Annotated in this window: 55 protein-coding genes and 1 other RNA gene (1 of these 56 only partly in view); 34 read left to right on the top strand and 22 right to left on the bottom strand. The window is 57.6% G+C overall.

The annotated features are described in order from the left end of the window. Together fumC and QN370_RS08785 are read left to right on the top strand one after the other, a co-directional pair. On the top strand, positions 1 to 1,326 hold the 3' portion of the coding sequence (gene fumC, locus QN370_RS08790; RefSeq protein ID WP_322126709.1) for a class II fumarate hydratase. 69 nt of this gene lie to the left of the window's left edge; 1,326 of the gene's 1,395 nt are visible here — the last part of the coding sequence; the start codon falls outside the window, past its left edge; the stop codon is at positions 1,324 to 1,326. 18 nt (positions 1,327 to 1,344) lie between these two features. Then, positions 1,345 to 2,049, top strand: coding sequence for a histidine phosphatase family protein (locus tag QN370_RS08785; RefSeq protein ID WP_322126710.1), 705 nt, complete (start codon positions 1,345 to 1,347; stop codon positions 2,047 to 2,049). Positions 2,050 to 2,157: 108 nt separating this feature from the next. On the opposite strand, the gene QN370_RS08780 is transcribed toward QN370_RS08785, so the two are convergent. From QN370_RS08780 to QN370_RS08770, 3 genes are all read right to left on the bottom strand, one after another. Then, positions 2,158 to 3,015, bottom strand: coding sequence for a Crp/Fnr family transcriptional regulator (locus QN370_RS08780; RefSeq protein WP_322126711.1), 858 nt, complete (start codon positions 3,013 to 3,015; stop codon positions 2,158 to 2,160). 123 nt (positions 3,016 to 3,138) lie between these two features. Further along, the gene (locus tag QN370_RS08775) at positions 3,139 to 3,561 is read right to left on the bottom strand and encodes a response regulator (RefSeq protein WP_322126712.1); all 423 of its coding nucleotides are present in this window, start codon (positions 3,559 to 3,561) and stop codon (positions 3,139 to 3,141) included. A 20-nt stretch (positions 3,562 to 3,581) separates the two neighbouring features. Then, on the bottom strand, positions 3,582 to 4,214 hold the full coding sequence (locus tag QN370_RS08770) for a response regulator transcription factor (RefSeq protein WP_322126713.1): 633 nt from the start codon (positions 4,212 to 4,214) through the stop codon (positions 3,582 to 3,584). Positions 4,215 to 4,505: 291 nt separating this feature from the next. On the opposite strand from QN370_RS08770, the gene pyrF reads away from it, so the two are divergent. Beyond that, the gene (pyrF, locus tag QN370_RS08765; protein WP_322126714.1) at positions 4,506 to 5,330 is read left to right on the top strand and encodes an orotidine-5'-phosphate decarboxylase; all 825 of its coding nucleotides are present in this window, start codon (positions 4,506 to 4,508) and stop codon (positions 5,328 to 5,330) included. On the opposite strand, the gene QN370_RS08760 is transcribed toward pyrF, so the two are convergent. The 7 genes from QN370_RS08760 to QN370_RS08730 form a co-directional block, all read right to left on the bottom strand. Next, positions 5,308 to 6,192: an alpha/beta hydrolase gene (locus tag QN370_RS08760; protein WP_322126715.1), complete on the bottom strand. Its 885-nt coding sequence runs from the start codon at positions 6,190 to 6,192 to the stop codon at positions 5,308 to 5,310. The two genes, pyrF and QN370_RS08760, sit on opposite strands and share 23 nt — an antisense overlap. Next, positions 6,192 to 6,677: a CinA family protein gene (locus tag QN370_RS08755; protein ID WP_322126716.1), complete on the bottom strand. Its 486-nt coding sequence runs from the start codon at positions 6,675 to 6,677 to the stop codon at positions 6,192 to 6,194. Before QN370_RS08755 ends, QN370_RS08760 begins: the two co-directional genes overlap by 1 nt. A 104-nt stretch (positions 6,678 to 6,781) precedes the next feature. Further along, positions 6,782 to 7,378: a FliH/SctL family protein gene (locus tag QN370_RS08750; RefSeq protein WP_322126717.1), complete on the bottom strand. Its 597-nt coding sequence runs from the start codon at positions 7,376 to 7,378 to the stop codon at positions 6,782 to 6,784. Continuing rightward, on the bottom strand, positions 7,375 to 7,959 hold the full coding sequence (locus QN370_RS08745; RefSeq protein WP_322126718.1) for a hypothetical protein: 585 nt from the start codon (positions 7,957 to 7,959) through the stop codon (positions 7,375 to 7,377). The genes QN370_RS08750 and QN370_RS08745 overlap by 4 nt, the downstream gene beginning before the upstream one ends. Before the next feature lie 17 nt (positions 7,960 to 7,976). Continuing rightward, a complete protein-coding gene (gene sctJ, locus QN370_RS08740; RefSeq protein ID WP_322126719.1) occupies positions 7,977 to 8,804 on the bottom strand; it encodes a type III secretion system inner membrane ring lipoprotein SctJ in 828 nt (275 codons plus the stop codon). Positions 8,805 to 8,806: 2 nt separating this feature from the next. Next, the gene (locus QN370_RS08735; protein WP_322126720.1) at positions 8,807 to 9,208 is read right to left on the bottom strand and encodes an EscI/YscI/HrpB family type III secretion system inner rod protein; all 402 of its coding nucleotides are present in this window, start codon (positions 9,206 to 9,208) and stop codon (positions 8,807 to 8,809) included. A 229-nt stretch (positions 9,209 to 9,437) separates the two neighbouring features. Continuing rightward, positions 9,438 to 9,968: a hypothetical protein gene (locus QN370_RS08730; protein WP_322126721.1), complete on the bottom strand. Its 531-nt coding sequence runs from the start codon at positions 9,966 to 9,968 to the stop codon at positions 9,438 to 9,440. A 241-nt stretch (positions 9,969 to 10,209) separates the two neighbouring features. Between QN370_RS08730 and QN370_RS08725 the strand changes: the two genes are divergently transcribed. After that, positions 10,210 to 10,476: a FeoA family protein gene (locus tag QN370_RS08725; protein WP_322126722.1), complete on the top strand. Its 267-nt coding sequence runs from the start codon at positions 10,210 to 10,212 to the stop codon at positions 10,474 to 10,476. Then, a complete protein-coding gene (gene feoB, locus QN370_RS08720; RefSeq protein ID WP_322126723.1) occupies positions 10,473 to 12,260 on the top strand; it encodes a ferrous iron transport protein B in 1,788 nt (595 codons plus the stop codon). Before QN370_RS08725 ends, feoB begins: the two co-directional genes overlap by 4 nt. A 6-nt stretch (positions 12,261 to 12,266) precedes the next feature. On the opposite strand, the gene QN370_RS08715 is transcribed toward feoB, so the two are convergent. Then, complete coding sequence (locus QN370_RS08715; RefSeq protein WP_322126724.1) at positions 12,267 to 12,839, bottom strand: winged helix DNA-binding protein; 573 nt, start codon at positions 12,837 to 12,839, stop codon at positions 12,267 to 12,269. Positions 12,840 to 13,173: 334 nt separating this feature from the next. Here QN370_RS08715 and QN370_RS08710 point away from each other — a divergent pair, with 334 nt between their 5' ends. After that, positions 13,174 to 13,641, top strand: coding sequence for a cache domain-containing protein (locus QN370_RS08710; RefSeq protein ID WP_322126725.1), 468 nt, complete (start codon positions 13,174 to 13,176; stop codon positions 13,639 to 13,641). Between the two features lie 81 nt (positions 13,642 to 13,722). Here the strand turns inward: QN370_RS08710 and QN370_RS08705 are convergent, their stop codons facing one another. Continuing rightward, a complete protein-coding gene (locus tag QN370_RS08705; protein WP_322126726.1) occupies positions 13,723 to 14,229 on the bottom strand; it encodes a phosphatidylglycerophosphatase A in 507 nt (168 codons plus the stop codon). Then, a complete protein-coding gene (gene thiL / locus QN370_RS08700; protein ID WP_322126727.1) occupies positions 14,226 to 15,191 on the bottom strand; it encodes a thiamine-phosphate kinase in 966 nt (321 codons plus the stop codon). The genes QN370_RS08705 and thiL overlap by 4 nt, the downstream gene beginning before the upstream one ends. A 189-nt stretch (positions 15,192 to 15,380) precedes the next feature. Here thiL and pilV point away from each other — a divergent pair, with 189 nt between their 5' ends. The 12 genes from pilV (at position 15,381) to QN370_RS08640 (ending at position 25,899) form a co-directional block, all read left to right on the top strand. After that, complete coding sequence (gene pilV, locus QN370_RS08695; RefSeq protein WP_322126728.1) at positions 15,381 to 15,974, top strand: type IV pilus modification protein PilV; 594 nt, start codon at positions 15,381 to 15,383, stop codon at positions 15,972 to 15,974. Continuing rightward, the gene (locus tag QN370_RS08690) at positions 15,964 to 16,932 is read left to right on the top strand and encodes a PilW family protein (protein WP_322126729.1); all 969 of its coding nucleotides are present in this window, start codon (positions 15,964 to 15,966) and stop codon (positions 16,930 to 16,932) included. Before pilV ends, QN370_RS08690 begins: the two co-directional genes overlap by 11 nt. Continuing rightward, positions 16,929 to 17,546 carry a pilus assembly PilX family protein gene (locus QN370_RS08685; protein WP_322126730.1) on the top strand — a complete coding sequence of 206 codons (618 nt, stop codon included), beginning with the start codon at positions 16,929 to 16,931 and terminating at the stop codon, positions 17,544 to 17,546. Before QN370_RS08690 ends, QN370_RS08685 begins: the two co-directional genes overlap by 4 nt. Continuing rightward, a complete protein-coding gene (locus QN370_RS08680; protein WP_322126731.1) occupies positions 17,543 to 19,552 on the top strand; it encodes a pilus assembly protein in 2,010 nt (669 codons plus the stop codon). Before QN370_RS08685 ends, QN370_RS08680 begins: the two co-directional genes overlap by 4 nt. 9 nt (positions 19,553 to 19,561) lie before the next feature. Then, positions 19,562 to 20,017, top strand: coding sequence for a type IV pilin protein (locus QN370_RS08675; RefSeq protein WP_322126732.1), 456 nt, complete (start codon positions 19,562 to 19,564; stop codon positions 20,015 to 20,017). Next, the gene (locus QN370_RS08670) at positions 19,998 to 20,570 is read left to right on the top strand and encodes a GspH/FimT family pseudopilin (protein WP_322126733.1); all 573 of its coding nucleotides are present in this window, start codon (positions 19,998 to 20,000) and stop codon (positions 20,568 to 20,570) included. The genes QN370_RS08675 and QN370_RS08670 overlap by 20 nt, the downstream gene beginning before the upstream one ends. Before the next feature lie 33 nt (positions 20,571 to 20,603). After that, positions 20,604 to 21,695: a bifunctional diaminohydroxyphosphoribosylaminopyrimidine deaminase/5-amino-6-(5-phosphoribosylamino)uracil reductase RibD gene (gene ribD / locus QN370_RS08665; protein WP_322126734.1), complete on the top strand. Its 1,092-nt coding sequence runs from the start codon at positions 20,604 to 20,606 to the stop codon at positions 21,693 to 21,695. A gap of 15 nt (positions 21,696 to 21,710) precedes the next feature. After that, complete coding sequence (locus QN370_RS08660; protein WP_322126735.1) at positions 21,711 to 22,343, top strand: riboflavin synthase; 633 nt, start codon at positions 21,711 to 21,713, stop codon at positions 22,341 to 22,343. Between the two features lie 131 nt (positions 22,344 to 22,474). Beyond that, complete coding sequence (ribBA, locus tag QN370_RS08655) at positions 22,475 to 23,587, top strand: bifunctional 3,4-dihydroxy-2-butanone-4-phosphate synthase/GTP cyclohydrolase II (protein ID WP_322126736.1); 1,113 nt, start codon at positions 22,475 to 22,477, stop codon at positions 23,585 to 23,587. A gap of 51 nt (positions 23,588 to 23,638) precedes the next feature. Then, positions 23,639 to 24,124 carry a 6,7-dimethyl-8-ribityllumazine synthase gene (gene ribH / locus QN370_RS08650; RefSeq protein WP_322126737.1) on the top strand — a complete coding sequence of 162 codons (486 nt, stop codon included), beginning with the start codon at positions 23,639 to 23,641 and terminating at the stop codon, positions 24,122 to 24,124. A 96-nt stretch (positions 24,125 to 24,220) separates the two neighbouring features. After that, positions 24,221 to 24,694 (top strand): transcription antitermination factor NusB, encoded by a 474-nt coding sequence (gene nusB / locus QN370_RS08645; protein ID WP_322126738.1) that lies wholly within the window; start codon positions 24,221 to 24,223, stop codon positions 24,692 to 24,694. A 29-nt stretch (positions 24,695 to 24,723) separates the two neighbouring features. Beyond that, entirely contained in the window at positions 24,724 to 25,899 is a 1,176-nt protein-coding gene (locus QN370_RS08640) for a pyridoxal phosphate-dependent aminotransferase (protein ID WP_322126739.1), read from the top strand. A 61-nt stretch (positions 25,900 to 25,960) separates the two neighbouring features. Here the strand turns inward: QN370_RS08640 and QN370_RS08635 are convergent, their stop codons facing one another. Next, entirely contained in the window at positions 25,961 to 26,914 is a 954-nt protein-coding gene (locus tag QN370_RS08635; protein ID WP_322126740.1) for a transglycosylase SLT domain-containing protein, read from the bottom strand. Positions 26,915 to 27,418: 504 nt separating this feature from the next. On the opposite strand from QN370_RS08635, the gene ubiD reads away from it, so the two are divergent. From ubiD to QN370_RS08575, 12 genes are all read left to right on the top strand, one after another. Next, positions 27,419 to 28,903, top strand: coding sequence for a 4-hydroxy-3-polyprenylbenzoate decarboxylase (ubiD, locus tag QN370_RS08630; RefSeq protein WP_322127228.1), 1,485 nt, complete (start codon positions 27,419 to 27,421; stop codon positions 28,901 to 28,903). A gap of 67 nt (positions 28,904 to 28,970) precedes the next feature. Beyond that, positions 28,971 to 29,069: signal recognition particle sRNA small type (ffs, locus tag QN370_RS08625), an RNA gene on the top strand. 679 nt (positions 29,070 to 29,748) lie between these two features. After that, positions 29,749 to 30,039, top strand: coding sequence for an H-NS histone family protein (locus QN370_RS08620; protein WP_322126741.1), 291 nt, complete (start codon positions 29,749 to 29,751; stop codon positions 30,037 to 30,039). Between the two features lie 640 nt (positions 30,040 to 30,679). Next, the gene (locus tag QN370_RS08615; protein WP_322126742.1) at positions 30,680 to 31,834 is read left to right on the top strand and encodes an efflux RND transporter periplasmic adaptor subunit; all 1,155 of its coding nucleotides are present in this window, start codon (positions 30,680 to 30,682) and stop codon (positions 31,832 to 31,834) included. Between the two features lie 62 nt (positions 31,835 to 31,896). After that, entirely contained in the window at positions 31,897 to 35,001 is a 3,105-nt protein-coding gene (locus QN370_RS08610; RefSeq protein ID WP_322126743.1) for an efflux RND transporter permease subunit, read from the top strand. A gap of 645 nt (positions 35,002 to 35,646) precedes the next feature. Continuing rightward, on the top strand, positions 35,647 to 36,717 hold the full coding sequence (locus QN370_RS08605) for a hypothetical protein (RefSeq protein WP_322126744.1): 1,071 nt from the start codon (positions 35,647 to 35,649) through the stop codon (positions 36,715 to 36,717). A gap of 65 nt (positions 36,718 to 36,782) precedes the next feature. Further along, the gene (gene dnaX / locus QN370_RS08600; protein WP_322126745.1) at positions 36,783 to 38,771 is read left to right on the top strand and encodes a DNA polymerase III subunit gamma/tau; all 1,989 of its coding nucleotides are present in this window, start codon (positions 36,783 to 36,785) and stop codon (positions 38,769 to 38,771) included. 39 nt (positions 38,772 to 38,810) lie between these two features. Next, positions 38,811 to 39,137: a YbaB/EbfC family nucleoid-associated protein gene (locus QN370_RS08595; protein WP_322126746.1), complete on the top strand. Its 327-nt coding sequence runs from the start codon at positions 38,811 to 38,813 to the stop codon at positions 39,135 to 39,137. A gap of 19 nt (positions 39,138 to 39,156) precedes the next feature. After that, positions 39,157 to 39,753 (top strand): recombination mediator RecR, encoded by a 597-nt coding sequence (recR, locus tag QN370_RS08590; protein WP_322126747.1) that lies wholly within the window; start codon positions 39,157 to 39,159, stop codon positions 39,751 to 39,753. Next, a complete protein-coding gene (locus QN370_RS08585; RefSeq protein WP_322126748.1) occupies positions 39,750 to 41,000 on the top strand; it encodes a CaiB/BaiF CoA-transferase family protein in 1,251 nt (416 codons plus the stop codon). The genes recR and QN370_RS08585 overlap by 4 nt, the downstream gene beginning before the upstream one ends. 78 nt (positions 41,001 to 41,078) lie before the next feature. Next, entirely contained in the window at positions 41,079 to 41,516 is a 438-nt protein-coding gene (locus QN370_RS08580; RefSeq protein ID WP_322126749.1) for a CHRD domain-containing protein, read from the top strand. Continuing rightward, the gene (locus QN370_RS08575) at positions 41,494 to 41,778 is read left to right on the top strand and encodes a TIGR03643 family protein (RefSeq protein WP_416172116.1); all 285 of its coding nucleotides are present in this window, start codon (positions 41,494 to 41,496) and stop codon (positions 41,776 to 41,778) included. Before QN370_RS08580 ends, QN370_RS08575 begins: the two co-directional genes overlap by 23 nt. A 12-nt stretch (positions 41,779 to 41,790) precedes the next feature. Here QN370_RS08575 and QN370_RS08570 read toward each other — a convergent pair whose 3' ends face one another. The 3 genes from QN370_RS08570 to QN370_RS08560 form a co-directional block, all read right to left on the bottom strand. Further along, entirely contained in the window at positions 41,791 to 43,764 is a 1,974-nt protein-coding gene (locus QN370_RS08570; protein WP_322126750.1) for a S8 family serine peptidase, read from the bottom strand. A 15-nt stretch (positions 43,765 to 43,779) separates the two neighbouring features. After that, positions 43,780 to 44,067: a hypothetical protein gene (locus QN370_RS08565; protein ID WP_322126751.1), complete on the bottom strand. Its 288-nt coding sequence runs from the start codon at positions 44,065 to 44,067 to the stop codon at positions 43,780 to 43,782. A gap of 74 nt (positions 44,068 to 44,141) precedes the next feature. After that, complete coding sequence (locus QN370_RS08560; protein ID WP_322126752.1) at positions 44,142 to 45,131, bottom strand: hypothetical protein; 990 nt, start codon at positions 45,129 to 45,131, stop codon at positions 44,142 to 44,144. Positions 45,132 to 45,437: 306 nt separating this feature from the next. Here QN370_RS08560 and QN370_RS08555 point away from each other — a divergent pair, with 306 nt between their 5' ends. Continuing rightward, entirely contained in the window at positions 45,438 to 46,313 is an 876-nt protein-coding gene (locus tag QN370_RS08555) for a M48 family metalloprotease (RefSeq protein WP_322126753.1), read from the top strand. Between the two features lie 48 nt (positions 46,314 to 46,361). Here QN370_RS08555 and QN370_RS08550 read toward each other — a convergent pair whose 3' ends face one another. The 3 genes from QN370_RS08550 to QN370_RS08540 form a co-directional block, all read right to left on the bottom strand. Beyond that, positions 46,362 to 48,344, bottom strand: coding sequence for a gamma-glutamyltransferase family protein (locus QN370_RS08550; RefSeq protein ID WP_322126754.1), 1,983 nt, complete (start codon positions 48,342 to 48,344; stop codon positions 46,362 to 46,364). Positions 48,345 to 48,798: 454 nt separating this feature from the next. Next, entirely contained in the window at positions 48,799 to 49,560 is a 762-nt protein-coding gene (locus tag QN370_RS08545) for a potassium channel family protein (protein ID WP_322126755.1), read from the bottom strand. A 101-nt stretch (positions 49,561 to 49,661) separates the two neighbouring features. Then, the gene (locus QN370_RS08540) at positions 49,662 to 50,363 is read right to left on the bottom strand and encodes an HAD family hydrolase (RefSeq protein WP_322126756.1); all 702 of its coding nucleotides are present in this window, start codon (positions 50,361 to 50,363) and stop codon (positions 49,662 to 49,664) included. A gap of 215 nt (positions 50,364 to 50,578) precedes the next feature. On the opposite strand from QN370_RS08540, the gene QN370_RS08535 reads away from it, so the two are divergent. After that, a complete protein-coding gene (locus tag QN370_RS08535; protein ID WP_322126757.1) occupies positions 50,579 to 50,914 on the top strand; it encodes a hypothetical protein in 336 nt (111 codons plus the stop codon). Positions 50,915 to 50,948: 34 nt separating this feature from the next. Beyond that, a complete protein-coding gene (locus QN370_RS08530) occupies positions 50,949 to 52,286 on the top strand; it encodes a sorbosone dehydrogenase family protein (protein WP_322126758.1) in 1,338 nt (445 codons plus the stop codon). Positions 52,287 to 52,376: 90 nt separating this feature from the next. On the opposite strand, the gene QN370_RS08525 is transcribed toward QN370_RS08530, so the two are convergent. Continuing rightward, entirely contained in the window at positions 52,377 to 53,489 is a 1,113-nt protein-coding gene (locus QN370_RS08525; protein ID WP_322126759.1) for an NADH:flavin oxidoreductase/NADH oxidase, read from the bottom strand. Then, entirely contained in the window at positions 53,486 to 54,346 is an 861-nt protein-coding gene (locus QN370_RS08520) for a D-hexose-6-phosphate mutarotase (protein WP_322126760.1), read from the bottom strand. Before QN370_RS08520 ends, QN370_RS08525 begins: the two co-directional genes overlap by 4 nt. Before the next feature lie 123 nt (positions 54,347 to 54,469). On the opposite strand from QN370_RS08520, the gene QN370_RS08515 reads away from it, so the two are divergent. Beyond that, positions 54,470 to 56,281, top strand: a complete 1,812-nt coding sequence (locus QN370_RS08515; RefSeq protein ID WP_322126761.1) for an ABC transporter ATP-binding protein — start codon at positions 54,470 to 54,472, stop codon at positions 56,279 to 56,281. Positions 56,282 to 56,691 lie beyond the last annotated feature (410 nt).

The raw sequence follows: 56,691 nt of genomic DNA, 5'->3' as shown, positions 1-56,691 counted from the left end.
GCCCAGACTCAGCGCTCGCTGGAATTTTTCCGTATCTCGACTGAGCGCATGCCCGATACGTTGATCGTGGCCCTGGCGGCCGTCAAACGCGCTTGTGCGCGCGTCAATGGCGAACTTGGCAAATTGCCAGCTGTTAAGGTGCAGGCGATCGTGCAGGCGGCCGACGAAGTCATTGCCGGGCTGCATGCTGCGGAATTTCCGCTGGCGGTCTGGCAGACCGGCTCCGGTACCCAGACCAACATGAACATGAATGAAGTGCTGGCAAACCGGGCGTCCGAGTTGTTGGGCGGTGCACGCGGGGCAGGGCGCTTGCTGCACCCGAACGACGAGGTCAATCTTGGCCAGTCGTCCAATGATATTTTTCCGAGTGCGATGCATGTCGCCGCCAGTGGCGCGATAACACGGCAATTGTTGCCTGCCTTGCAGTCACTGCGCCAATCGTTGCAACTGAAATCGACGGCGTTTGGCGAGATCGTCAAGATCGGCCGTACGCATTTGCAGGACGCCACGCCGCTGACGCTAGGCCAGGAATTTTCCGGATATGTGGCCCAGCTCGAATTTGCCGAAGCGACCATTGTGTCGTCGCTGGCCGGTCTGTACGCTCTGGCGGCAGGCGGCACGGCCGTCGGTACCGGACTCAATGCTCCGGCAGGTTTTGGTGAACTTGTTGCCGCCGAACTGGCGCGTGTGCAGGGATTGCCTTACACGAGTGCTGGCAACAAGTTCGCTGCGCTGGCCGGTCACGAGCCGATGGTCGCCATGCACGGTGCGCTCAAGACCCTCGCCACAGCGCTGATGAAAATTGCCAATGATGTCCGCTGGCTGGCATCCGGCCCGCGTTCAGGCCTTGGCGAGATCAGCATTCCGGCCAACGAACCGGGCAGTTCCATCATGCCGGGCAAGGTCAATCCGACCCAGTGCGAAGCACTGACGATGTTGTGTTGTCAGGTGTTCGGTAACGATGTCGCGATTACCATCGGAGGTGCCTCGGGTAATTTTGAACTCAATGTATTCAAGCCACTGATTGCGCATGCATTCTTGCAGAGCGTGCGCTTGCTGGCGGACGGCATGACCAGTTTTGATGCGCATTGTGTGCAGGGCATCGCACCAAACGCGGCGCGCATCGAGGAATTGCTGGAACGTTCTCTTATGTTAGTTACCGCACTGACACCGCACATCGGCTATGATCGCGCGGCGCAGATTGCCAAGCGCGCGCATGGTGACGGTAGCAGCCTTGAACAGGCCGGCATGGCGCTGGGCTATGTCACTGCCGAAGACTTCGCGCGCTGGGTTCAGCCACGCAAGATGACTACGCCAGACGATTAAAAGGAATATTGCAGAATCATGGGACAAATTTATTTGGTACGGCATGGTCAAGCCTCTTTTGGCAGCGCCAACTACGATCGACTTTCGGACCTCGGTGTACAGCAGGCGCGTTTGCTGGGCGAATGGTATGCGGAAAAGCGCCAGGGATTCAGCCGCGTGCTGACCGGCGGCATGAACCGGCATCGCCAGACCGCCGTGGCCTGTCTCGGTGCCTTGCCGCGTAACCTGCGCAAAGAGGGCGATTGGGAAACCGATGCCGGTTTCGCCGAGTATGACCACGAAGAAATTTTCAAGCGCTATCGGCCTGAGCTCAGTGATCCGGACTATCTGACGCGCTTTCTGAGCGAGAGTGAGCAACCGCATCAGGCGTTTCAGCAACTGTTTCAGGCGGCGACTGCGCGCTGGATGGCAGGCGAGAATGACAGCGATTACACCGAAACGTGGCCGAACTTCCAGGCGCGCTGCGTCGCTGCGCTGCAACGCGTACTGATGTCGCCGGGTAGCGCGCAATCGGTCATCATTTTTACGTCAGGCGGGACAATCTCGGCACTGTGCCAGCATGTGCTGGGCATACCTGACAGCAAGGTGCTGGAGCTTAACTGGACACTGGCCAATGCCGGTGTGACCAAATTGCTCTACAGCGGTAACCGGGTCAGCTTGAGTTACCTGAATAATTTCTCTCATCTGGAAGCGAGCGGTGCCGCCGCAGTCACTTACCGTTAGCCGACAAGCTGTTAATGGCGCGACCTGGTCGGCCATCAATTGGCCCCGGAAAACTAAAGCGGCATAACGAGCGATGTTCCCATCGCCCGATGTTTTCTTGACCCAGATTTACCGTTGCAGCGGGGCAGGTAGCAGTCGATCGTACTCGGCCTTGACGCCGGCGTAGCACTCGCAGACGCGGGCTTCGAGGCCTGGCCGGTTGAGTACGGTGATGTGTCCACGGGTGTACTGGATCAAGCCTTCATCCTGCAATTTTCCGGCGGCATCGGCAACGCTTTCACGGCGGACACCCAGCATGTTGCCGATCAGCTCCTGCGTCATGCTCATTTCGTTCGATGGTAACCGGTCCAGACTCAGCAGTAGCCAGCGGCACAGTTGCTGGACCACGCTGTGATGGCGATTGCAGACCGCAGTCTGCGACATCTGGGTCAACAGCGCCTGGGTGTAGCGCAACAGCAGCGACTGGAGTGCGCCGCCACGGTAGAACTCTTCCTTGAGTCGCGATGCTTTCAGGCGGAATCCGTAACCGGCGCTTTTTACCACGGCGCGGTTGAGTGATGTACCGCCGCCCATGAACAGGGTCACGCCCACAACACCTTCGTGGCCAATGACTGCGGTCTCGGTGGCGGTGCCATCGCGCGATTCGTACAGCTGGGAGACGATGCTGCTGGTCAGAAAATAGACATGCTCCATTTCGACACCCGCTTCGCAAACCGCCATTCCCAGTGGCATCGGCACCAGTTCAAGATACGGCAGGATGCGCTCGTAGTCTTCGGCAGGCAGGCCGGCGAGCAAGTTATTTTGTTTGGGGTTGTGGCCATACAGGCCGGCAATACGTACTGCACCTGATACGCGCGCTGCCGGCAAGCGGGTCTCGCGGCCAGTTGATTTCAGGTTGCCGTTGTTGCGTGTGACGCTGCGGGCGTTTCGTGGCGTGGTCTCGCAGATGTTCAATCCCTGTTCCATGCGTATCTCCTCTTGGTGGTGAGAATTTCGATGGATGCATCATTGCAGAGGCAGCACGCTTTTTTAATCAGCGCATCACCCATTCCCATGTGGGATTACGCTGACAAGAACAGCGTTGCAGAACTAATTCGCAGTGGGTGCAGGAGGGATAGTTGCGTTACGGCCCAGCCGTTCGAGCAGTTCGCGCATGTCGGTGAATTCGGAGGTCTTGTCAAAGAAATACTGGACACCCAGTTGTCCGGCCAGGCGGTGATAGCCTTTGCTGACGTTGTTGCTGAAGATGATGCGGATTTGTTGATCGTGCTGCGATTCGCGACTTAAACGGCGGAGCAGACTGATGCCATTGCCTTGTCGGAGCTGGATATCGAGGATCAGGATATCGCAGGGATGCAGCGCCAACTGGTCCAGTGCGTCATCCTCGGAATCGGCATGACCGACCAGCGTGATGCCCGGTATGTCGGCAAAGCTTTCGATGAGCAGTTCGCGTACCAGGCTGGAATCTTCAATCAGGAACACCTGCAGTGGCTGCGATAGCGGATGATTCAATGGGTTTCCTTGCTCTTGACTCAATCGATCAGGTTTTGCTTGATCGCGTAATAAATGATGTCGGCATTACTGACCATGCTCATTTTTTGCAGCACACGCGCGCGGTAGGTACTGACGGTCTTGACGCTCAGACATAGTTCATCGGCGATCTTGGTAACTCCTTCACCTTGACTGAGCTTGTAGAAAATCTCATATTCCCGCGCAGACAGGGTTTCGTGCAAAGGTTTATCTGTATTGGCATCCGGATCCATCGTCAGCAATTCGGCTACGGCGTAGCTGATGTACTTGTGGCCACGCATGATGGTTTGAATCGCGTTGACCAGTTCGGTCGCCAGCGCTTCCTTCTGCACGTAGCCGCTGGCACCGCTGCGCAGGATCTGGACCGCGTAGCGGTTTTCAGGATGCATGCTCAGGATCAGAACCGGCAGTTCCGGCTTTTCACGCTTGATCTGCTTCAGGACTTCGACTCCGCTTTTATCCGGCATCGCGATGTCGAGAACGACGATGTCCCAGTCTTCCGCCCGGATCAGGCGGATTGCTTCTTCGGCGGTCCCTGCTTCACCACCAATTTCCATGTCGGGGATGTTGTCAATAAAATAATGAACGCCTGCACGAACAACTGCGTGATCATCTACTACCAGGATTCTTATCATAGTTGGCTAATTGCAGCCGGACGGAAAGTACCGGCATGGGGGGTTATGTTACTCAAGGAAAGACTGCCACACCATAGTTTTACACGTTGTGATGTGATGGATTGTAGAGAGTTTTTCGGGTCAGAATTTATTTCAATATTTTTTTCTGGAACAGCTCCATCGAGTCATTGAACAGAAAGGCAAAAGGGATGAATCAGCCTACCTTATTCGACCTTGTTTCGAGATGATTCGGTGCGGATTGAGCCGCGCGTCACGCTACAATGCGCGAGTTCGCAACTCTCGGATATTGCCGTGACTTTCACAGAAAAACTTGCTGCCGCCTGGCGCACCAACGATACGCTGCTGTGTGTCGGTCTCGATCCGGATACGGCTAAATTCCCGTTGCATTTGCGTGATCAGCCTGACGCCATCCTGCAATTTTGCACCGCCATGATCGATGCAACCGCTGCGACTGCCTGTGCCTTCAAGCCCCAAATTGCCTATTTTGCGGCGTTGCGTGCCGAAGACCAGCTTGAAGCGATTTGCCATTACGTGCGGTCAACCTATCCGCACCTGCCGATCATCCTCGATGCCAAGCGCGGGGATATCGGCGCCACCGCCGAGCAATATGCCCGCGAAGCGTTCGAGCGCTACGGTGCCGACGCGGTCACGGTCAATCCTTACATGGGGCAGGACTCCATTGCGCCCTATCTGGAATGGAAAGACCGTGGCGTGATCGTGCTGTGTCGTACCTCCAATCCCGGCGGGTCCGACTTGCAATTTCTTGAGGTGGACGGGACACCGTTGTATCAGCTGGTCGCGCGGCTGGTTGCTGACAAATGGAACCGCAACGGTCAGTGCAGTCTGGTGGTCGGCGCGACGTTTCCGCACGAGCTGGCACAAGTTCGTGCCATCGTCGGCACGATGCCGTTGCTGGTGCCCGGCATCGGTGCCCAAGGTGGGGATATTGCCGCGACTGTGGCGGCTGGCCAGACTACTGACGGTCTCGGCATGATGATCAATTCGTCGCGCGCAATTTTGTATGCCACGCCGATTGATCATGAAGATTTCGCGCAAGCTGCACGACGGGTTGCCGAGGCAACCCGGGTCGAGATCAATCGCTATCGGGCTGGCTGAAAAAATCCAGCATCTCTGCCAGCAATAGCTCGGGCGATTGCTCCGGGATGAAATGGCCCGCTGCAAAGGCGCTGCCGCTGACGGGGGCGTGACATTTTTCCTGCCAGTTCGCCAGCGGCTCGAACAGTCGGCCGACCACGCCATGCTTGCCCCAGACCAGATGGAGCGGGCAGGCGATTTTTTTCGGTGAGCGATCGTGCTCCAGATCGATACCGGCCGAAGCGCGATAATCTTCGCAGGCTGCATGGATTGCGGCGGGATTGCAGAAGCAGCGCCGGTATTCGGCCATGGCATCTGCATCGATGAAGTCCGTGCCGTGCGAACCCCAGCCCCCGAGTGTGAACTCCAGAAAGAATCTGGCGCTGTTGCCGATCAGCGTTTCAGGGAGTGGTGCCGGCTGTATCAACATGAACCAGTGGTAATACAGTGTCGCGAAGGCCTTGTCGGTGGCATCGTACATCGTCAGGGTCGGCGCAATGTCGATCAGCATCAGCTTGCGTACCGCTTGCGGATGATCAAGTGCCAGCCGATGCGCCACGCGTGCGCCGCGGTCATGGGCGCACAAGCGGAATTGCCGGTGGCCGAGCGCGGCCATCAACTCGACCATGTCTTGCGCCATGATCCGCTTCGAATAATTGGCATGATCGGTTTCACCCGGCGGTTTCGACGAATCGCCATAGCCACGCAAGTCCGGCATGACCAGCGTGTAGTGTTCTGCCAGACGGTCGGCGATTTTGTGCCAGATCAAATGCGTCTGAGGGAACCCATGCAACAAGAGCAACGGCGGCCCGGTTCCGCCATGACGGCAGTGAATCGTGACGCCGTTGACCTCGCATTGCGCCGTACTGAAATTGCGCAGCATTAGCTGTGTCCGAGCAAGCGCAGCAAACCCTGCAGCGCATGGGCGACGGTTTGTTCGCGCACGCTGTGGCGATCACCGTCAAATACCTTGCGCTCGGTGCGGCTGGCCGAGTGCATCGACCAGCCAAAACAGACGGTGCCGACTGGCTTGCCAGGCACGGCACCTCCAGGACCCGCGATACCGGTGGTTGACAGCGCTATATGGGCATTGCTGTTTGCTAATGCCCCCGCAGCCATCGCTGCGGCGACTTCTTCGCTGACGGCACCGTGCCGTGCAATCAAGGCATCAGGGATATCGAGTAATGCAGTCTTGGATGCGTTTGAATACGTCACGAAACCGCAGTCGAACCAGTCAGAACAGCCGGCGATTTCAGTGATGGCGTGCGCTACGCCACCGCCAGTGCAGGACTCTGCGGTTGTCAATAACAAGCCGCGTTGTTGCAGGGCCTGGCCAGCTTGCGCTGCCAGATCGGTGATCTTGTCCATCGCGTCGAACTCCTCAAATAAGCCGATTCGGCATGCAGCTCCCGCATTGCGAGCGCAACTACTCTACCATCGGGCGGCGCAAAAGGGGATCGACCTGCACAGGCTCAGGTGGCTGAGTGCGGCGTGATCTGTTTCTTCAGTGTGGCCTTCAATGCGTCAATGGCTATATCGAACTCCATGCGCCATTCACCGCTAGCCGCGACCAGCAAGGCCGTTCCGGGACGCAGGTCCGGGTCGGCCTTGACTGGCCATTCGGGTTCGGGAAGATGCGCCAGGTCAGACGGATGCAGATGAAGCGATGCCTCGCTCAGTTTGGCCGGGGCTTCAAGCGAGAGGCGCTTGACCAGTGATTCAATGCGTTCGCGGTCAGAAATCGACAGGATCATTCGGTCGAACAGGTCTAGCGCCAGGCGGATGACGAGCTCTCGGGATCTTCCTGAGAACGCGGCATATTGTGCATCGAATGCCGCGAGGTAGCCGCGCAGACGTTCAACGGATTGCTGTTCTGCTTCGTTGAGAATCTGTCTTGCTTGATGGCGGGCTTGATCGAGTAACTGATTGGCGTCGTCGCGGGCATCATCAAGGATGCGTTGGGCATTGGCTTGCGCATCGGTCGTGATCGCGAGCGCCGAAAGTCGCAAGATGCCCTGGTCGGGGCGCAAGGCTGCATCGTACTGGATGGAATCGACACAAAACATCATGGATTTTCCTCGCTGCGTTGTTGACACAGTCGCCAGCAACGTTGTGACCGTGTTGTGGACCGGAGTATGTCTTCCGGTGCAGCCCAATTGTTCTGTATTCGCAGATCAATGCTGACCTGGCTCTGTACGGACAAGTGCAATTGCAGCCGTGGCCAGAGACCCGGAAAGCCCTGTTCGAGTCGAATGGCTATTTCCGCCAGTCCGCAGATGTCGAGCGCGTCGGTGCTTGCGGGATGCGGCACGACGTAGGCATGCAATGGCTGAGTTGCGGCAATGGCCCGGCACCATTTTTGATCGCTCAGTGGTAATGCCCGCAGTGCTTTCTGGTCGGGTTGGCGGGCGGTAATTAATCCCATGAACAGACTCCCCGCATAGGGCAGCTTCAGACCATTCATCATCGCGACACTGCTCCATGCTGGATCGAAACGCAGGGGTAAGTCACCGGGTATTCGTGCGCTGGCACACCATGTCCGATACCTGTCGCGTTGTGCGATCAGACTGCTGTCTCCGGCACCGGATGGGGTGTCGGTGCCGATGTTCCACGGGTTGAACCACCAGTCGATAAATGTTTCCGACAGCATGAATATCTCCGGCAACATTACGTGGCGGTCGATTTGCCCGGGATTTTTGCTGACCCACGTGCGCTAATGACCTTGCCAATTTTGGTGCTGGTTAAAGTAAGCCACAAAATGGCGACAACGCCTGCCAGACTTGTGATCGTCAGCAGCGTCAGCGTCCACATCAGACCTGACGCAGATTCGCTCTGGACCACAAACGGACCGACCGATTCCCATTCGACTCCTGCGGGAGCGGCACCAGCAGGTGCCAGCACGACCGACACCTTCGAGCGTCCTTCGACTCCGGACAACCCCGGAATACTGGATGCAACCAAATTGGTAATGCGCGGGATATTGGTATCTTCATCAAACGGCGCAGTGTATTTGACAAAGACGGCCGCTGAAGAAGGCTGAATGGGTTCGCCTGGAGCAATTCGTTCAGGTAGCACCACGTGTACCCGTGCACTGACGACATGATCGAATTGCTGCAGCGTGAACTCAAGCTCTTCGGAAAGTGCATGGATGTAACGGACGCGCTCCTCCAGTGGCGTTGAAATCATGCCTTCTTTCTTGAATACTGTGCCCAGGTTAGAGAGGGATCGTTTCGGTAAGCCTGCCGCACGCATGATGTCGGTGGCCCGGGGCACATCGGTTTCACGCACCGTCAGCGTGACCCCCTCTTTGGTCGGAATTTTTTTAGCTTCGATGCCATTGTGGCGAAGTAACGCGACAATTTCATTGGCATCGGCCTCCTGCAAATTGGTTTGCAGGTTGGATACCTGACTGCATCCCCACATCAGCAGCAACAATGCGATTTGCAGGACCCAGCGAGGCAAGATCGTCCGAATGCGCAACATGGAGCTCGACATAGTTATTGCATCCTCGTCAATTGGTCCACGGAGGTCGACGCTTTCGTAATCGTCTTGGAGATAAATTGCACTCTTGTCTGGTAATCGTTCAGCGCCAGCATCGCCTTCAGCATGAGCGACTGATCGCCTGTCTGTGAAGCACGTTCGAGCATCTGTGAAACGTATTGCTGATCCTTTTGTACTTCAGATGCCAGTTCGGTCGCGCGGTTGACAAGCTGGCTAGACATCGACATTGGTTGCGAGTCGGTATCACCGGGTCTCAGGCCAGGGGCCGCAGTATGTTGTTGCATCGCCTGGGCGAAAGCCTGGTTATCTGCATCAGTCGGTGCGGTGATATCGATTTGCAGCGACGATAGTCCTCCTTCGGGTGTGCTGGCAGTGGTGACTGGGCTAACCGGAGACATGACATTGCCTTTGAAATAAGCGCGATCGGATGAAGTGCTGTTTAACGCTGAAGTGAGTTGCCTTGTCCCGACTAATTGCCGTCAATTAACGGTTGACTTCGCGTCTGGTTGCTTGTGCGTATGTTGCGTTCTGTTATGTGGTTGGATCGAATGTGGAGATGTCGCAAATCGACCTAAAGGCTGGAATTTCTCTCTTTTACGGTTGCTGCTATGTAAGACGGCCTGATGACTACAATTTATTATATTCATCGGCCGACTTTGACGCTCTTCTAAAGGTTGCCATTGCCATCTCGGTGACTTGCTCAAGTAATTTGTTCACCATTTCCATGCCGTTCAGTATGAACTGCCCAAATTTGCCAATCAGGTCGATGAACGGATGTCCTCTATCTTCATTATTTGCGGGTTGGATATCGGGCTTGGATGCCGGTTTGATTCTTTCTGCGCGGGGCTGCGACGAGATGGCAGGACCGTCCCTGTTGTCAGAGTTCTTCCCGCCTTGTTTGTTGGAGCCCTCCTCCTTTTTCTCCTTGGATGCGACCTTGTTCTGCTCGGCTACTTTCGTCTGGCCCGGCAAAGCACCCGTCGAGGCGCTTTTCAATAAGCGCTGTTGCATCCCCTTACCCCTTGCTGCGACCGCGGCAGGTGGCGTGTTTCCAGCTTGTGCCTTAACTTCTGGCTGTTCAGTCTTGGGAGACTGTGGGAGATTGGATATTGACTCGAGTCGAACTGAGTTGGATCGGTTTGCAGAATGAAAAGTCATTTGAATCTCCTGGAGTGTCTTTGCCTGAGACTAAAACAGGCTTGAGAAGCTATGTCTGGTGCTGTCAAAGGTTGGTGGCGATAACGGCACAACAGTTCCATCGATCAGTGGGCCATGCCTGCGCTATCTGAATGCGGCCATTCATACGATCGGCGAAGTGATCCCGCTTAAACAAGTGGTGGCTAGCGCCAGAACGTATCTGGTGCCATAATCGGAATCATTCTCATCTGACGGTTGTTCCATGCGCCCCTCCGCTCCTTTTTCAACACTTCTTTCATCCTTGCATGCCGGGCAGTCTGCTGTCATTTCCGGACTGGATGCCCAAAGCGAGCTGTATCTGCGCTTGACTGCGATGGGCCTGCGCATCGGCAAACAAGTCCAGTTACTCCGATCGGCGGCTTTTTCGGGACCATTGCATGTCCGTGTCGGTACGACCGATATCATGCTCAGGAAAAGCGAAGCAGCGCGGGTGCAGGTCGTGCCAGTCGACAGCGTGGCCGGCGCATGAAGCGTATTGCGCTGCTGGGTATGCCTAACGCCGGTAAATCTACTTTTTTCAATCGATTGACCGGTGCTTCGGCGCGAGTCGGAAACTGGCCCGGCGTGACGGTTGACTTGCTGGGCGCAAAGGTCCTGATTGGCGCAAGCATGGTCGAAGCGATCGACTTGCCCGGGATTTATGACCTTCAAGGGTTTTCCGAGGACGAGGAGGTGGTGCGCCGTTTCCTGTCCTTGAATCCGGTTGATCTGGCGCTAGTGATTATTAACACTGCGCAAATCGAACGTCAGCTTAGTCTCGTGCTGCAACTGAAACATCTCGGCGTGCCGATGGTGGTGTTGCTGAACATGTCGGACGAAGCAAAAAAACTCGGCATCACGATTGATGCGCCGCAGCTGTCGAATCTGCTTGATTGTCCAGTCGCACTTATTTCGGCCAAATACGGCAATGGATACCAGAGTGCCTACCAGCTCATCCAGAAAGAGCTCAACGGAAGTCGCCCTCCGGTCATTGTCAATCTTGCCAGCCCGCCTTTAGCCGAACCCGCGCTCGAGGCAGCGATGGCGCAGGTGATGAACACTTCGGTACAGATTCCCGCCCACGCATCGGATCAATTGACCCAGCGCATGGACCGTGTATTGCTGCACCCTGTAGCGGGATTACCCATTTTTTTCTTCATCATGTTTTTGCTATTCCAAGGAATTTTTATTCTTGGCAAGCCGATCCAGGATGGTCTTGCATGGTTATTCCAGTTGATACGGACCTCGGCACTGGAACCATTGATGTCGGTTTTGCCTGCGCCGGTGACAGGCTTGTTGCTAGACGGAATCTACAATGGCGTTGGCACTGTCGCCAGTTTTGTCCCGTTGATTGTTTTATTTTTCCTGTTCATGGCGCTGGTCGAAGATAGCGGCTATCTGTCGCGTGCCGCGTTTTTGATGGATGCGCTCATGGCCAAGATGGGACTTGATGGTCGCAGTTTCGTGATGGTATTGATGGGTTTCGGTTGTAATGTTCCCGCGCTGATGGGCACGCGCGTCATGCGTTCCCGGCCACTGCGCTTGTTGACGATGCTGGTTATTCCGTTTTCGCTGTGCTCTGCACGTTTGCAAGTGTTCGTGTTTTTCATCGCTGCGCTGTTTACTCCCAGGCAGGCACCACTAGTGCTGTTCAGTTTGTACATGATGAGTTTTGCCACCACGTTGCTCAGTGCGTTGCTATTCAAATCCAAGTTTGCCAACAGTGAGCCGTTTATCCTCGAAATGCCGCCCTATCGCTTTCCAACCTGGCGCCAGATGGCATTGCGTGGCCTGCAAGAAGTCCATCACTTTATGCATCGCGCGACGAAGTTCATCATCATCGGCGTCGTACTGGTTTATGTATTGACGAATTTTCCTACCAATGTGGCACCTGCAAGCAGCGGCACGATTGCTGGTTGGCTCGGTTCAAGCCTGGCACCTATCCTGGATCCGATCGGCATCAACATGCAACTCGCGATTGCGTTGATTTTCGGTTTTGTTGCCAAGGAAATCGTGATCGGTTCGTTAGCCGTGATTTACGGGTTGGATGGCAGTGCGCTGGTCTCGACGATGGCGAATCAGATTGACTGGGTGCAGGCCTACAGTTTTATGCTGTTCACGCTCATCTACACCCCATGCTTGTCGACGATCGCGACCATACGCTCCGAGTCACGCAGCAGGTCTTTTACCCTGCTTGCACTAGTCTGGCCACTGACATTAGCCTGGGTCGTCAGCTTCGTGTTCTATCGTTCGGCCCGGGCCTTCGGCTACTAAATAAAGTCAGAGCGAGGTGGCTGAACGCGCTGCCTGCTCATATAACCCTGACAGGATGCGCAGGAAGCGTGCGAGTTCGCTTAACTCAAAGCTTTCGGTGCCGTCGCCGCTCAGGCCGGATACGAGTACCTGTTCGCGGATTTCGAAGTAGCGCTTGCAAACATCCTGACCCGCCTCGTTGGTCGAATAAAGCACCTCTTTGCCGCGTTTCTCGGTTTTCACCAAGCCGAGCGCTTGTAATTTCTTCAGCGAATAGTTGACCACGTGCGTGTCCTCGATGTTAAGAATGAACGCAATGTCGGCAAGTTTTTTTTCACGTGCGCGATGATTGATGTGGTGTAACACGAGCACATCGGTAATCGTCATGTCCTTCATGCCGACAGCTGAAATGCACCGCACCGCCCAGCGGTTGAATGCATTGCTCGCAATAATCAGGCCGAACTCGAATTCGCTCAATTCAGCACTGCGCCCGGAGGCGAGGTGTGAGGACGATACGATAGGCATTTTCGCTTGGCGCGCAGGTCCCGGAGGGGTAGATGGCGAGTCGCCAGGTTTCTGTTTCAAGATTTCTTTGGTCATTGCAGTTCCGAATGGTTGTGTCGCACGATAAGAGTCTTTGCCAATATCTTACTTGCAAAATAATTTATTTTTAATGCATGAAAAAGTTAATTTTTCATTGAGAAATACGCCTATTTTTCAACTGAAAACAAGGCGATTTATTTGTGATTTCTCACTATGGGCGGCAATTGTATCCACTAATATTTTTCCCGCGAGTCGGTGTTCCGAACACTGGCTCCAGACATGGCGCTGCAGCGCCTGATTCGACCATCAGTCATGTCAGGAACGGCAAGCGGCATTTGGGGCAAGACCTGCGCCAAGCTTTCAAATCGAAAAATAACCTGAGGAACTACCCATGAAATATTTGCTGAAAAGTCTTGTTTTAAGCGTATTCGCTTTATTAATGACGGGTGCCGTTATTGCGGCAGAAAAAGGTTCGCGAGACGAAGCTGTTGCCTTGGTGAAGAAGGCGGCAGCTTACTTGAGGGAAAACGGAAAAGAGAAGGCATTTGCCGAGTTCAACAAGCCCGACGGGCCGTTTGTTGATCGCGACCTGTATATTTTTGCGTACAGTGCCGGTGGTGACGGTACCAACCTGGCGCACGGTGCCAACCCCAAATTGATCGGCAAGAATCTGCTCGAATTACGCGACGCGGATGGCAAGCCGATTGTCAAAAATTTTATCGAAGTGGCAAATGGCAAGACAGGCAATGGGTGGGTTGATTACAAGTGGGCCAATCCGCTTACCAAGGCGGTCGAAGCCAAAACCAGCTACGTCGAAAAAGTGGGTGATGTAATCCTGGGTAGCGGGGTCTACAAGTAACTGTTCACTCCACGGCATGGGGCCTGGTTCTGCCCCATGCCGTTGTCTCGTGCTGCTGTCTCGCGCCGTTGTTTCGTTGAATTACATTCGCCAGAAAGCAAACACCAGCAACGTAAAAAATGCGGCAACGATATCGTCCCACATCACGCCAAAGCCTCCCTTGAAGCGCCGCTCAAAGTAGTCGATAGGCGGTGGTTTGACCATGTCAAAAAACCGAAAACAGACAAACGCCCAGCATTGGGTAGTGAAGTCCGCAGGGGCCAACAAAAGTAGCACGATCCAGAAAGCAATAATTTCGTCAATCACCATGCTGCCGTGATCAGCGACACCCAAGTCGCGTCCAGTTTTTGCACAAGCCCAGGTACCAATCAAAAATCCCGCCACAATGACGATCGCCCAGTTCGCATTGGTAAAAAAATCGGGCCACCGCTGGCTCATCAGGTTAAACGTCAGCCAGCCAAACAGGGTGCCGCTGGTTCCGGGCAAGATGGGCGACAAGCCACTGCCGAGCCCTTGCGCAATGAGGTGAGCCGGATGCGCCAGCATGAATTGCCCGGTTGGTTTTTTGATAGGAGGGTGAGAGCTCATGGGGTGATGAAGTGATCGAATGAAGGATAGGTCAGGCGGAGATCGCTGCCGGAGTGGTCGGTCAGTCGCAGCCCCGGCAACGCATCAATGCAGCCGACGCGGGTGACGAGCGTTTGTGTGCGGCACGCGGCATCAAGGACAGCCTGTCGATGGGCTTGTGGTGCGGTAAAACAAAGTTCGTAATCATCGCCTCCTGCCACGCAATATTCGCGTCGCAATGTCACCGGTTGCCTGGCCAGCGTCGGTCCGGCGGGCAGTGCATCGACGTCAATGGTGGCACCGACGCCCGAACGCGTCAGGATGTGTCCGAGATCCCCGCCAAATCCATCCGAGATATCGATGGCAGCATGCGCGACACCGACCAGGGCCATGCCGAGCTCGTTACGCGGGGTAGGCCGGTCCATGCGTGGTGCGCACTGTGCGAGCGCATTCTCATCGAGTGTGCGTTCGCCTAGTCGATAGGACAGTGCCAGGCGGGCATCACCGAGCGTACCGGAGACCCAGATGTCGTCGCCGGTGCGGGCGGCGCTGCGCAGTAGCGCGCCGGCCGCATCAAGTTCACCAAAGACGGTGATGCAGATGGTCCTCGGCCCTTTTGTCGTATCACCGCCGATCAGCGCACAGCCATGTTGATCCGCCAGCGCGAACAGGCCAGTGGAAAACCCTTGCAACCAGTCTTCGTCGATATCAGGTAGCGCCAGCGCAAGCGTGAAACCGACCGGCCTCGCGCCCATTGCCGCCAGGTCAGACAAATTCACTGCAAGGCATTTGTGCCCGAGTGCGATCGGGTCCGTGCCGGGTAGAAAGTGGCGTCCCTCTACCAGCATGTCCATCGAAATAGCCTGTTGCTGTTGTACGGGCCTGAGCAATGCGCAGTCGTCACCGACGCCGAGCAGCACGGAAGGAGGATGGCCGCGATCAGGGCGGGCGAAGTAGCGGGCGATTAAATCGAATTCAGACATGCTCGTATTGTACCCAACCAGCGTGGTGACGAAACGCTGGTTGGCATGACCATATCGTTTGCAATTCGCGACGTCGACGGTCTGCCAGAGTGGGCAAATATTGAGTCGTCTCAAACCTTATCTACAGATCAATTTTCAGTAAGAAGTTTTCACTAAGATCGACGACATTCAAAATTTTGACGTCGTCCTATGCGCTATTTATGTGCCGGTGGTTTCACGCTGCTTGAAGTACTGATCTCACTGCTAGTCCTCGCACTCGGTGTGCTTGGTGTGCTGGCACTGCTGTTCTCCTCGATGCGCGTCGCCCGACAAGTCGATGCCGAATCGGTCGCCCTGCATCTTGCTATCGATATTGCCGACCAGTTGCGCGGCCGCGCCAGTACCACGGTACTCGCGCAATTTGACTACGATGCTGCTTCATCAGCGCCAGTCCCGGCCGGATCATCGACACGTTGTTTTGGTCCATCCGGCACCTGTAATGCCAATCAGCTTGCCACCTTCCTGTCAGACGAGTGGCGAGCATGGATAACGGAGCGTTTGCCGGCAGGGCGGGTGCGTATTTGCCGTGATATGACGCCATGGCAGGCCGGTACCAAGACATGGCGATGGGAGTGCGATGCAGGAACGACAGTCAGTGCCCCGCTATGGATCAAGCTAGGCTGGCAAGCCCCTGCGACGCTTGCCGGCGACAACGGTATCAGTAACGGTATTAGTAACGGTATTAGCAACGGTATTAGCAACGGTATTAGCAACGGACCGCAGCTGGTGTTGCATGTCGAGTAGTCACATGAAGATTGGCGTCCATCGAGGCCTGAGCCTGGTCGAATTGTTAATTGGGCTGACCCTCGGCTTGTTCCTTGTCGCGGTTGCCGGGAGCGTATTTCAGGCCGCACGGCGCGCTTATGACCTTCAGGAGAGCACTGTCGAGTTATCTGAAACCGGCCGGTATGCGATTGACAGCATCACCCGGGCAGTGCGGTTGAGCGGGTCGTCCGATCTGGCCGGTCCGACAGTACTGGAACAGGGTAATGACGGGGCCGATTCCGCGATCAGCGGCCTTGATGCCCGCTCGCTCAAAGCAGGGACGCCGGGTATCGACCAGGCCTTGCCGAAGGCAGTCAACGGCAGCGATGTGCTGGCCCTGCGTTTTTCCGGTGCCAATGATGGGTCGGTCGTCGATTGTGCGGGTTTCAACGTCGCCATGCCGGCAACACCTTCACCCGGGCAGTTATCGGGGTGGAGCATTTTTTATGTTGCCAGGGACGCCTACGGAGAGCCTGAATTACATTGCAAATACCAAGGACATAGTCACTGGTCATCGGCAGCGATCGTTCGTGGTGTGGAATCGTTCCAGGTGTTGTACGGTGTCGGTCCGGATGCCGCCGCGATGCCGACGCGCTTTCTTACCGCATCGCAAATCGACAGTCTGGACCAGGGGCTGGTCGTCCACGGTGCCACGCCGGAGCAGCGTGCGCAGGACCTCAATCGCCAGACGCATTGGAAAAAAATCACCGATATCCGGGTTGCGTTACTTGTTCGTAGCCTGCGTGCCGTGCGTGCCGATACGCTGGACCGGACGTTCGATCTGTTCGGCTCCTCCTATGCGGCGCAACAGGCGCCCGGTGATTCTGGTACGCACATTGTCGAGAGCGAACTGCCACTGAAAGAACGTAATCGGTTGCGCAAGCTGTTTACAACGACGATCCGCGTTCGCAACACCACCTTGGCGATGCCGCGATGAGTCGCCGTCAGAGTGGGATCACGCTGATCATCGTACTGGTCTGGCTGATGGCAGTTTCATTGCTGGCCATGTCAGCTTTGCAGATCGGTTTGCAGGACCAGAAGGCAGCACGCAGCTATCGCGACAGGGAGATCGCTTTTCAGGCTGCCGAGGCAGGCTTGCGGGATGCCGAACTCGATATCGAAGATTCGCCGGATACGCACTTGTCCCGCAGCGCTTTGTTTGCTGCCAATAGCAAGGCAGGCTTTCCGGATGAGGTGGGTAACGACTGTCAGCGCGGCGTCTCCAATCGTTATCAAGGCTTGTGCAGGCAATCTGCAGATGCCAGTGCGCCCAGCTGGTTACAGGTCGCTCAGCATGGGCGAGACGGCATTCACGACAGCGACGTGGCGGTGGCTTATGGTCGGTTTACCGGACGTTCGATGCAAACCGGTGTGGGCGCGCTGCCAGCCATGTTGCCTCGGTATCTCATTGAATTGATGCCTTACCGGCAGGCTGGATACAGTGCCGAGCGGCCCGAGTATTTTTACAGAATTACGGCGATCGGTTTTGGTGCTGACGTTTCCAGTGAGGTCGTGTTGCAGACCTTTTACCGGAAGGGGAGCGCGCCATGAAAGCGGTCCGGATACTGCTGCTCGTGCTCTGCAGTTTTTGCTGCCATGCGTATGCGCAATTGAAATCCTTTGCTTGCATGACGGTTCCGGATGGGAATTCCGAGGTCAACGTCACCCAGCAGGTGATGGATCCGTCGGGAAAATGGTTGTGGCGTGCTGGACTCGAGTCGCAATCGTGGTCCGGTAGTCTGAAAAAATTCCCGGTGGGGAAGGTAACGGCTGGTCCCATGACGATTGGTGCGGCCTTGTGGGAGGCCGCAGAGCAATGGCCGGCTGCGTCAGACGTCAGCGTGGCGCAACGCAATGCGCAACGCAATATATGGACGTTTGACCATGCCTCGGGACGGATGGTCGAATTCCGCTGGGCCAACCTTTCAGAGCGGCAAAGACAAGGATTGAATCAGTTGCCGGGAGCCAATCGCAGCGACGGATTGGGCGAGCAGCGCGTCAATTATTTGCGTGGACAACGTGATGCGGAACGGGTGAATGGTGTTGGCACGTTCAGACCGCGCAAGTCGGTGCTGGGCGGCATACTCAACAGCACACCTTTGCTGTCCAGCCAGTCTGATGACGCACTCCGTCATGGGATCAATGACGCCGGGCGCGCGACGATTTTTGTCGCTGCCAATGACAGAATGCTGCACGCTTTTTCAGCCAGCGACGGCAAAGAGGTATTTGCCTACGTACCGGGTTTCCTGTTGCCTGAACTGGGCCGCTTGAGCAGTCCGTTCAGTCCGCCTCGCTCGTGGTTTGACGGCAAGCTGGCACTGCGCACTGTGCGTCTGAACGGAACGAGCAAGACGATTCTTGCCGCAGCGGCCGGCTTGGGTGCCAAAGGAGTCGCTGCATTCGATGTCAGTCATCCGGAGACGTTTGGACAAAGCGCTGGTGCACTGTGGGAGTTCAGTGACAGCGATGATGCCGACATGGGCGTCGTGACCGGCCTGCCATCCATTGCTACGTTTGAGGTCCATGCTGGCGAGCGGCGTCATTTTGTCGTTGTTTCAACAGGGCAGGCGAGTACCGGACTGGATGGTCCCGGTCGGCTCTTCCTTTTGGGGCTGGACAAGCCCGCCGGCGCGCGCTGGCAGGTCAATGTGAACTACTTCAAATTCGATACGGGCGCAACAGGCCTGGGCGCTGCCGCACTGGTGTCCGACGAAGACAATACGACTCGATATGCTTATGCCGGTGACCTTGCCGGAATACTCTGGCGTTTCGATTTCTCCGGCGTGGTGCCGTGGCCGGTCGCAAGGCCGCTGTTTTCGGCTACGGATTCCCGTGGCAAGTTCCAGCCGATCGTGGCAAAGCCGAGTGTCGTTTTTGCACCGGGCGGTGGATATCTGGTTCTGTTTGGATCGGGTCGTCTGCTTGCGCCAGAGGAAGGGCTTGGGATGCATCATGCGACCCCTTATGCAGTCCAATCGCTCTACGCGGTCCATGACACGGCCCTGCGCGATCAACCGCCTATCGTCCGTCAGGCTCTGGTCGAACGCACCGCCCGCAAGTTGGGGCGTGATCGTTACACCATTGAGGGCGCGTCGTTCGCCTATGGCGCTGACGCGTCGGACCGGAAAGGCTGGTATCTCGATTTTCCCGATGGGATACACACTGGCGAGCGACAGGTCGACGCTGCGCTGGCGGACTCGGGCCTAATGATTTTTCGCTCATTGATCCCCGCTCCGGATGGTTGCGATCGGGGTGACGGCAGATTGTATTTTCTCAATCCACTGGATGGCTTGTCGCCGGCCGAGGTGACTGTGACGCGGATGAGCACCGATGGTCCGGTTGCGCCCTTGTTGCTCTCGTCATTTGAACGCTCGTCGTCCAGTGCGACTGGCGCAGCCATCCTGTCACGCCGGATTACGGTGCTGACTCCGGGTGTTGACGGGCAATCGGTTGCGGTACCGCCGCAGAGTGCGACGGTCGCGCTGCCGGTACAACGATTAGGTTGGCACGAAGTGAGTAACTGGTCCGATAGACGGCGCGCCGGTGCGCAACGCTAGGAGGTGAAGATGATGCGCAATGGGTGTCCTCATCGAGTCGGCTTTACGCTGATTGAAATTCTGGTTGGCGTCGTGATTGTCGGGGTGCTGGCAGCGGTCGCAATGCCGTCCTATCAATTTGCGGTCCGCAAGGTCAAGCGTGCGGAGGGCCGTGCGGCGTTGTTCAAACTCATGCAGCAGCAAGAGCAGTTCTATTCGCAACGAATGAGCTATCTCGCTTTTTCGTCAGGCTCGGCAGAACCGGATCAGCGGCGCTTTGTCTGGTTTTCTGCGGAAACGGCGGCTTCCAGTGCCTATGAGTTGGACGCACTGGCTTGCGCTGGCCGTCGTATTTCCGAATGTGTGATGCTGCGCGCAAGGCCGGGTACGAACAAGGTCAATACCGGTTTTTCTGATGCGCAATGCGGTACGTTGCGCCTCGATAGTTTGGGCCACAAGGAAGCCGATGGACGCGATTGCTGGTGACTCCCGCAGTGCCGTCAGTCAGCTGCGTCGCTGCTGCCTGGGCGGCTACACACTCGTTGAGCTGATGATTGTGTTGGCACTGCTCGCGATCATTCTTGCACTGGCCGCACCCGGCTTTACGGCGTTGATCGAGCGTCAAAAGATCTCTGCAATCACGGCAGATCTAGTGGCCGCGATCAGGCTGACCCGTGCAGAAGCGATACGGCGCGGGCAGCGGGTCGACCTGGTTCCGGTCGATGGTGCCGACTGGCGTAGTGGCTGGAGGATTTTTATTGACAGCAATGACAATCGACGCGTCGATGCCGGTGAGATGATTATTCTTGTCCACGATGCTGCAGCATCAGGAATTGCCATAGAATCGGCGATGACCGATCGCTCTGCGACGTACATTGCGTATGCTGCGAGCGGACGCACCCGGACCAACGCGAACAGCCAGACACCACAATTCGGCCACTTGTCACTGTCGCTTGGTGCGCAACAGCGTCGCATTATTATCAATTTCCTCGGTCGTGCACGTGCATGCAATCCGCTGGTTGAGGCCGCTTGCGGTTGATATGGCCCGACCCTAACCTGACCTGAAAGCTTCATGAAAATTGCCAACGACCAGCAAGGTATGGCGCTCGCTCTTGAATGGGCCGCCAAAGGTCTGTTCATTACCGCCCCGAATCCGCGTGTCGGTTGCGTAGTCGTCCGTGATGGCATTGTTCTCGGTGCCGGCCATACTCAGGCGGTTGGCCACGCACATGCCGAAATCCAGGCATTGGCCGATGCGCAGCATCGCGGCAATGCAGTTCGCGGTGCAACGCTGTACGTCACGCTGGAACCCTGCAGCCACCATGGGCGCACGCCACCGTGTGCCGATGCACTCATTCGTGCAGGCGTGTCGCGCGTGGTGTCAGCGATCTCCGATCCGAATCCGTTGGTCGCCGGTGCCGGACTGGAGCGCTTGGGTGCCGCCGGGATTGAGGTCGTCACGGATGTGATGCGCGATGCCGCCCTCGAGATGAATATCGGATTTTTTTCCCGTATGCAAAGAGGCAAACCGTGGGTGCGGATGAAAGCGGCCGCCAGCCTTGATGGCAAGACCGCCTTGCACAACGGAGTGAGCCAATGGATCACGTCCGCACCGGCGCGTGAGGACGGCCACGCCTGGCGCGCCCGGGCCTGTGCCATATTGACAGGGATCGGGACGGTCAAGGCGGATGACCCGCAACTCACCGTGCGGTCTGTCGCCACGCCGCGCCAGCCACAGCGCATTGTCATCGACAGTCGCCTCGAGATCGATTTGTCGGCACGCGTCCTGCAGGGCGCGCCGGTCTGGATTGTGTGTGCCCATGCCGATCCGGCCAGGCAAGCCGCGCTGGAATCACTTGATCATGAGGTAATTTGCTTGCCCAATGCCTCTGGCAAAGTCGATTTGCCGCAACTGATGCGGGAGCTTGGCCGGCGTCAGATCAATGAAGTCCATGTCGAGGCCGGTTTCAAGCTCAATGGCTCTCTCTTGCGCGAAGGGTGTATTGACGAACTGCTGCTCTACCTTGCACCCAGTCTGATCGGTGATGCTGCGGGTTTGTTCGATTTGCCAGCACTGACCAGTTTGTCGGGTAAAACCGAACTGGTGTTTCATGATGTCAAGCAGATCGGTCCGGATCTGCGTATTCTTGCTCGCCTTACTTGACTCTATTTAATTGCCATGTTTACTGGAATTGTTGCTGCTGTAGGAAAAATCACCGACCTGTCTGCTGCGGGTACGGAACCGGGAGCCGGCGTGCGTCTGACCATCGATGCCGGTGACCTGCCAATTGCTGATGTCATCCTTGGTGACTCGATTGCGATCAACGGGGCGTGCATGACGGTCGTCAGCAAGACCGACCGGTCGTTTGCCGTTGATGTATCCCGCGAAAGTCTGAACTGTACGGCCGGGCTCGATGCTCCCGGCGAAGTCAATCTCGAAAAAGCCCTGACTTTAGCCGATCGCCTTGGTGGACATCTGGTGTCCGGGCACGTCGATGGACTCGGTCTGGTGACGCGTTTCGAGCCGGTCGGAGAATCATGGAATCTGGTCATCGAGGCACCGTCCGAGCTCGGAAAATATCTGGCGATCAAGGGCTCCATAGTGGTCAACGGCGTATCGCTGACGGTCAACCGGGTCAGCGATACGCCGACCGGGTGCGTTTTTTCGATCAACGTAATACCTCATACGATGACTGTGACCACCCTGCGCAACTTGACCGCTGGAAGCCGCGTCAACCTCGAGATTGATTTGATTGCGCGCTATGTCGAGCGGATGCTGAGCAGTTCGGCCGGGCCGCAGCGCGCAGGTTGACCAACAGCGACTGCTGCAGATCCGCACTGGATCGGCTGGATGGACGACGAGTTTCATGTTTTTCCTGTCGTCAAAGCAAGTCGCGGGGCATGCAAATCCATTAAAATGGCGCACTCAAAAGGACTCAATTCATGTCAATCGCTACCACGCAAGAAATAGTCACGGAATTACGTGCCGGCCGGATTGTTATCCTGGTCGACGAAGAGGACCGCGAAAATGAAGGCGACCTCGTGATGGCAGCTGAATTCGTGACGGCAGAAGCCGTCAATTTCATGGCCAAATTTGGTCGCGGCCTGATCTGCCTCACCCTCACCGAAGAGCGCTGTGATCGCCTCAACCTGTCCATGATGACGGCCCGTAATGGCACATCCTATGGCACGAACTTCACCGTCTCGATTGAGGCGGCAGAAGGTGTAACGACCGGTATTTCAGCGGCCGACAGAGCGCGGACCATTCAGGTGGCCGTTGCCAAGCACGCCAAATCTTCCGATATCGTCCAGCCCGGCCACGTATTTCCATTGAAGGCACAAAAGGGTGGCGTGCTGATGCGGGCCGGACATACTGAAGCCGGATGTGATTTTTGCGAACTGGCTGGGCTGACACCGGCCGCAGTGATCTGCGAAATCATGAACGACGATGGCACGATGGCGCGCTTGCCTGACCTGTTTGAGTTTGCGCAAAAACATGATCTTAAAATTGGCACCATTGCTGATTTGATCCACTATCGCAGTCAGAATGAAAGTATCGTCGAGCGTATCGCCGAACGCACCATGCATACCGTGCACGGCGATTTTCAGGCATTCATCTATCGTGACAAGCCAAGCGGCGGCGCGCACATGGCACTGGTACATGGCGAGATTTCAGCTGATACGGAGGCACTGGTGCGGGTACATCAGCCGGTATCGATGCTCGATTTGCTGGAGTCGAGTTCAACGACCCATTCCTGGAACATGGCGTCAGCGCTTGCGGCGGTCAAGGCCGCCGAACGTGGCGTGGTGGTCTTGCTCAATTGCGAAGAGTCAGCTGCCCAGTTGTTTGCCCAGTTTACTGCCTTGCTGACGCCAGAAAACCGGCCGCCGGCTCGTGCGGCAAGCATGGACTTGCGGACCTACGGTATCGGCGCACAAATCCTCAAGGATATTGGTGTCGGTAAAATGCGATTGCTGGCCAATCCGAGAAAAATGCCATCAATGATCGGCTTTGATCTCGAAGTCGTGGGCTACCGGAGCAGTCCGAAGGATTGAGTCGCGACAGTGCCGATGGCACTTCGTTTACCCGTTTATAAAGGAATCATCATGACAGTAGGAACTTACGAAACCAATCTCGATGGCGAAGGTTTGCGCATCGGTATCGTGCAGGCTCGTTTCAATGCAAGTATTGGCGATGGGTTGCTGGCGTCCTGTCTGGCAGAGCTGGGCCGTCTCGGCGTGGCCAACGAAGACATCTTCCGGTTGACCGTGCCCGGTGCGCTGGAAGTTCCTCTCGCCTTGCAGAAGATGGCCGAAACCATGCAATTCGATGCGTTGATCGCACTCGGTGCAGTCATTCGTGGCGAGACCTATCACTTTGAACTGGTTGCAAACGAATCCGGTACCGGCATCAGTCGTGTCGCGCTGGATTTCGGTACGCCAGTGGCCAATGCGATACTGACGACCGAAAACGACGAGCAGGCACTTGCCAGAATGAAGGAAAAGGGAGCTGATGCCGCGCGGGTTGCCGTTGAAATGGCTAACCTGGTGTTGGCGCTGGATGAGTTGTCTGAAGCCGTCGACGACGAATAACGATGTTGACCGTGCGCTGGCTATAACCGGTCATGCGCGGTTTTTTGCTCCATTAAGCGTGCCGGAGGTTATCGCCGGCACTGCAGTCTGATTACCATGATCCCGAAAAAAGAACTTCACGCGAATCCGAACAAGAGTCGTACGCCCCGACACCGTTCGCGTGAATTCGCCCTGCAAGGCCTGTACCAGTGGCTGCTCAACAATGAAGACGCTGGCGTGATCGAAGCCCATCTGCGTGAGGCGCATGGCTTCGACAAGGCCGACGCGGCTCACTTCGATGCGTTGTTGTACGGGACGATCAAGCAAGCTGGCGCGCTGCGTGCCGAGTTGTCGCCACTGATTGACCGCCCGCTGAATCAGTTGTCGCCGATCGAACATGCGATCCTGCTCATTGGTGCCTTCGAGCTGAAGAATCACATCGAGATACCGTACAAGGTCATCATCAATGAATCGGTCGAATTGGCCAAATCGTTCGGTGGTATTGACGGCCACAAATATGTCAATGGCGTACTCGACAAGTTTGCTGCCAAAACCCGCGAAGTTGAAATCGCCGCATCGCGTCCATCGTGATGGCGGTGCCCGCGGAAGTCATTTTTCCGATGGAGAATTTGGCCCGACGGGTTGGACATATCGCGCCGTTTCATGTCATGGAACTGATCAAGATGGCGGCGGTACTGGAGCAGCAGGGGCGATCGATTATCCACATGGGAATCGGTGAACCCGATTTCACTGCGGCTCCTGCCGTGATTGCTGCGGCTACGCGTGCCATGAGCGACGGCAAGATGCAATACACGGCGGCGAACGGTTTGCCGGCGTTGCGCGAGGCGATCGCAGCACACTATGCGCGGGTCTACGGCCTGCAGATCGATCCGGTGCGCATCATCATCACCGCTGGTGCGTCTGCAGCGTTGTTGCTGGCGTGTGCCGCCCTGGTCGAGCCCGGCACCAAGGTGCTGATGCCGGATCCTTCCTATCCGTGCAACCGGCATTTTGTGGCAGCGTTCGACGGTGAGGCCACGATGATTCCTTGCGGCCCCGAACAGCGTTTCCAGTTATCGGATGCGATTGTCCGGAGTCATTGGGATGAGGCTACCCGAGGGGTGCTTCTGGCATCGCCGTCCAACCCTACCGGGACGTCTATTCCGGAGGACGAGTTGCGCAAGATCGTGGCGACAGTGCGCGAGAAGCAAGGTTATACGATTGTCGACGAGATTTATCAGGGGCTGACCTACGACGAGGCACCATTTTCGGCCTTGTCGCTCGGTGATGACATCATCGTCATCAACAGTTTTTCGAAATACTTCAACATGACGGGATGGCGTCTGGGTTGGCTGGTTGTGCCACCATCGCTCGTGTCGCACGTAGAAAAGCTCGCGCAAAATCTGTTCATTTGTGCGTCGACGATTGCTCAACACGCTGCTCTCGGTTGTTTTGAAGCCGCATCGCTCGCACTTTATGAAGAGCGCAAGGCAGAGTTTCGCCGTCGTCGCGACTACATCGTTCCTGCCCTGCGTGAATTGGGTTTTACAGTGCCGGTGGTACCGGATGGCGCATTTTATGTTTATGCCGACTGTAGTGACCTGTCGGACGATGCTGATCGGCTCTCCATCGACATGCTCAACGAGGCTGGTGTCGTGCTGGTGCCGGGACTGGACTTCGGGCCGTCCACGGCGCATCGCTACATTCGGGTTTCTTATGCGACCTCGATGGAAAACCTTGAGGAGGCGGTAAGACGGCTGCACAAGTTTTTCGACGGGCGTCGTCGCGTCATCTGAAATAACGCAGTCAAAAAAAAGAGCCTTGCGGCTCTTTTTTTTGGTTTTTTGTCTGTCTGACCTACATCGCTGCGAACTGATCTGATGCAGAAGCGTTGCGAATCGCCTCCGAAACCGACACCTGGTCGTCCTTGCTACTGGCGATTTTTGGATCAGTCACTGGATTGCTCTTGGGTTGATTGGGGTTGATCAGGGGGGTAGTACTCGTGTACACAGACACGCTCTTGCCACTGGCTACTGATTTCAGGCGCTGATATTCGGCAAGCACTTTCGATCCGTAACCGTCATCATGGTCGAATGCGGCGGCACCGACATACATCTTGAGTCCGGCTTCAACGGAACCGGCCCGCGACACATATTCTTTCAGGATGCGTGAGCCGACGCGAATGTTGGCAACCGGATTGAGGGCCGCTTTAACACCACCGAGATCCTCGAACTTTTCGTGATGGATTTTGGACATGATCTGCATGAGCCCTTGAGCGCCTCCCGAGCTTTCGGCAAACGGATTAAATCCCGATTCAATGGCGGCGACAGCGAGGATCAGTAGCGGATCAATCTTGATGTCACTGGCAGTAGTGTAGGCGGCGGATACAAGCATTTCCGTGGCGTCGTTGGCTACTCGGTACCGTTTGGATATCCAGCTGGAGACCCACTGTTGCTGGCGTTCCGTTCCTTTTGCCTTCGCTGCAGGCGCGATGTCCTGTGCTTCGGGCATGCGGGTGCTACTCGAATTAGGGAAAAATGCATGGGTGCCAAAAGACATCGTTGGCGTATCCATGGGTGTATCGGACTCCGACACGACCAATGGCTGATCTGATTGCTGTGCGTTAAACGGAGATAATGATTTCAGTTGCTGCGCAAGATCAGGTCGGTAGAACATCAATGCCAGAGTACACAACGCTGCAATCCCTGAGATCATCAGGGTGTGGTGGGCGGTAGTAAAAAATCCACTCAGCGTGTCTCTGGCAAATATGCCAATAGCTGTTGAATTGCTACGTAAATGTCGCGCGCACATGCGCGTTGTCCGGGTAAATCGATTAAGCAATTGAACCTCCTGAATCGTCACGGCAAGCAGTTCGGACTGCGTTCTGCCGCTGTCCGAACTGCTTGCCGTGAATCAGATACATCGCCATCCTCCGCTTGATGCGGGCAGATGGCGCCGGAGTTGCTGCGTTGAGCTGAGGGTACACTTCCGTACCACACCAGTGGCAGACAACTTTTTGCGGGGAGTAAGGCTGACGCCTTTTGAAAACACTCCTTAAAATGCCTGTTGGGGCCCCGACCCCGTGAAATGATTTGGTTTTCTGTTGCAGTGGGCGAGATAGACGCGCCAGATGCCTTCCTTCTCAATGTTCGCGGATTGTAGGTGCCGTGTTATATCAAGTCAATACTACTTAATTAGAAAGTGATTACTGTTTGATCTTTAGCAAGTAGTAGAGTCGCAACTTAGTTGAATGAAATCAACGGCTTGTATTTATTCCTTAAATTGAAAGGCCCGCAGCCTGGCGGTGCAAAAAAGATGAAATATTCGGATTTGAGGGATTTTGTTGTTAAATTGGAATCGATTGGCGAGTTGAAGCGTGTCACTTTTCCGGTTTCCAGCTATCTGGAGATCACGGAAATCTGTGATCGCACACTGCGCGCAGGTGGTCCTGCTCTGCTGTTCGAGAATGTGGATGGACAATCCATACCGGTGCTGGGTAACTTGTTCGGCACCCCTCGTCGGGTTGCACTTGGCATGGGGGCGGAGGAAGTCAGCGAGTTACGCAAGATTGGTCATGTATTGGCGATGCTGAAGGAGCCGGAACCACCGAAAGGTTTCAAGGACTTGCTTGGCTTGACCTCGCTGGTGAAATCCTTGTGGGACATGGCGCCCAAGGAGTTGCGTTCTGCGGCATGTCAGGAAGTCGTACTGGAAGGTGATGCCGTTGATCTTGGTCTGCTACCAATTCAGCATTGCTGGCCGGGTGATGTCGCGCCCTTGATTACGTGGGGGTTGGTCATTACCAAGGGGCCGCACAAAAAACGCCAGAACCTGGGTATCTATCGTCAGCAGGTGTTATCGCGGAACAAGGTCATCATGCGTTGGCTGGCACAACGCGGTGGTGCTCTCGATTTTCGTGAGCATGCGAAAGTCAACAAGGGACAGCCGTATCCGATCTGCGTGGCGCTGGGTGCTGATCCGGCGACGATACTGGGTGCGGTAACGCCGGTACCGGACAGCCTGTCCGAATACCAGTTTGCGGGTTTGCTGCGCGGTAGTCGTACCGAGCTAATCAAGGCCATAGGAAGCGAGCTACGCGTGCCAGCTTCGGCAGAGATTGTTCTGGAGGGGCATGTTTATGCAGATCCGAATCATCCGTCCGGATATGAGCATGCACTTGAAGGTCCATACGGGGATCACACTGGTTATTACAACGAGCAGGATATGTTTCCAGTACTAACGATAGATCGCATTACGATGCGACGTAATCCGATCTATCACTCTACCTATACTGGCAAACCTCCAGACGAACCGGCTATTCTCGGCGTGGCGCTCAATGAAGTATTCATTCCTTTGTTGCAAAAGCAGTTCACCGAGATCACCGACTTCTATCTTCCGCCAGAAGGATGCAGTTACAGGATGGCCATCGTGCAGATGAAGAAGTCCTATCCGGGGCATGCCAAGCGGGTGATGTTCGGAGTCTGGAGTTTCTTGCGGCAGTTCATGTATACCAAATTCATTATTGTGGTCGATGAAGATGTTGATATACGGGATTGGAAAGAAGTCATCTGGGCCATTACGACCCGGGTTGATCCGCTGCGCGACACGACGCTGGTCGATAACACACCGATCGATTATCTTGATTTTGCTTCGCCTGTCAGTGGGCTTGGTAGCAAGATGGGCATCGACGCAACGAACAAATGGCCCGGCGAGACGGATCGCGAGTGGGGCAGCACGATCAATATGAGCGACGAAGTCAAAGCGCGTATCGATAGCATTTGGGGTCAGCTGGGTATTTGAGCGTTCCTGTTTCGATCCGGGTCATTTATACCCGCCCAAGGTAGAACTTTCTGTTAGACTTCATCCCGGCGGGCCCCTGCGCATTGTGGCATGGCCAACCTGGTCAGGTCGGGAACGAAGCAGCCACAGTCATTATCCATAAGTGCCGTAGACAAGGCTCGCCTTCTAGAATTCTGTAAAAAGACCGATGTGTCGGGCCGAACGGCTGGCACCCGGTCTTTTTTTTATCTGCAGTTTCCCATTCCCCCGCTTTTCAATTTTTCTGTCCCGCAAATTATTATTCCTGGCCGTTTCACCCGGTCATTTTTTCTTGTGACTGTCATCAGGATATTGTGATGTGCCTTTCAACGTGATAACGCCATCGTCCTGAGAATAGTTATTCACATTATCCTGCTCGCAATGCGTAGCCAGACGGCTTTATATCCGGATGATGTTGATGACTGTCGGCCACTGTTGCTACAGCTTTTGTTTGTCTCCTTATCTTTCTTTTCTAGCCCACTCTTCCGTTTATCAGATCGATTGGCTTTGAAATTTTTCGGCAACCGTTCGGAGTTTTTTTGTTTGTCCGGCCATCCCTATTTAGATTGAGGAAACGGAAAGTAATTGTGGTATTTTTTAACAAAAATTTAAAATAGCAATGATGGCTATTGAGGTGAGTACAAAAAATAAGCACTTGAGGAGTAAAATAATTGAGTCGTTATTAGGATATGATTTACAATGCGAGTCAAACTGAGTGACACCGTTACACGATCTTTCTTAGAGAATCGGTCCAGTGTTTGAGGTCCTGATCACATTGGATATCATATTATCTGCTTCACCTTATTTTAAATAACTGGAAATCAAACATGTCAACATACAAAGAATTAACCGTTCAGATTGAAAATCTTCAAAAGCAAGCGGCCCATGCCCGCCAGAGCGAAATTGCTAATGCGATTGCTGATATCAAAGAAAAAATGCGCGACTACGGTATTACGCTGACAGATCTTGGTTTGACTGGTGCCAAAAAAGCCGGCAAGGCAAAAGAGCCTGTCGCTCCGAAATACCGCGATTCAGTGTCAGGTGCAACATGGTCCGGTCGTGGCAAGCCACCACGCTGGATCGCCGGTCAAGATCGGGATGCATTCAGTATCAAGTAAGGTCAGCCGCTTTCGTGGCGTCACAGTAATGCAAAAGTAAAAGCGTCTTCTCGGTTGCCACAGCATGTTTAGCGTGGTCCGACGAGGCGCTTTTCATTATTTCAGGGACTCAATATTCCTGGTGCCCGCTAAAGTTTGACTCCTGTCTATTCGCACGTAGACTTCCTGGTAATCAATGAATGTCTGATAAGAGTGACATTGCGATTCAGCTTTATGTTTACTGATCACGATCATTGCCTGAAAAAGAGTCGATCGATGTGATTCAATCTGTTGTTCAATTAGCTACAGATATTGGAGCAACTTCTTCTTGGTTGAGAAATAGAGATTCTGGTTCGCGTTCCCCTTGATTCTTACGGCGTACTAACTAGTCGCGTTATAAAGGGCGACCAACATGTTTATTGTCATTTCATGTGACTTCGTATCGCTGCGTTTTTTGGTTTAGTAGAGGTCAACGATTCACGGACTTGCCTGGCTCCGTTAAATGCGTCGCAGCAACCTGAAAAGTACGCAATAATGACTGCCGTTTATCGTGCTCACTTTTTTACCGAACGTAACAGGGGGTGTCGTCTGCTCGATTAATTCGTGGCGGTTTGCGCTTATCTGTCGGCCTAGATACCTTCACCTCATCAGCGATTTGTCCATGCACCGTAAATTGAAAAATAGTCTTGTCGGCGTTGTTATTCTTGGAGTGTGTGGTGCAGGATTTGCCTGGTATTCTGCAAAATCGCGCGTAATAAAAAAGCCTAAGTCTGAAACGGTTCACATTGTGAGAACCACGATTGCCGGTCAGCAGGCAATGCCAATCAATTTGTTCGCCAATGGCTACGTGACGGCGATCAATACCGTGGATGTTCGGCCGCAAGTACAAAATATCGTCCGTGAAGTGCACGTTCAGGAAGGCCAGGAAGTCCGCGCCGGACAATTGTTGATTACGCTGGATCAGCGTACAGACCTGTCCGGTATCGACAGGGCACTGGCGCAGGTAGTGCGTGATCGGGCAGATCTGGCGGACGCCGAGGCGACACTCAGCCGTAATCAGGAATTACTGGCCAAAAAATTCATTGCGCAGGCGGCGGTCGATACGGCACGCAGCAGAGTCGATGCATTGCGCGGGACGCTCGCTGCCGACCAGGCCGCCGTCAAGTCAAGCCGGATCGCGCTCGATTACAACCTGGTTCGCGCCAGTATCAGCGGGCGTATCGGCCTGATCAATGTCCATCCGGGCAGTCTTGCCCAGCCAGCGGCCTTGCCAATGCTTACCATATCCCAGCTTGACCCCATTGCTGTCAGCTTCACACTGCCAGAGCGCGAACTGACGAACTTGCGTGTCACCTATCCGCAAGGTGATGCGCCGGTCCAGGCGCAGCTCGCCGGTGCAGGCGAGGTCAGCGGCAAACTGATCTTCATCGATAATGCCGCCGACGCGCAAACCGGAACCATTCGTATGAAAGCGCGCTTTAGCAATCCGCAGCGTCGGATGTGGCCGGGCACATTTGTCTCTGTTCGGCTGACTTCGCGCACGCTGCCCGATGCGATTGTCGTGCCGGCCCAGGCCGTCGTTACCGGTCCGGTCGACAGGTTCATTTACCTGGTGCAACCCGACAATAAAGTAATGATCCAAAAAGTGGCCGTGGTAGCGATCGAGGACGGAAAGGCCGCGGTCACCGGCATCGTTGCCGGTGCGCGCGTCGTGGTCGAGGGTGCGGAAAACCTGCGCCCCGGTGCGGCGGTAACAGAACGGCAAGCGGCTACTGGCGGCGGAAATGCTGACACGACGGCGCCGCGTGCGCCTTGATCTTCGATGACCACCCTGGGCCTGGTGCGCGTCCTTCACTGCATGACTTTTGAATTGATATCGTGAATATTTCCGAGCTGTGTATTCGTCGTCCGGTGATGGCGGTGTTGTTATCGATCGCCATTGTCGTTGTTGGCATTTTTGCCTATTCAAAACTTCCCATCGCGGCGCTACCGACCTACAACACGCCGGTCATCAACGTGACCGCCTCTTTGCCGGGGGCCAGTCCGGAAATCATGGCGGCCTCGGTCGCCACGCCGCTGGAAAAACAGTTTTCGACCATTTCCGGTATCAACACGATCAGTTCCAGTAATACGCTGGGAAACACGTCGATCGTGCTTGAGTTCAACTCGGATCGGGATATCGATGCCGCAGCAGTCGACGTGCAGGCGGCGCTGTTGCGAGCACAACGCAGCCTGCCCGTCGAGTTGACCGCACTACCGGCGTATCGCAAGGTCAATCCCGCTGATGCAGCGGTATTGCTGGTGGCGCTGACGTCGCCATCGATTTCGCTGGCGGACCTCAACGACTATGCAGAAAACCTGATTTCGCCAACGTTATCGACGATTGATGGTGTCGCCCAGGTTGCGGTGTATGGCCAGCGTCGCTTCGCGGTGCGGGTCAGGGCGCGTCCCGACGAACTGGCCGCACGCAACCTGACGCTCGATGAACTGGCGACGCTGATTCACGCCGCCAACACGAACGGCCCGGTCGGTGTACTCGACGGGCCACGCCAGAGTTTGACGCTGGAAGCCAACCGCCAGTTGCGCAACGCGGCCGAGTTCGGCGAATTGATCGTCAGCACGCGCGACGGCTACACCACGCGACTCAAGGATGTCGCCATCGTCGAAGACAGCGTTGAATCCGCCAAGAGCGGCAGTTGGGTCAATGGCGAGCCATCCATCGTACTGGCCGTGCAGCGCCAGCCGAATGCGAACACGGTTGCCGTGGTCGATGCGGTCAAGGCAACCTTGCCAAAATTCAAGCAGCAAATGCCGGCATCCATCGACATTCACGAATTGAATGACCGGTCACAGTCGATTCGCGAATCGATCGTCGACGTCCAGCACACGCTGATCCTGACGGTCGTGCTGGTCATCCTGGTGATCTTTCTCTTCCTCAAACGGCTTTCCGCCACCGCTATCCCGGTCGTCAGCTTGCCGATCTCGCTGATCGGTTGCTGTGCGCTGATGTACGTGCTTGGCTACAGCCTCGACAATATTTCCTTGCTGGGGATCACGATCGCGGTGGGATTAGTGGTCGATGACGCCATCGTCATGCTTGAAAATATCGTGCGCTACGTCGAGCAAGGCATGACGCCGATGGCCGCCGCACTCAAGGGCTCACGCGAAGTCGGCTTCACGATCCTGTCCATCTCGATTTCGCTGGTGGCGGTATTCATCCCGATTTTCTTCATGCCGGGCGTGATCGGGCTGCTTTTCCGCGAGTTCGCTGCGGTCGTGTCGCTGGCCATTATGGTGTCGGCATTGATATCGCTGACGCTGGTGCCGATGCTGTGCAGCCGGTTTCTGAAACACGCACCACCGGAAGACGATAGCTGGATCAGTCGCCAATTTGAAAAGGGATTCAATGCGGTCCTCGACGGCTACAGTCGCGGTCTCGACTGGTGTCTGGCGCATACCCGGGGCGTCCTGATCGCTGCGCTTTCGACCTTCCTGCTCACTGGCTTCCTGTTTATCGAGATTCCCAAAGGATTTTTCCCGACCGAGGATATCGGCCAGATCCGAGCCTCGATCGAAGGGCCGCAAGATATTTCGTATCCGGCAATGGTCAAGCTGGTGCAAGCCACCGCCGACATTATCCAGAACGATGCCAACGTCATGTCAGTGACGTCACGCGTGACCAGTGGCAGCAGTGGCGCGCTGTTCATCGGACTCAAGGCGCGCAGCACACGCGAGCCGATGGATCGCGTACTTGAGCAGTTGCGCAGCAAGCTCGGCGCGCTGCCGGGGCTGTCGGTCTACCTCACACCGGTACAAAATCTGAGTCTTGGTGGCCGCTCGAGCAAGAGTCGCTACCAGTACGTACTGCAAAGCGTCAAGGCGGATGAACTGACCATCTGGTCCAACCAGATCCAGGCCAGGATGCGAGCCAATCCGCTGTTTCGCGATGTCACCAGCGATTCGCAACTTGGTGGCTTGCAGGCCAAGGTCGACATCAATCGTGATCGCGCCAGTGCCGCCGGGGTGCAGATCTTCGATATCCGCACCGCGCTCTACAGTGCGTTCGGCGACCGTCAGGTCTCGACGATTTTCACTACCAGCAACAGCTACCAGGTCATCCTGCAAGATAGCGAGTCGGGTCTGCAGGACGAGGCGGCCCTGAGCAAGATTTATGTCCGCAGCAAGGCCGGCGTGCTGGTACCGCTGATGAGTCTGGCAACCGTGACGCGCACCGCCGGGGCGATTTCGGTGAACCATCAGGGCCAGCTGCAGGCAATTACGGTCTCGTTCAATCTGGCACCCGATGTACCGCTAGGTGACGCCAGTGCCGCGCTTGACCAGATCAAAACCAGTTTGCAATTGCCGCCGACAGTCATTACGTCCTATGCCGGCGATGCTGCCGTCTTTCAGTCTTCACAAGGCAGCCAGGTCATGCTGTTGCTGCTCGCGGTGGTGGTGATCTACATCCTGCTGGGCGTGCTGTACGAAAGCTATATCCATCCGCTGACCATCCTGGCGGGCTTGCCGTCGGCGGCGGTAGGGGCCTTGCTGGCACTGCGGCTGTTTAATTTTGAACTGACACTGATCGCCACGATCGGCATCCTGATGCTGATCGGCATCGTGAAGAAAAACGCCATCATGATGATCGACTTCGCACTGGAAGCCCAGCGGGTACAAGGTGCCACGCCCTTCGAGGCGATCCGCTCGGCCTGCCTGCTGCGCTTTCGTCCGATCATGATGACGACGCTAGCCGCGCTCGTTGGTGCCTTGCCGATCGCGTTCGGACTCGGTGCCGGGGCCGAACTTCGTCAACCCCTCGGGGTCGCGATCGTCGGTGGTCTGCTCGTGTCGCAAATCATCACGCTTTTCATCACGCCAGTCATCTATCTGGTACTGGATCGCTTCAGCGGTGCAGGCCCGTTACTGACGGACCTTGCGGTATTGGAAGCGCCTGCTTCAGCAAGCTTGCCGGCGGTGCATTAACCCGACCGACTGGCCGGCATGCCGGTCAGCCTCTGACGAAAAGGAGTGCCTTCGCGGCACTTTTTTTTCGCCTGAATACTTTGCCAATATTTCCATAACAAAATTATAAATTGCGCAATTACTGCCGAGTTGAATCAGTCGTGCCATTGCAAAATTAGGAGTGTGTCAATCAAATTTGATAACGGAATACATATCGCCGGAATTGGCATTGAAAGTTCCCTTCATTTTTCAAACATATTTCTTGATTTCATCAATCGTCGTATTGCATGACAAAAATCAATAACATAAAATTTTTTCCGTAAATTAATTTTTGTCCGAGCAAGGCGGGTTGAAAACACAGAAATAATCAGGACCTGAAGTCGTTTCAATGGTTCTGTTTGATTCTCTTGTTTTCAGTTTCACGTGAGTCTTTTACTCGATATGAAACCCATGCTCATTTTCACGTCCTGCCTTTTTTAAAAGGCAGTTTCCAAGGCGACTGCCCGTTCAGACCCCGGGGCACAAGCCGACAGTATCCGCGCTGACCAACAGATTTTTAAAGGGATTTTGCTCCCTGATGGCAGCGCTTTGTCTGCACGCTTTGTGCCAAATCAAGCACTTGCTTGAATTACGTCAAATTTTTATAGCCAATTAACGGGAATATTCATGAAACGTCGTCAATTTATTCAACGCTCGGCCGCACTGGTTATTGGTGCGCCATTATTCGGACTTGGCAACGAGGGACATGCGCAAACAGTGGGATCATTCGATGCGGTCGCTGAAATCAAAAAATTGCGTATCGCCACAGGCACATTTGCCGGTGGCTATCTGATTGCTCCGGCTGGTCGTATTAACTGGTATTTCACCAACCTCGGCATTTTGCCGATTATCCAATATCTGAATGCCGCTGACCTCGACCTGTATATCCGGACCTACCTCGATCTGTATCTGCGCCGACTGGAAGCGAATTCATCGATTCAGGATATTAACTTCACGACCACGCCGACCGGCGCATTCCAGCTGGTATTGGCCGATTCGGACGATTCGTATGCGGCCACAACCCTGTCAATCGTCGCACGCTACCTGAAAGCCAGCCAGAACTGGGCCTGGTGGGATGCCAACAAGGCCAAGTTGAAAACCATGGCGTATCTCAATCTGGCCGTGGCGATCAAGTCCAATGGCATGTCCAGCGTTTTTCAGGCACCGCGTAGCCAGTCCAATTCAGTCGGTTATCTGATGGATAACTGCGAGGTGTATCGCGGTTTGCGGGATTACGCGGCGCTGTTGCGCTCGCGCGGCGAAGCCGTCGATGCGAATTACTACGACAGCTTTGCCACCGGTATTGCGTCACGCATCAGTGCCTCGCTGTTCGATACCGCCCGCAGTGGCTTCAAACCCAGCGATGCCGACGACGTCGCCGGGACGGCGTTTTATGCCGACACGACGTGCCAGGTTTTTCCGCAAGCGTTCGGCATGACGGAGTTGTCGTCGTACTTCGACAAGGGCTGGGCCTACCTGAACGCGGTCACACCAAACTGGCAGGATGGTCGCTATGACGTCTATCCGTGGGCGGTGCTGGGTTTTGTTGCGGCAAAGCGCGGCCAGTTAGTGCAGGCGCAGGCTCAGATGCGGCTTGTCGAAAGCAAGTTTGCCAACGACCGCGGCTTGGCCACGATCAATGAAATCGGTTTTTACCTGCGCTCGAAAAGTCTGCTGGCCGGTCGCGCCGACATCTGACCAAGGGCACCAAATGGGGCCCCGATGTGCGGTAAAATCGCACTTTGCCGATTCGTTGGGCCCCCATGTCCTATCAAGTTCTTGCCCGAAAATATCGTCCCCGCAGTTTCGACACGCTGGTCGGACAAGAGCACGTGGTGCGGGCGCTCAGCCATGCGCTCGACAGCGGACGTCTGCATCACGCGTACCTGTTCACTGGTACGCGCGGCGTCGGCAAGACGACACTATCCCGCATCCTCGCCAAGGCCTTCAATTGCATCGGACTCGACGGTAACGGCGGCATCACCGCCACACCCTGCGGTGTCTGCGCAGCCTGCAGCGCCATTGATGCCGGCCGCTTCGTCGATTACATCGAGCTCGACGCGGCCTCCAATCGCGGTGTCGAAGAGATGGCGCAATTGCTGGAGCAGGCGGTCTATGCGCCGTCGAATGCACGCTTCAAGGTCTACATGATCGATGAAGTCCACATGCTGACCAACCACGCTTTCAACGCGATGTTGAAGACCCTGGAAGAACCGCCCGAACACGTCAAGTTCATCCTCGCGACCACCGACCCGCAAAAAATTCCCGTCACGGTCCTGTCGCGCTGCCTGCAGTTCAATCTCAAGCAAATGCCGCCCGGACATATCGTCGCCCACCTTGACGACATCCTCGGTCAGGAAGGCATCAGCTTCGAGACGCCAGCCCTGCGTTTGCTGGCACAAGGTGCGCAAGGCTCGATGCGCGATGCGCTGTCGCTGACCGACCAGGCCATTGCGTACGCCGCCGGTACCGTCACGCTCGATGCGGTGCAAGGCATGCTGGGCGCGCTGGACCAGTCCTTTCTGATCCGGTTGCTCGACGCGCTCGCCACACAGGACGGCGCTGGCTTGCTGGCCGTAGCCGATGAGATGGCCGTGCGCAGCCTGTCTTACAACAACGCACTGCGCGATCTGGGCACCTTGCTGCACCGTCTCGCGCTGGCGCAATCGGTACCGGCGGCGTTGCCGGAAGACTTGCCGGAACGTGCCGATATCGTGCGACTGGCCGCATTATTCGATGCCGAGGAAGTCCAGTTGTTTTATCAGATCGCCGTGCACGGTCGCAATGAACTCAGCCTGGCACCGGACGAATACGCCGGCTTTTCGATGACGCTGCTGCGCATGCTGGCGTTCCGTCCGGAGCATGCCGGAACGCAGTCAGCATCACCATTGGCATCGTCATCGGCAACAGCGGCAACAGCGGTAGCACCGCGTGCACCGGCCCGGCTCAGTGCCGCGCCAGCAGCCGTGGTCAGCAGTATGCCGGTCGCGCCACGTGCTGTTGCGGCTGCAAGTGCGTCTGCAACGGTGCCTGCAACTGCGCCGCTCAGTCCAGCCCGCGCCGCGCTGGAAGCCGCGCGCGGCATGACGCGTCCGAATGGTGGCGTATCGACACCGCCGCCAGCACGCGTACCAGAACCTAAATCCGAACCAAGGGCCAAGCCGGTCGCCGCAGCGCCATGGGAAGACAACATGCCGCCGATGGGCGAATTCCCGGACGACGATCAATTCGAGCAGGCTCAAAAAAAAACTGAACCGCCGCTAGGTGCGTCACCACCAGCGCCAGCGCCAGTGCGTGCCGCAGCACCAATACCAACGCTCGCTCCGCCCGAGCCGGTCGCCGCGATGGTGGTGATGCCGGTGCCGGAACTCGATTGGGACGGCGACTGGCCGGTGTTGGCGGCGCAATTGCCGGTGCGCGGCGTGGTGCAGCAACTGGCGCTGCAAGCCGAACTGGTTCGTTGCGACAAGGTCGATGGCATCGTGCTGCACTTGCGGGTGCCGCTCGAAACGCTGGCCTCGCCAGCCAATATCGACAAGCTCGCCACCGCCCTGACGACGCAATTCAACCGGCCGGTCCGCGTGAGCACCGAACTCGGCATCGCGCGCCACACCGCCAATGCCAAAGCCAATGCCGAGCGCGCCGCACAGCAGCAGGTAGCCGAACAACAAATCCAGGCCGACCCGTTCGTGCAGGCGATGATGCGTGAATTCGGTGCCACCATCGTGCCCGGCTCGATCAGACCGCACTGATCCGCACTGACTATTTCAAACCCTCACAGGAGAAACACCATGATGAAAAACCAACTCGCCGGCATGATGAAAAAAGTGCAATCGATGCAGGACGACATGAAAAAGATGCAGGACCAGTTAGCCCTGATCAACGTCGAAGGCGAATCCGGTGCCGGCCTCGTAAAAGTCACGATGAGCTGCAAGAACGACGTCAAGCGTGTCGTCATCGACCCGTCGCTGCTGGCCGAAGACAAGGACATGCTCGAAGACCTGGTAGCTGCCGCCGTCAACGACGCCGTGCGCAAGGCCGAAGCACTGACCGCCGAAAAAATGTCGGGCGTGACTGCCGGCATGCCGATTCCTCCCGGCTTCAAAATGCCATTCTGACGACCAGGTCGTTGCGCCGATGAAGACTCCTTCCAGCCTCGAGTTCCTGACCGAAACGCTGCGCCGCTTGCCCGGTGTCGGTCCCAAGTCGGCGCAGCGCATCGCCTATCACCTGATGCAGCACGACCGCGACGGTGCCGAGCAGCTCGGCCGCGCGCTGTTGCAGGCGGTCGACCGGGTTCAGCATTGCAGCCGCTGCAATACCTTCACCGAACATCTTGTCTGCGAAACCTGCCTTGATCCCGAGCGCGACGCGACGCTGCTGTGCGTTGTCGAGACACCGGGCGACCAGCTGATGATCGAACAGACGCTGACCTACAAAGGGTTTTACTTCGTGCTGATGGGCCGGTTGTCGCCACTCGACGGCATCGGTCCGAAAGATATACATCTCGACCGGCTGATCCTGCGCGCGGCCGATGGCGTCGTGGCCGAAGTGGTGCTGGCGACGAATTTCACCAACGAAGGCGAAGCCACCGCGCATTACATTTCCGAGACCATGAAAGCGCGTGGCCTGAAGGTGAGCCGGCTTGCACGTGGCGTGCCGGTCGGCGGCGAACTCGAATATGTCGACGCCGGCACCATTGCCCGCGCGATGCTGGACCGGAGAACGACATGACGACTGCAACCACGCCAGCCACCGGGCCATTGGCCGGCATCAAGGTCCTCGAACTGGGCACGCTGATCGCCGGACCGTTTTGCGCCCGCATGCTGGCCGAGTTCGGTGCCGACGTGATCAAGATCGAAGCGCCCGACGGCGGTGATCCGCTGCGCCAGTGGCGCGTGCTGAAAGACGGTACCTCGCTGTGGTGGTCGGTCCAGGCCCGCAACAAAAAAAGCCTGACGCTCAATCTGAAAGACCCGCGTGCGCAGGATATCGCGCGGCGTCTCGCGCTCGACGCCGACATCATCATCGAAAATTACCGCCCCGGCGTGCTCGAAAAATGGCAGCTCGGCTACGACCAGTTGAAGGCCCTCAATCCGGCCGCGATCATGGTGCGCCTGTCCGGTTACGGTCAGACCGGACCGATGAAGGACTTGCCCGGCTTCGGTGCCATTGCCGAATCGATGGGCGGCTTGCGCTATGTCTCGGGTCATGCGGACCGGCCGCCGGTGCGGGTCGGCATTTCGATTGGCGACTCGGTCGCGGCGATGCATGGCGTGATCGGCGCGATGATGGCGCTGCGCCACCGCGATGCCAGCGGCGGTCGCTGGAATGGCAAGACGGATGACGACTGCGTGGCAGGGCAGGGCCAGATGGTCGACGTCGCACTGTACGAATCGGTGTTCAACCTGATGGAATCGCTGGTGCCGGAATTCGATCACGCCGGCGTCGTACGCGAACGCACCGGCGGTGCCTTGCCCGGCATCGTGCCATCGAACACCTACACCACCGGCGATGGCGACAACATCGTCATTGCCGGCAATGGCGATGCCATCTTCAAGCGCCTGATGGTGGCGATCGACCGCAGCGACATGGCGACCGATCCGCAACTGGCGCGCAACGATGGCCGGGTACCGCGTACTGCCGAGATCGATGGCGCGATCCAGTCCTGGTGCACCACGCAAACCATCGATACCGCGCTGGCAACCTTGCAAGCAGCCGATGTCCCGGTTGGCAAAATTTACTCGGTGCGCGACATGCTGAGCGACCCGCAATTTCTGGCCCGCCAGATGTTCGAGCAGCACGCGTTCGCCGATGGCACGCCGGTCAAGCTGCCGGCGATTTCACCGAAACTGTCGGCCACACCGGGACAGACGCGCTGGCTCGGGCCGGCGCTCGGTGCGCACAATGCCGAGGTACTGGCCGAGCTGGGTTTCGATGCGGCGGCGATCGCGCAACTGCGTGATGACGGCGTAATCTGACCGCAAGAGCGTGCCCGTGACGGACAACCCGGAAGCCATCTACACTAAGCCCCCTTCCAGATAAAAATAGGACAGTCCATGAACATCCCTTTCGCACGTGTCGCAACTGCCTTGGCCATTGCCGTTACTGTCCTGGCCGCCGCCGGCTGTGCTACTCAGGTCAACATGCCGCTAGGCGACGCCAAGTTAAATGGCACGCAAGAGGTGCCGCCGGTCAGTACCTCGGCAATCGGTACCGCAATGATCACGGTGACGGCAAACAAATCAGTCAGCGGTCGTGTGACGACCAGCGGTCTGGAAGGCAAGGCGGCGCATATCCATCAGGGCGCACCCGGCATGAATGGCGGGGTTGTGATCGGCCTGACCAAAAATACCGATGGCAGCTGGTCGGTCCCCCTCGATGCCAAACTGACCGACGCCCAATACGCCAGCTACCAGGCCGGCAATCTGTACGTCAACGTGCATACCGCTGCCAATCCAGGTGGAGAGATTCGTGCCCAGCTCAACGCACGCTGATCCGTCGCCAGCGACGGCGCTCACGCCCGAAGATATTGATCGCATCATCCAGATGGCGTGGGAAGACCGCACCGCTTTCGATACCATCAAGATTCAGTTCGGCGTGACCGAAGCGCAAGTCATCAAGCTCATGCGCAAGCACATGAAGCGCTCCAGTTTTACGATGTGGCGCGAGCGTGTGAGTGGCCGCAAGACCAAGCATCTGGCCTTGCGGTCGGACGACGTGATGCGCTTCAAGTCGAGCGATCAAAAGGGCCTGTAGCCGCTACCAGCACTACCAGCGCACCGGCCCGGGGCTGGCAAATCCGAACGGCATGGATTGCAAGGCACCGGCTTGCAAGCTACTCAGATAGGCGGCATACGCCGGGTCGATTCCACTTGCCATCATCGCCAGAAGCGGATTGAAGCCGGCCGTTGCCAGCGATTCGCCCTGGGCAAGCCGGCGACCGAACACGGGCGCACCGGCAACCGGTCCCGGCTGCGCCAGGAAAGCCTGCTGCGTTTGAACCGGCATGCCGCGCTGCGGTTGCAAACCGACCGCGATCAAGACATCCGGCAGTCCGAATCCGGTGCGGGTCTGGTCGCCCAGATTGATCGGTTGCGAACTGGCCTTGATGATCTGGAACAGCCGTTCGACCCGTGCCGGTCCGCGCGCCTTGAAAGCTCCCTGAAAATCCGGATGATGCGCCAGCACCAGCGCCGCCAGGCCTGTCACATGCGGTGCCGCCATCGAGGTGCCGTCCCACGCCGCGTAATTGTTGGATGGCACCGACGAGGCAATCGCCACGCCCGGTGCGCACACCGCAACCTGCGGCCCGAAGCAAGTGAACTTGGGCGAAAAGAACCCGTTCGCGTCAACCTGCGATCCCAGTGTCTGCGTGTGATAACTATCTTGCGGGAACTCGTTGAGTCGACCCAGCGCCGCCACCGCCAGCACGTTCGGTGACGAGGCCGGATATTGCACCGCGCCGCCCGAATTGCCCGCTGCGACAATGCAGGCCACTCCGGCCAGCTTGGCGCGCTGGATCTGCTGCTCCAGCGCTTCGGATGGTTCGATACCGCCAAGACTCAGGTTGACCACATCGATCTGCTTCTCGATGCAATATTCGAGCGCATCAATGAGCTGGCTGACCTGCCCGCCCGGGAACAGCTTGCAGGCATGGACTTCGGCATCCGGTGCGAAACCGCGTATCCCGACCGTGCTGCTGGCACCGGCAATGACGCCGGCACAATGCGAACCGTGCGATACCGTATCAATATTCCAGCCGCCCGGATTGGTGGTTTTATGCATGACGTCGAAGCCGAAGCGGATTTTTTTCAGGTCGTCGTGACTGGTGGCGGCGCCGGAATCGACGATGCCAACCCGTATCCCCTGACCGCGATAGGTTTGTGGCAGCTGGTCCAGGCGCATCGCTTTCTGGCCCCAGCCGAACGTTTGTTCTTGCGGAAAGTTTGCCAGTGACGGCCACTCCGACAGCAAGCGCATGCCGATCACGTTCGGTTCAGTCGTGCTGATGTCCGGTTCGGCCTGATAAAAACTCCAGTAATCAGCCTTGGGTTTGACGTACAGCCCACGGATTGTTTGCGGCGTATCGCCATACAGGGCCAGTGTCACCCGCCCGCTGACATCGGAAACGCCGGACGTCGGCAGCATGCTGCCAAACAGGTAGACCTCGGCTTCAGGCAGCGGCATGTCGTCCTTGCCTAACACCAGTATCGGAATATTGAGGGCCGGTCCGGCGCTGGCCACCGAGCACGTCACCAATCCCGGTTGCGGCGCGACCTCGTGCAGCACCAGCGGATGATCGCGTTCGACGATCAGCCTGCCTTGCGCCTGCTGGTGCAGGATGCCGGCTTTCTGGTCGGTCATGCGCGCCACCAGAACGCTCGGGACGTCGGCACCCATGCCGTCTGCCAGTACGCCGATGGCGTTTTTCGGACCGACGGTATCAATCACATCGATGTCGGGACTGGAGCGCAGCGCCTGTTCGATGGCACTGAAGGCAAGCGGTTGCAAGCCCATCGCTTGCAGTCCGGGCGAGTGACGCGCCGCGATCAGGAATTGTCCCTTGCGCTGCGAGATGCCGTGTCGCGGGGGCGCAGCGCTGGTCGCGCTGCTGCCTGAGCTGGCTGCGTTTGTTGCTGCTCCGGCACTGGCACCATTGCCGTTGCCGGCGCGACTGTCGTTACTGCTTTCGTCGGCAGGCGGATGCGCGCCCGGGGTCGGGGTATCGGTATTCTTGGCCATGTCGTCTCTTCCTTTTTATTGCAGATTGCCCGGCCACTGGTCGGACTCGTCAAATAGCGAGAGCGGGCGATCGGGTTCGATTTTCAATGGACTTGCTTGTGTAAAACGCTGCTCCAGCGCGGCGGCTTTCGCGTTGCTCATGGCGAGCACCACGGTATGCGGGTGGCCGATCGGACCAATTTGGTCGATCAGTTCCAGCTCGGGATCAATGCTGGCCTCGTCTATGAAAGCGGCCAGCGCGGCCGGGTCTGTCGAGCGGATGATGAAATGGCCCGATTCCGCCTGGTGTTGGTTCGATGGCATGCGTAAGTCTCCTTAAAAAACCAAGCTGAACGCCGCAGCGCCAGCCTGGTGTGGGACGCCGGATCAGTCAGTCATCAGTGCATGAACTGCCCGCTGGCACCGATCTGGGATGGCGGGATCTGATAGGCCTGCGGATAGCTGTTTTGTTGCTGGGCCGCGAGTTGCGCCAACTGTGCTTGCTGGATGGCTTGCTGTGCATAGGCTGCCGCCACCGGATCGGCATTGAACGGCAACAAGCGGCCGATCTGGCTGGCAACGCCGCCGATCGTGTTGCCCAGTCCTGCATTGCCGAACGCGCCACCGATGATGCCACCGAGTGGCTGTCCGACCTGACCGAGCAGGTTGCCAAACCAGCCTTGCGGAGCAAGTTGTTGCTGTTGCTGTGCTGCGGCTTGCTGCGCATAAGCCAGTGCCACCGGATCGGCATTGAACGGCAGCAGACGACCAAGCTGGCCGGCGATGCCGCCGATGGTATTGCCCAGTCCGGCATTGCCGAACGCGCCGCCAATTGCACCACCCAGCGGTTGCCCGACCTGACCGAGCAGGTTGCCAAACCAGCCTTGCGGGGCGAGCTGTTGTTGTAGTTGTGCCTGCTGGGCGGCTTGCTGGGCATAAGCCAGCGCCACCGGATCGGCATTGAACGGCAGCAGGCGACCAAGCTGACCGGCAATGCCGCCGATGGTATTGCCCAGTCCGGCATTGCCGAATGCGCCACCGATGGCACCGCCCAGCGGTTGTCCGACCTGACCGAGCAGATTGCCAAACCAGCCTTGCGGTGCGAGTTGTTGTTGCTGCAGTTGTGCCTGTTGGGCGGCTTGCTGCGCATAGGCCTGCGCGACCGGATCGTTACTGAATGGCAGCAGCGAGCCGCCGATGCCGCCGGCCAGTTGGCCGATTTGCGATCCGAGATTGGAGTTGCCAAATAATCCGCCGATGCCTCGACCGACCAGCCCGCCTAGCGGCGCGCCCAGCAAGCCGCCAAAAAATCCTTGCGGTGCCAGTTGTGATGGATACCCTGCCGCTGCGTTATATCCGGCCGGAAAATTTTGTTGAAATTCATTCATGATCATTGTCCTCGTGATGTTGTGGTTATCGCGTGCAGTCCTCCCGCCAGCGGAGATTCGCTGGTTCCAATCGGGTTTGTTGAAAGCGACGGCGAGGTAATCTTCGGTGCGATGTCGTGTTTTTTCAACTGCACTTGAGGCATGTTTGCGTAGCGTCAAATTGAAGAGCGATCAGCAATGTTTGACAGAATTTATCGTCGCCCAACCGCCGCGTGATGACTTGCGCAAGACGGTGCACGTGCGCGGCTACTTGGCCTCATACTGCGCGATTCCGATCGACAACAATCCTGCAAAGAACACGACGCAATGAAAAAAATTACCAGATGGGCCTTGCTGGGTGCGGCGTTATGCTGCCTGGGACAGGTGGCGCTGGCCGCCCCGGTCGCCACGGAGGGACGCGGCATCAAGGTCAGTTGCAGTCATTTTCACGAGTCGGAAATCAGCCAGATTTACGTTCAGTCAAACACCGCGTCGGCCGAGCCAGTTGCGCTGGAGCGACTCAAGCGCCTCGGCTGCAAAATGACGGTAGCGGCGATGCAGGATGAGGCCGGTTCTGGCAAACGTCGTCTGCTCAACCAGCTGCCGTTTTATCTGGTCGATCGCACGGCCGGTGGTGGCGCACAGGAAGACCAGGCGGTATTCGTCTCCGATCTGGCCGGCACGGCGCGGCATGTCGACGTCGCGCTGAGCGCCTTCGCGCATTACGATGACGACGAACTGACGGCCTTGCTGGCGCATGAAATGAGTCATGCGATTTTGCGCCACGGGATGTGGAACTGGTTGCAACGGTGGCTGGAAATCCTGCTGCCGTGCGCCTTGTTTGGCGGTGCTGCTGCCTGGCTGGGCTGGCGTTTCGGACGCCAGCGGCGCGTCATCGTGGCGCTCGGCTGCGCACTGGTCGGTGGCACATTCGGCGTCGCGATCGCGCAACCGCTTGGCGAGCGCAGTTGTTTGCGCGCCGACTTTGCGCGTGAGCGCGAACTGGAAGCCGATGCCTATGGCGTGCACCTGATGACGCACAGCCCCGGATGGACGCACCAGCAGGCGATCGCGGCTACTGGTAGCGCGTTGCGTAAAACGGCCGATGAGTCCGGTCAGCCCGGTTGTCGCATGAGCACTGTCGTGCTGCATCCGTCCCTGGCGGTCCGGTTATCGGCCCTGGCTACCAGCGGATCGCCATAAGCATTAACCGCAATCCAGTGGCGTGCAACTGGATTGCGTGCAATTGACTCAGGGCTTGGCGGTGTCGCCGAGCACAATGCCTTCACGCCGCGGGTCGGCACCGCCGATCAAGGCCTGGTTGCCGTTGACCACTTCGCGCACGATCGCACTGAGCCCGCTCGACTGTGCGGACACGTTGACGGTATGACCGAGGTTGCGCAAGCCGCGCACCAGTGCATCGTTATCGCCGGCCAGTCCGCCAGCCGGAATGCTGGTGTCGATGTTCGGATGTTCGCCGCCGACCACCAGCGTCGCATTGTTGGAGCCGAAGTCGACCATCGAGACGGCTTGCTGTGCATCGAGTTTCCAGTCCAGCGCGGCGACCAGGGTTTTCGCAACGTACTGGATGATGGTCGCGCCGCCCGGGGAACCGGTAGCCATGTAAAAGTCACCGCGCGTGCCATCGGCATTGCGCTTGAAGACCAGCGTCGGTGCCATCGAACTGCGTGGCCGCTTGCCCGGTTGCACGCGGTTAGCAACGGCCAATCCATCGATCATCGGTGCGGCACTGAAGTCGGTGAGCTGGTTATTAAGCAGAAAACCGTTGGTGAAATGGTAGGAGCCCAGGCCCGATTCGATGGTGGTCGTCATCGACACGACGTTGCCGTACTTGTCGGTCAGCGACAGGTGGGTGGTGCCATGCTCGACCAGCATCGGCGCGGCCAGCGGCACCGGACCGAGATCACCGGCGGCGGCCGGCAACGGAATCGATGAAGTCGTGCTGATCAGGCGCGCACGCTGCGTCATGTACGGCTTGTTGATCATGCTGTCCCAGCTGTTACCGGGCAGCGCGACGAAGTCGGTGTCGGCCACGTACTTGTTGCGATCGGCATAGGCCAGGTTGCCAGCTTCGGCCATCAGGTGCACGCCCAGCACGCTGGGTTTGCCGCCGTTGATGTCGAGCGCACTGGGACCATAGCGCGACATGTCAAAGTTCTCGATGATGCCGAGGATTTGCGCGACGGCGATACCGCCGGATGACGGTGGCGGCATGCCGCAGACTTCAACGTCGCGATACGACGAACAGACCGGCGTACGTTTTTTGGCGCGATAGTTGGCCATGTCCGCCAGAGTCGTCAGGCCTGCCGTCGTGGTGCCGCCGTAGGTGCTGGCGATTTTTGCGACGATCGCTTGTGCGATCGGGCCATCCCCGTAAAACGCATCGGCACCCTTGCTGGCGATGCTGCTGAAGGTGCTGGCCAGCGCCGGATTGTTGATGAGGGAGTTGACCTTGCGCGGGCTGCCATCGGCATTGAGAAAATACGCCGCCATCTCCGGGTCGCGCCGGATGTTGGCGATGGTGCTCGCATCGCTGATCGAGGCGGCCATGCGCGGCGGGATCGGGAACCCGTCCGTGGCCAGTTTGATCGCCGGGTCGAACAAGTCCTTCCAAGGCAAGCGGCCATGTTCGTTGTGCGCCATTTCGAGGACGCGCAAGGTGCCTGGCGTACCGATCGAGCGACCGCTGCGGATCGTGGTCGGAACGGGCGGGGTCTGGTCCGAGGCCGATTTCCATTGCAGATAATTTTCATCGGCGGCAGCCGGTGCCATTTCGCGTCCGTCGTAGGAGCTGACCTCTTTGGAGGCGGCGTCGTAATACAGGATGAACGTGCCGCCGCCGATGCCGGAGGATTGCGGCTCGACCAGATTGAGCACCATTTGCGCAGCCACTGCCGCATCGATCGCCGTGCCGCCTTGTTTGAGCACGTCGCAGGCGGCCTTGGTCGAAGTCGGGTTATTGGTCACGGCCATGTAGGTCCTGGCCATCACGGCTTTTTTTGGCGCGTAGCCGGTAGCGATTTCCGGCGCACCCGGCGCGCCCGGCAGGATGACGGCCTCGCCGCCGGTGGTGCCGTCGAGTTCGCAGCCGGCCTGTGCGGAGAGCGGAATGCTGTCGCCGCCACAGGCACCGAGCGTGAGCGTGAGCACAGCGGCGATACTGCCGGCGCACATTTTTTTGACGGAAAAAGACGGTATGAAGGTCGGTTGCATGGAGTTCTCCGATGATGCTGCTTGATTTTCGTTGGGCGGGCAGGGTGCGATCTGACGTCGCAGTTCAGTACGGAATGCAGCGTGAATTGAGACGTGAATCGAAACGTGAATCGAAGCGTGAATTGACGTGTGAATTGAAGGGCGGTGGCGTCCCGTGACAAAAAAACGGGCGTCGCGAAACGTGCATGATTCCGGATGGAAGGGCATGCGACAAGGGCGGGAAAAGAAGGTTGCCGCCGGTTAGCTACTTGTCGGTATTACACTTATACCCGATAACTTCGCCGGTCTGCACGGTCTATTTTCGTGACAGGGCAGCGCTGTTGGTGTCTTTTCATGAAGCACCGAAAGTACCGGATCGCGGTAGATGTTGACGTGATAGTGTGGCCGACGGGCAAGCGAAAACGCGCTGGTGAATGTGGTCCGCGATCCCGGTGTTCGCGTTGAAATGCCAGCCCTATTGACGGTCGACCGAAGGCGGATGGTCGGCGCGTTCGGTGAAGGTCGGCACCGGTAAGCTCCGGTTCAGTTCCTTGTGCAGCAGTGCAATCTCGTGACGCAGCGCGCGGATGTCCGCATGCAGCTCTTGCTGAAAATGTTTTACGTCTTCGCCAACAAACAGCGCTGCGATGCTGGCCGTGATCACTGAAAAAATCGCATAGCCGAGCAAGACGATGAAGACCGCAAACACACGCGAGGCATGGGTCGATGGCACCAGGTCGCCGTAGCCGACCGTGGCACCGGTGATGAAAGCCAGCCACAAGCCATCGGCATAGGTTAGTACGCGCGGCTCCAGCCAGTAGAAACCGGCTCCCGCCAGCGCCAGCAGGATGATCGACAGCGCGATGATCTGCATCAGGTGCCTGGGCAGCGCCCACGGTGCCAGCAAGGTCGGGAAGCGCAGGAAGACAATTGCACTGTAAGTCAGACGCAGCCACCATTCCAGTTCCGACCACGGCGTGCCGGTCGGCCAGGCGCTGGCCAGTGCGCCCAGCAACAAGCCCGCATCGACCAGCGTGAAACGCCAGTCCGGTTCAATGCCGCGCCGGTACCACAGGTCGACCCCGACCAGCACGGCGGTGACGGCGTAGAGCAGGCTGCCCATCCCGCGCAAGCGGGCATCGACATCATCAAGCAGCAGGTAGAACGCGGGTATCGACAGCACCAGCGCAACGAACAGGATGGGCCGGAAAGGGCTGGGGAGGCGGGATTTTTTCATGGTAACGGGCAGGTGAACCAGGAGGTCACAAGCATAGCAAGCGCGCACCCGCCTGCGCTAGCCGTCAATGCGGGCAAGATCAAACACTTGCCCGATTGCGGTTAGCTAGCTCGCGTGATCCCGAGGCCGTGCCGGATGCGTGCGCAGACGGCATCGGGCGAGCGCGAAATGACTTCGTCGGGTACGCCGAATTTTTCCGTCAGCCGCTGATGGTCTTCAAATCCGTACGACACCATGAACGGATGCATGCCGGTGTCGATGGCAGCGAGGTAATCGGTGTGCTCGTCACCAACCGCATAAGCACGCGCCGGGTTGATCAGGAAGTGGTTGCGGATGGCACGAAAGGCGGTCGACTTGGGCTGGCCCAGCGGCACGCAGGCAACCGTATCAAAGGCGTCGATATCAATCTGGTGGCGCGCAAACAGCTTGCCCAGCGTGACTGCCGGTTCGATTGTGACATTGCGCGTGACGAGGGCGACGCGCAGGTCGGGCGTGGCCAGCACATCGCGCAGCAGGTCGGCGAGGCCCGGATACATCACTGCTTCGTTACGATAGACATCGGTCAGCGTGGCGCGCAGCAGCTTGCGGTTTTGCTTGCCGAACTGCTTGCGCAAGTTGATCGGAAACTCCTTGATGCCACCGAGGTACTTGAGCAGCTTGCGGCGTTTCTGGAAATTTTCCAGCTTGCCGATATCCATCCCGTTGGCCGAAAAAGTCCGGTCAATGGCGCTAAAGCCATCGATCAATGTGCCGTCGGCATCGAAAATGATCAGTCGCTCATCATTGGCGTAGTGGGGTGGCATCAGGCGTCCGGTTTCTCGTAAAGGGCAGGGTTGCGCCCGTATCATAACTGCCGGAGCATGACAGGTTGATTACTTGCGTATTACTCGCTTGCTACTCGCCCGCTACCTGGTCGCTTTTTCCCTCGAGAAATTCGCCACGGCTATGTGCGCTGTTGAACATACGACGGTGATGCGGGCGGGTATCCTGCGCGGTATTCGAATATCACTGATCGGTAATGTTGAACAACCACCAGTACAACCCGGGCAATTTGCTCAACGCGCTCAGTCAACTTTTGAAGCTGCGCAACGACGTCGAGCTGTCCAAATCACTGCACTTGTCGGAGGCGTTGATCGCGCTCATTCGTGAGGGTAGCCATCCGGTGACGGGAGCCATCCTGATCGTCATGCACGAGGTCAGCCAGCTCACGATCACCGAGTTGCGCGCACTAATGGGCGATCGTCGCGGTTCCTGCCGGATGGCCTATGGGCGACTTCGGCAGACCCTCAGACAGACCCTCAGACAGACCTCAGGGATGCCTTCAAGCAGACCTGTCGAAGCGCAGCTATCCTGATCCCATTCATTCCTGTTCCAGAGAAAGAGTTCCCATGACAAATTATCGAACCTTGCCACTGCGCCTGCCTCTGCTGATCGCACTGCTGTATGCGCCAGTCAGCCACGCTGCCGAAGTCCTTGCCGATCCCGGTTACGGCCCGAATCCGACCTTGCCGGAGCCAAGCAAGAGTGTCATTCCGACCGTCAACATCGCTTCCGCCAAAGGCTGGGCGCTGGGCGCGGCACCGACTCCGGCGGCAGGGCTGGCGGTCAATGCTTACGCCTCGGGTCTGGATCATCCGCGCTGGTTGTATGTGCTACCCAACGGTGACGTGCTGGTCGCGGAGTCCAACACACCTGCCAACACGGACAAGCCATCCGGGTTCATCGGCACGATCAAGAGTTTTTTCATGGGCATGGCGATGAAACGCGCCGGCGCTGGCGTGACCAGTCCGAACCGCATCATCCTGCTGCGTGACACCAATGGCGATGGCACGGCGGAAACGCGCTCGGTGTTTCTGGCCGGCCTGAATTCGCCGTTCGGCATGGCGCTGGTCGGCAACGACCTGTATGTCGCCAATACCGACGCCGTGATGCGTTTCAAGTACACCGTCGGTGCGACCGAAATCACCACGGATGGCGAGAAAGTCGCTGACCTGCCAGCCGGCGAGATCAATCATCACTGGACCAAGAATATCCTTGCCAGTACCGACGGCAAGCGGCTGTATGCCACCGTCGGTTCAAACAGCAATGTCGCTGAAAACGGTATCGAGGCCGAAGAAGGCCGTGCGGCCATCATGGAGATCGATCTCAAAAGCGGCAAGTCACGCGTGTTCGCCACCGGCTTGCGCAACCCGAACGGCATGGGCTGGGAGCCGAAAACCGGTGCCCTCTGGACCTCGGTCAACGAGCGCGACGAGCTGGGCAATAACCTCGTACCGGATTACATCACCTCGGTCAAGGATGGCGGATTCTATGGCTGGCCTTACAGCTACTACGGTCAGCGCGTCGACATCCGCGTCACCCCGCAGCGCCCCGATCTGGTGGCGACCGCACTGGTGCCGGACTACGCGATGGGTTCGCATACGGCCTCGCTCGGCCTGACCTTCAACGAGAGTACGCTGCTGCCGAAAAAATACCTGGGCGGTGCCTTTGTGGGCCAGCATGGTTCATGGAATCGCAAGCCGGCCAGCGGCTACAAAGTGGCGTTCGTTCCGTTCACCGATGGCAAACCGGATGGCATGCCGCAAGACGTGCTGACCGGATTCCTGAACGCCGAAGGCGAAGCGCTGGGCCGGCCGGTTGGCGTGACGATTGATCGCAAGGGTGCCTTGCTGGTAGCTGATGATGTCGGTAACGTGGTGTGGCGCGTGACACCGGCAACGCCGTAAGAAGAGGACTAGCAGGAAGCGCCGAACCATGCGGTTCGGCGGAAGTTTCCGGACAACGCGGGCACGCTCATCACGTGCCCGCGTTGTCGTTTACGGCGTGCCCGGAATCGTGCTCGAGAACAGCGCCTTGAGCTGATGCGGCTGCGAGCGCCAGTACTGCGGCGCGGCTTCGACCGATGCGCCCAGTTCGGCGGCGGCATGCCACGGCCAGCGCGGGTCGTACAGCATCGCACGGGCCAGCGCGATCATGTCGGCGTCGCCGTCGGCGAGGATTTGCTCGGCATGGGCGGCTTCGGTAATCAGGCCGACCGCAATGACCGGCATCTCGGTTTCTTCGCGGATGCGGGTGGCAAACGGTACCTGATAGCCAGGGCTGAGCGGAATCTTTTGGGCCGTCGAGGTACCGCCACTGGAGACATCGATGAACGCGCAACCACGCTCATTGAGCGCCGCGCAAAACACCACGCTCTGTTCGATATCCCAGCCGCCCTCGACCCAGTCGCTGGCCGAGATACGCACACCGACCGGAATGCTGGCCGGTATTGCGGCGCGCACGGCATCGAACACCGCCAGCGGAAAGCGCATCCGGTTTTCCAGACTGCCGCCGTATTCGTCGGTGCGCTGGTTCGACAGCGGCGACAAAAATTCATGCAGCAAATAACCATGCGCCGCATGCAGTTCCAGCACGTCGATGCCAAGGCGTTGTGCCCGCAGAGCGGTGGCGACGAAGGCATCCTGAATGCGCTGCATGCCGGCCGCGTCCAGCGCCAGCGGCAGCGTGTCGTGCTCGGCAAACGGGATCGCTGACGGCGCTTCGGTTTGCCAGCCGCCGTGTTCCGCAGTGAGGTTCTTGCCGCCCTCCCACGGGACGGCGCAGGAGGCCTTGCGTCCCGCATGGGCCAGTTGCATGCCAAGCGGTATCGATGAATAGCGGCGGATCGCTTTGACTACCTTGGCTAGCGCAGCCTCGGTCTCATCCGAATACAGGCCGAGGTCGCCCGGCGTGATGCGGCCTTGCGGTTCCACTGCAGCGGCTTCGGTGAAGAGCAGTGCGGCACCCGACAAGGCCATGCTGCCGAGGTGCATCATGTGCCAGTCGGTAGCGTTGCCATCGACGGCGGAGTACTGGCACATCGGCGAGATGACGATGCGGTTTTTCAGAGGCACAGGGCCAAAGGCGTACGGGGAAAACAGGTGACTCATGGGGTGGCTCCTTGTGCTGTTGCAAAATGCGGGGTGGCGCACAGCTGCTGCTGGCCTTGCCAGGATTGGCCCGGCAGCAGCGTGTGCGGATGATGAATCAGGGCGGCTTCGATGCAGACAAACTGGCGTTCGTCGTGCGGCATCAGGTCGGGCAGGGCGGCGGCTTTTTCGGCCCACGGATTCCACACCACGACATCCTCGAAACCGCTCTGGCGAACGCTCAGCGCGCCCATCGGATTGGTCAGCGTGACCGGCGTGGCGAGTGCCGCGTAGATGCGGTCGACTTCCTGTGTGACTGTCAGTGCGGTGTCAGTGCCGCCGCACGGCGTGCGCGGTTCGACTGCGCAGTCGAGGTAAGGCTGGCCTTGCAGACCATCGATCCGGGTTGTGTCGATGGGTGTCGCCAGATAGCTATGCAAGGCGGCGGTAAAGGCAAACGGCTGTTCGCCGGTGTTGGTGATGATCAGATCAATGCTCAACTGCAGTCCTGAAAAGCGCAACTGTATTTCCAATGAAAACCGGCCATCAAATTGCGCGGTGGCGGCCGAATCAGTTACACCCAGGCGCATCAGGCCGGTCTCCGGTGTCGCTTCCAGCAGTGTCCAGCGCACGGTGCGCACCAGCCCATGTTTGGGCAGCGGACCCATGCCGGCAAATTGCGGAAAGACGATGGGGATACCGCCGCGTATCGATGCGATACCGGCGATGACATCATTCCAGCGCGTGCGATCACTCAGGAACAGGCGCTCGACGCCATCGGCGCTGCGCCAGGCGCACAAGTGGCCGCCATGCAGCGATACGGCGATGCGTGCACCGTCGGGGGTTTGCAATGTGGTCAGATGGGAAGGCAGGGTCATCGGCGCTCGCGGGTCGTTTGAAGGAGCAGGCATCATGCCAGTTTTCAGCGCATCCGGTGGTGTGTCCTGGCATCGTCGATAATGGCGCTCTTGCTACCAAGCTCCTGCCACTGCTGTCCTGCCATGCTCAACTTCACTGCCGCACAACGCGCACCCGGCACCCCGGCGCTGCCGACGACGCCGTTTCGCTTCATCCTGTTTTTCGTGCGCCGCTATCGCTGGTGGTATCTGGCCATCCTCCTGCTCGAAACCGTCAACGCCACCTGCGGCATCCTGTTGCCCTATGCGCTGGGTTGCATCGTCAAGGCAGTCACCGCGTCGTCGCTGCCACCCGCGCAACTGATGATCACGTTGCACGCGCCGCTGTTGCTGTTCGTCGGGCTGTGCGTTGGCGAACTGGTATTTGGCCGGCTGGCCGGCGGGGTCCAGATCCGGCTCGGGCCACGTCAGCGCCAGCAGGTGACGCGGGCGTTGTACCACTATCTGCAGCACCATTCGCAACGCTACATGGGCAATAATTTTGCTGGTGCGCTGGCGCACCGGATCAGCGAAACCTCGCTCGGCGTAACGCAGACGCTGTGGTCGCTGATCACCGAGTTCTATCCGGTGTTCATTGTCTTCGTGGTCTCGATCGGCCTGCTGCTCAACACCCATGTCCGGCTGGCGGGTTTCGTGCTGCTGTGGTCGGTGCTGTTCATTGGCATCAGCTACTGGCTGGCGCGTCATTGCCAGCCGTATGCGCTGAAAGCCTCGGCCGCACGCAGCGAAACGACCGGCCAGATTGTCGATGCGGTGACCAACCTGACCAGTTCGCGGCTGTTCGCCCGACTCGGGTTCGAGCGCGCCAATCTCGATCGCTCGCTGCAATCTGAAATGGTGGCGATCCGGGTCTCGAATACCTACAACGAACGGGTGCGCTGGTTTCAGTTCACGGCTGCCGCAATCCTGAAAGTCGGCGTGCTGTATTACGCATTGACGTTGTGGAGTCGCGATGAAATCTCGGTGGGCGATTTTGTGATGGCGGTCAGTCTGGCGCTGCTGATCATCAATGAAGCGCGCAACCTGAGCCGACGCTTTCTCGAATTTTTTGAATACATCGGCAATGTCAGCAATGGCGTCAACGTGATCGTCCGTCCGCATGAAGTCATCGACGCGCCCGGTGCCGCCGATGCGCTGGCCGCGCCGCTGCGCCATGGCGAGATCGTGCTGCGCGATGTCGACTTCGGCTACACGGCGGGCCGGCCGGTGTTCGAGAAGCTCAACCTGGTGATTCCGGCCGGGCAGCGCGTCGGGCTGGTGGGGTTTTCCGGCTCGGGCAAATCAACTTTCGTCAGCCTGATCCTGCGGCTCTACGATGTCGACGCCGGTCAGATTCTCATCGATGGCACCGATGTCCGCCACATTACGCAAGATGCCCTGCACCAGCAGATCAGCCTGATCCCGCAAGACCCCAGCCTGTTTCATCGGTCTCTGATGGACAACATCCGTTACGGTCGACTGGAGGCGAGCGACGCCGAGGTGGTCGCGGCCGCACGGCAAGCGCATGCCGGCGACTTCATCGATGCGATCCCGGGGCAATACCAGTCGATGGTCGGCGAGCGCGGCGTCAAGTTATCCGGCGGCCAGCGCCAGCGCATTGCGATTGCCCGCGTGATCCTCAAGGACGCACCCATCCTGATCCTCGATGAAGCCACCTCCAGCCTCGACTCGATTACCGAGCGGGCGATCCAGGACACGCTCGACGAAGTCATGCAGCGCAAGACCGTCATCGTGGTAGCGCATCGCCTCTCGACCATCGCCCAGCTCGACCGCATTTTGGTGTTTGATGCCGGGCGCATTGTCGAAGATGGCACGCATGCGCAGTTGCTGGTGCTGCGTGGGCGGTATTTTCAGTTGTGGAGCAAGCAGGCGGGTGGGTTTCTGGACGATGCCTAGTGGAGCGGTGCGATGCCCTTCGGTTATCGCACCCTACCTGCGACGGTCGATCGTAGGGTGCAATAACCGCAGGGCATTGCACCGAATGCACTGACAAAGCTCGCCAGTCGTAGGGTGCAATAACCGAAGGGTATTGCACCGAATGCACTGACTGCGGTAACTGAGGGAGCGACTACGGTTTGCTTTTTCCTGTGGTCGCAACCCCCCATCGGCAGCAACCAGGGTCAGAGTTTTTTTTCGCAGGCTTTATTGCGAAAATTACTCTGACCCTGGTTGCGGATTCGGAGTGCTTACGATCCAATTTCCGTGCTGGGGTTGCTGATTCTTTTTCTGCTCCGCCACGACCTAGCCGGGGGCGGCCCGGCAGCCGGACCGGCATGCGGTCCCTTCTTTTTGCTTCGCCAAAAAGA

It is taken from the genome of Actimicrobium sp. CCI2.3 (genome assembly GCF_035019065.1).
GTDB lineage: Bacteria > Pseudomonadota > Gammaproteobacteria > Burkholderiales > Burkholderiaceae_D > Actimicrobium.
The sequence above is the reverse complement of the archived record's forward strand: the minus strand, read 5'-3'. Positions and strand labels throughout refer to the sequence as shown.

Excerpts from the sequence above, each read along its gene's own strand:
- QN370_RS08785 (WP_322126710.1), top strand. The coding sequence starts at position 1,345 with ATGGGACAAATTTATTTGGTACGGCATGGTCAAGCCTCTTTTGGCAGC.
- QN370_RS08780 (WP_322126711.1), bottom strand. The coding sequence starts at position 3,015 with ATGGAACAGGGATTGAACATCTGCGAGACCACGCCACGAAACGCCCGC.
- QN370_RS08770 (WP_322126713.1), bottom strand. The coding sequence starts at position 4,214 with ATGATAAGAATCCTGGTAGTAGATGATCACGCAGTTGTTCGTGCAGGC.
- QN370_RS08760 (WP_322126715.1), bottom strand. The coding sequence starts at position 6,192 with ATGCTGCGCAATTTCAGTACGGCGCAATGCGAGGTCAACGGCGTCACG.
- QN370_RS08755 (WP_322126716.1), bottom strand. The coding sequence starts at position 6,677 with ATGGACAAGATCACCGATCTGGCAGCGCAAGCTGGCCAGGCCCTGCAA.
- QN370_RS08750 (WP_322126717.1), bottom strand. The coding sequence starts at position 7,378 with ATGATGTTTTGTGTCGATTCCATCCAGTACGATGCAGCCTTGCGCCCC.
- QN370_RS08745 (WP_322126718.1), bottom strand. The coding sequence starts at position 7,959 with ATGCTGTCGGAAACATTTATCGACTGGTGGTTCAACCCGTGGAACATC.
- sctJ (WP_322126719.1), bottom strand. The coding sequence starts at position 8,804 with ATGTCGAGCTCCATGTTGCGCATTCGGACGATCTTGCCTCGCTGGGTC.
- QN370_RS08735 (WP_322126720.1), bottom strand. The coding sequence starts at position 9,208 with ATGTCTCCGGTTAGCCCAGTCACCACTGCCAGCACACCCGAAGGAGGA.
- QN370_RS08730 (WP_322126721.1), bottom strand. The coding sequence starts at position 9,968 with ATGACTTTTCATTCTGCAAACCGATCCAACTCAGTTCGACTCGAGTCA.
- QN370_RS08725 (WP_322126722.1), top strand. The coding sequence starts at position 10,210 with ATGCGCCCCTCCGCTCCTTTTTCAACACTTCTTTCATCCTTGCATGCC.
- feoB (WP_322126723.1), top strand. The coding sequence starts at position 10,473 with ATGAAGCGTATTGCGCTGCTGGGTATGCCTAACGCCGGTAAATCTACT.
- QN370_RS08715 (WP_322126724.1), bottom strand. The coding sequence starts at position 12,839 with ATGACCAAAGAAATCTTGAAACAGAAACCTGGCGACTCGCCATCTACC.
- QN370_RS08710 (WP_322126725.1), top strand. The coding sequence starts at position 13,174 with ATGAAATATTTGCTGAAAAGTCTTGTTTTAAGCGTATTCGCTTTATTA.
- QN370_RS08705 (WP_322126726.1), bottom strand. The coding sequence starts at position 14,229 with ATGAGCTCTCACCCTCCTATCAAAAAACCAACCGGGCAATTCATGCTG.
- thiL (WP_322126727.1), bottom strand. The coding sequence starts at position 15,191 with ATGTCTGAATTCGATTTAATCGCCCGCTACTTCGCCCGCCCTGATCGC.
- pilV (WP_322126728.1), top strand. The coding sequence starts at position 15,381 with ATGCGCTATTTATGTGCCGGTGGTTTCACGCTGCTTGAAGTACTGATC.
- QN370_RS08690 (WP_322126729.1), top strand. The coding sequence starts at position 15,964 with ATGTCGAGTAGTCACATGAAGATTGGCGTCCATCGAGGCCTGAGCCTG.
- QN370_RS08685 (WP_322126730.1), top strand. The coding sequence starts at position 16,929 with ATGAGTCGCCGTCAGAGTGGGATCACGCTGATCATCGTACTGGTCTGG.
- QN370_RS08680 (WP_322126731.1), top strand. The coding sequence starts at position 17,543 with ATGAAAGCGGTCCGGATACTGCTGCTCGTGCTCTGCAGTTTTTGCTGC.
- QN370_RS08675 (WP_322126732.1), top strand. The coding sequence starts at position 19,562 with ATGATGCGCAATGGGTGTCCTCATCGAGTCGGCTTTACGCTGATTGAA.
- QN370_RS08670 (WP_322126733.1), top strand. The coding sequence starts at position 19,998 with ATGGACGCGATTGCTGGTGACTCCCGCAGTGCCGTCAGTCAGCTGCGT.
- ribD (WP_322126734.1), top strand. The coding sequence starts at position 20,604 with ATGAAAATTGCCAACGACCAGCAAGGTATGGCGCTCGCTCTTGAATGG.
- QN370_RS08660 (WP_322126735.1), top strand. The coding sequence starts at position 21,711 with ATGTTTACTGGAATTGTTGCTGCTGTAGGAAAAATCACCGACCTGTCT.
- ribBA (WP_322126736.1), top strand. The coding sequence starts at position 22,475 with ATGTCAATCGCTACCACGCAAGAAATAGTCACGGAATTACGTGCCGGC.
- ribH (WP_322126737.1), top strand. The coding sequence starts at position 23,639 with ATGACAGTAGGAACTTACGAAACCAATCTCGATGGCGAAGGTTTGCGC.
- nusB (WP_322126738.1), top strand. The coding sequence starts at position 24,221 with ATGATCCCGAAAAAAGAACTTCACGCGAATCCGAACAAGAGTCGTACG.
- QN370_RS08640 (WP_322126739.1), top strand. The coding sequence starts at position 24,724 with ATGGAGAATTTGGCCCGACGGGTTGGACATATCGCGCCGTTTCATGTC.
- QN370_RS08635 (WP_322126740.1), bottom strand. The coding sequence starts at position 26,914 with ATGTGCGCGCGACATTTACGTAGCAATTCAACAGCTATTGGCATATTT.
- ubiD (WP_322127228.1), top strand. The coding sequence starts at position 27,419 with ATGAAATATTCGGATTTGAGGGATTTTGTTGTTAAATTGGAATCGATT.
- QN370_RS08620 (WP_322126741.1), top strand. The coding sequence starts at position 29,749 with ATGTCAACATACAAAGAATTAACCGTTCAGATTGAAAATCTTCAAAAG.
- QN370_RS08615 (WP_322126742.1), top strand. The coding sequence starts at position 30,680 with ATGCACCGTAAATTGAAAAATAGTCTTGTCGGCGTTGTTATTCTTGGA.
- QN370_RS08605 (WP_322126744.1), top strand. The coding sequence starts at position 35,647 with ATGAAACGTCGTCAATTTATTCAACGCTCGGCCGCACTGGTTATTGGT.
- dnaX (WP_322126745.1), top strand. The coding sequence starts at position 36,783 with ATGTCCTATCAAGTTCTTGCCCGAAAATATCGTCCCCGCAGTTTCGAC.
- QN370_RS08595 (WP_322126746.1), top strand. The coding sequence starts at position 38,811 with ATGATGAAAAACCAACTCGCCGGCATGATGAAAAAAGTGCAATCGATG.
- recR (WP_322126747.1), top strand. The coding sequence starts at position 39,157 with ATGAAGACTCCTTCCAGCCTCGAGTTCCTGACCGAAACGCTGCGCCGC.
- QN370_RS08585 (WP_322126748.1), top strand. The coding sequence starts at position 39,750 with ATGACGACTGCAACCACGCCAGCCACCGGGCCATTGGCCGGCATCAAG.
- QN370_RS08580 (WP_322126749.1), top strand. The coding sequence starts at position 41,079 with ATGAACATCCCTTTCGCACGTGTCGCAACTGCCTTGGCCATTGCCGTT.
- QN370_RS08570 (WP_322126750.1), bottom strand. The coding sequence starts at position 43,764 with ATGGCCAAGAATACCGATACCCCGACCCCGGGCGCGCATCCGCCTGCC.
- QN370_RS08565 (WP_322126751.1), bottom strand. The coding sequence starts at position 44,067 with ATGCCATCGAACCAACACCAGGCGGAATCGGGCCATTTCATCATCCGC.
- QN370_RS08560 (WP_322126752.1), bottom strand. The coding sequence starts at position 45,131 with ATGAATGAATTTCAACAAAATTTTCCGGCCGGATATAACGCAGCGGCA.
- QN370_RS08555 (WP_322126753.1), top strand. The coding sequence starts at position 45,438 with ATGAAAAAAATTACCAGATGGGCCTTGCTGGGTGCGGCGTTATGCTGC.
- QN370_RS08550 (WP_322126754.1), bottom strand. The coding sequence starts at position 48,344 with ATGCAACCGACCTTCATACCGTCTTTTTCCGTCAAAAAAATGTGCGCC.
- QN370_RS08545 (WP_322126755.1), bottom strand. The coding sequence starts at position 49,560 with ATGAAAAAATCCCGCCTCCCCAGCCCTTTCCGGCCCATCCTGTTCGTT.
- QN370_RS08540 (WP_322126756.1), bottom strand. The coding sequence starts at position 50,363 with ATGCCACCCCACTACGCCAATGATGAGCGACTGATCATTTTCGATGCC.
- QN370_RS08535 (WP_322126757.1), top strand. The coding sequence starts at position 50,579 with ATGTTGAACAACCACCAGTACAACCCGGGCAATTTGCTCAACGCGCTC.
- QN370_RS08530 (WP_322126758.1), top strand. The coding sequence starts at position 50,949 with ATGACAAATTATCGAACCTTGCCACTGCGCCTGCCTCTGCTGATCGCA.
- QN370_RS08525 (WP_322126759.1), bottom strand. The coding sequence starts at position 53,489 with ATGAGTCACCTGTTTTCCCCGTACGCCTTTGGCCCTGTGCCTCTGAAA.
- QN370_RS08520 (WP_322126760.1), bottom strand. The coding sequence starts at position 54,346 with ATGACCCTGCCTTCCCATCTGACCACATTGCAAACCCCCGACGGTGCA.
- QN370_RS08515 (WP_322126761.1), top strand. The coding sequence starts at position 54,470 with ATGCTCAACTTCACTGCCGCACAACGCGCACCCGGCACCCCGGCGCTG.